49 protein-coding genes and 1 pseudogene (2 of these 50 running past the window's edge) are annotated in these 56412 nt (G+C 65.2%); 24 read left to right on the plus strand and 26 right to left on the minus strand.

What is annotated here, in order from left to right:
- Both cphA (CLU87_RS01765) and cphA (CLU87_RS01770) read right to left on the minus strand, forming a co-directional pair.
- On the minus strand, positions 1 to 168 hold the start of the coding sequence (cphA, locus tag CLU87_RS01765) for a cyanophycin synthetase (protein WP_099729296.1). 2412 nt of this gene lie to the left of the window's left edge; 168 of the gene's 2580 nt are visible here — the first part of the coding sequence; it begins with the start codon at positions 166 to 168; its stop codon lies off the left edge, out of view.
- 98 nt (positions 169 to 266) lie between these two features.
- A complete protein-coding gene (cphA, locus tag CLU87_RS01770) occupies positions 267 to 2474 on the minus strand; it encodes a cyanophycin synthetase (RefSeq protein WP_056746933.1) in 2208 nt (735 codons plus the stop codon).
- A 237-nt stretch (positions 2475 to 2711) separates the two neighbouring features.
- On the opposite strand from cphA (CLU87_RS01770), the gene CLU87_RS01775 reads away from it, so the two are divergent.
- The 3 genes from CLU87_RS01775 to CLU87_RS01785 all read left to right on the plus strand — a co-directional run bounded on the left by CLU87_RS01775 (position 2712) and on the right by CLU87_RS01785 (position 6454).
- Positions 2712 to 5018 carry an ABC transporter ATP-binding protein gene (locus CLU87_RS01775; RefSeq protein ID WP_056746932.1) on the plus strand — a complete coding sequence of 769 codons (2307 nt, stop codon included), beginning with the start codon at positions 2712 to 2714 and terminating at the stop codon, positions 5016 to 5018.
- Between the two features lie 21 nt (positions 5019 to 5039).
- Positions 5040 to 5537, plus strand: a complete 498-nt coding sequence (locus CLU87_RS01780) for a DUF1854 domain-containing protein (protein WP_056746931.1) — start codon at positions 5040 to 5042, stop codon at positions 5535 to 5537.
- Between the two features lie 485 nt (positions 5538 to 6022).
- A complete protein-coding gene (locus CLU87_RS01785; protein WP_056066424.1) occupies positions 6023 to 6454 on the plus strand; it encodes a hypothetical protein in 432 nt (143 codons plus the stop codon).
- A 288-nt stretch (positions 6455 to 6742) separates the two neighbouring features.
- Here CLU87_RS01785 and CLU87_RS01790 read toward each other — a convergent pair whose 3' ends face one another.
- The 3 genes from CLU87_RS01790 to gspF form a co-directional block, all read right to left on the minus strand.
- Positions 6743 to 7150, minus strand: a complete 408-nt coding sequence (locus tag CLU87_RS01790; RefSeq protein ID WP_056066421.1) for an EF-hand domain-containing protein — start codon at positions 7148 to 7150, stop codon at positions 6743 to 6745.
- Between the two features lie 202 nt (positions 7151 to 7352).
- Positions 7353 to 8279: a 5'-nucleotidase gene (locus CLU87_RS01795; protein WP_099729297.1), complete on the minus strand. Its 927-nt coding sequence runs from the start codon at positions 8277 to 8279 to the stop codon at positions 7353 to 7355.
- 4 nt (positions 8280 to 8283) lie between these two features.
- Entirely contained in the window at positions 8284 to 9516 is a 1233-nt protein-coding gene (gene gspF, locus CLU87_RS01800; RefSeq protein ID WP_099729298.1) for a type II secretion system inner membrane protein GspF, read from the minus strand.
- Positions 9517 to 9757: 241 nt separating this feature from the next.
- Between gspF and CLU87_RS01805 the strand changes: the two genes are divergently transcribed.
- Complete coding sequence (locus CLU87_RS01805) at positions 9758 to 10507, plus strand: SDR family NAD(P)-dependent oxidoreductase (RefSeq protein WP_056066587.1); 750 nt, start codon at positions 9758 to 9760, stop codon at positions 10505 to 10507.
- A gap of 43 nt (positions 10508 to 10550) precedes the next feature.
- Here CLU87_RS01805 and CLU87_RS01810 read toward each other — a convergent pair whose 3' ends face one another.
- Positions 10551 to 11579 carry an LLM class flavin-dependent oxidoreductase gene (locus CLU87_RS01810; RefSeq protein WP_099729299.1) on the minus strand — a complete coding sequence of 343 codons (1029 nt, stop codon included), beginning with the start codon at positions 11577 to 11579 and terminating at the stop codon, positions 10551 to 10553.
- A gap of 204 nt (positions 11580 to 11783) precedes the next feature.
- On the opposite strand from CLU87_RS01810, the gene CLU87_RS01815 reads away from it, so the two are divergent.
- Both CLU87_RS01815 and CLU87_RS01820 read left to right on the plus strand, forming a co-directional pair.
- Entirely contained in the window at positions 11784 to 12269 is a 486-nt protein-coding gene (locus CLU87_RS01815) for a CZB domain-containing protein (RefSeq protein WP_015015652.1), read from the plus strand.
- 328 nt (positions 12270 to 12597) lie between these two features.
- Entirely contained in the window at positions 12598 to 13350 is a 753-nt protein-coding gene (locus CLU87_RS01820) for a M48 family metallopeptidase (RefSeq protein WP_056066410.1), read from the plus strand.
- Between the two features lie 86 nt (positions 13351 to 13436).
- Here the strand turns inward: CLU87_RS01820 and ruvC are convergent, their stop codons facing one another.
- The 4 genes from ruvC to CLU87_RS01840 are packed head-to-tail and all read right to left on the minus strand — an operon-like array spanning position 13437 to position 16824.
- Positions 13437 to 13985, minus strand: coding sequence for a crossover junction endodeoxyribonuclease RuvC (gene ruvC, locus CLU87_RS01825; protein ID WP_056066401.1), 549 nt, complete (start codon positions 13983 to 13985; stop codon positions 13437 to 13439).
- Positions 13986 to 14043: 58 nt separating this feature from the next.
- On the minus strand, positions 14044 to 15036 hold the full coding sequence (locus CLU87_RS01830) for a phosphatidate cytidylyltransferase (protein ID WP_099731992.1): 993 nt from the start codon (positions 15034 to 15036) through the stop codon (positions 14044 to 14046).
- A gap of 60 nt (positions 15037 to 15096) precedes the next feature.
- On the minus strand, positions 15097 to 15858 hold the full coding sequence (locus CLU87_RS01835; protein ID WP_099729300.1) for a 1-acyl-sn-glycerol-3-phosphate acyltransferase: 762 nt from the start codon (positions 15856 to 15858) through the stop codon (positions 15097 to 15099).
- Positions 15859 to 15912: 54 nt separating this feature from the next.
- Entirely contained in the window at positions 15913 to 16824 is a 912-nt protein-coding gene (locus CLU87_RS01840; protein ID WP_233193679.1) for a helix-turn-helix domain-containing protein, read from the minus strand.
- A gap of 76 nt (positions 16825 to 16900) precedes the next feature.
- Between CLU87_RS01840 and CLU87_RS01845 the strand changes: the two genes are divergently transcribed.
- Positions 16901 to 18325, plus strand: a complete 1425-nt coding sequence (locus tag CLU87_RS01845; RefSeq protein ID WP_233193680.1) for a cytochrome P450 — start codon at positions 16901 to 16903, stop codon at positions 18323 to 18325.
- A gap of 18 nt (positions 18326 to 18343) precedes the next feature.
- Here the strand turns inward: CLU87_RS01845 and mtgA are convergent, their stop codons facing one another.
- From mtgA to CLU87_RS01865, 4 genes are all read right to left on the minus strand, one after another.
- Positions 18344 to 19078 carry a monofunctional biosynthetic peptidoglycan transglycosylase gene (gene mtgA, locus CLU87_RS01850; RefSeq protein ID WP_056066393.1) on the minus strand — a complete coding sequence of 245 codons (735 nt, stop codon included), beginning with the start codon at positions 19076 to 19078 and terminating at the stop codon, positions 18344 to 18346.
- Between the two features lie 17 nt (positions 19079 to 19095).
- Positions 19096 to 19950 (minus strand): shikimate dehydrogenase, encoded by an 855-nt coding sequence (gene aroE / locus CLU87_RS01855; RefSeq protein ID WP_099729301.1) that lies wholly within the window; start codon positions 19948 to 19950, stop codon positions 19096 to 19098.
- A 126-nt stretch (positions 19951 to 20076) separates the two neighbouring features.
- Positions 20077 to 20937: an energy transducer TonB gene (locus CLU87_RS01860; RefSeq protein WP_056746921.1), complete on the minus strand. Its 861-nt coding sequence runs from the start codon at positions 20935 to 20937 to the stop codon at positions 20077 to 20079.
- A gap of 30 nt (positions 20938 to 20967) precedes the next feature.
- Complete coding sequence (locus CLU87_RS01865) at positions 20968 to 23043, minus strand: ribonuclease catalytic domain-containing protein (protein ID WP_099729302.1); 2076 nt, start codon at positions 23041 to 23043, stop codon at positions 20968 to 20970.
- Positions 23044 to 23132: 89 nt separating this feature from the next.
- Between CLU87_RS01865 and CLU87_RS01870 the strand changes: the two genes are divergently transcribed.
- On the plus strand, positions 23133 to 24728 hold the full coding sequence (locus CLU87_RS01870; RefSeq protein WP_099729303.1) for a Wzy polymerase domain-containing protein: 1596 nt from the start codon (positions 23133 to 23135) through the stop codon (positions 24726 to 24728).
- Positions 24729 to 24758: 30 nt separating this feature from the next.
- Here the strand turns inward: CLU87_RS01870 and CLU87_RS01875 are convergent, their stop codons facing one another.
- Complete coding sequence (locus CLU87_RS01875) at positions 24759 to 25343, minus strand: YqiA/YcfP family alpha/beta fold hydrolase (protein ID WP_099729304.1); 585 nt, start codon at positions 25341 to 25343, stop codon at positions 24759 to 24761.
- A gap of 114 nt (positions 25344 to 25457) precedes the next feature.
- Here CLU87_RS01875 and CLU87_RS01880 point away from each other — a divergent pair, with 114 nt between their 5' ends.
- From CLU87_RS01880 to CLU87_RS01910, 7 genes are all read left to right on the plus strand, one after another.
- A complete protein-coding gene (locus tag CLU87_RS01880) occupies positions 25458 to 27896 on the plus strand; it encodes a serine/threonine protein kinase (protein WP_099729305.1) in 2439 nt (812 codons plus the stop codon).
- 71 nt (positions 27897 to 27967) lie between these two features.
- Entirely contained in the window at positions 27968 to 29143 is a 1176-nt protein-coding gene (gene rodA, locus CLU87_RS01885) for a rod shape-determining protein RodA (protein WP_056746916.1), read from the plus strand.
- 94 nt (positions 29144 to 29237) lie between these two features.
- A complete protein-coding gene (locus CLU87_RS01890; RefSeq protein ID WP_056066369.1) occupies positions 29238 to 29576 on the plus strand; it encodes a YegP family protein in 339 nt (112 codons plus the stop codon).
- 93 nt (positions 29577 to 29669) lie between these two features.
- On the plus strand, positions 29670 to 31154 hold the full coding sequence (tldD, locus tag CLU87_RS01895) for a metalloprotease TldD (RefSeq protein WP_099729306.1): 1485 nt from the start codon (positions 29670 to 29672) through the stop codon (positions 31152 to 31154).
- A 110-nt stretch (positions 31155 to 31264) separates the two neighbouring features.
- The gene (locus CLU87_RS01900) at positions 31265 to 31804 is read left to right on the plus strand and encodes a hypothetical protein (protein WP_099731994.1); all 540 of its coding nucleotides are present in this window, start codon (positions 31265 to 31267) and stop codon (positions 31802 to 31804) included.
- 281 nt (positions 31805 to 32085) lie between these two features.
- Positions 32086 to 33207, plus strand: a complete 1122-nt coding sequence (locus CLU87_RS01905; RefSeq protein WP_099729307.1) for a 3-deoxy-7-phosphoheptulonate synthase — start codon at positions 32086 to 32088, stop codon at positions 33205 to 33207.
- Positions 33208 to 33307: 100 nt separating this feature from the next.
- Entirely contained in the window at positions 33308 to 33619 is a 312-nt protein-coding gene (locus CLU87_RS01910; protein WP_056746913.1) for a hypothetical protein, read from the plus strand.
- A 55-nt stretch (positions 33620 to 33674) separates the two neighbouring features.
- On the opposite strand, the gene mpl is transcribed toward CLU87_RS01910, so the two are convergent.
- On the minus strand, positions 33675 to 35096 hold the full coding sequence (gene mpl / locus CLU87_RS01915) for a UDP-N-acetylmuramate:L-alanyl-gamma-D-glutamyl-meso-diaminopimelate ligase (RefSeq protein ID WP_099729308.1): 1422 nt from the start codon (positions 35094 to 35096) through the stop codon (positions 33675 to 33677).
- A 205-nt stretch (positions 35097 to 35301) separates the two neighbouring features.
- Here mpl and CLU87_RS01920 point away from each other — a divergent pair, with 205 nt between their 5' ends.
- The 8 genes and pseudogenes from CLU87_RS01920 (at position 35302) to CLU87_RS01950 (ending at position 42094) form a co-directional block, all read left to right on the plus strand.
- Entirely contained in the window at positions 35302 to 35901 is a 600-nt protein-coding gene (locus CLU87_RS01920; RefSeq protein WP_099729309.1) for a hypothetical protein, read from the plus strand.
- Entirely contained in the window at positions 35898 to 36476 is a 579-nt protein-coding gene (locus CLU87_RS01925; RefSeq protein ID WP_099729310.1) for a TlpA disulfide reductase family protein, read from the plus strand. Before CLU87_RS01920 ends, CLU87_RS01925 begins: the two co-directional genes overlap by 4 nt.
- A gap of 170 nt (positions 36477 to 36646) precedes the next feature.
- On the plus strand, positions 36647 to 37099 hold the full coding sequence (gene accB, locus CLU87_RS01930) for an acetyl-CoA carboxylase biotin carboxyl carrier protein (RefSeq protein WP_056066347.1): 453 nt from the start codon (positions 36647 to 36649) through the stop codon (positions 37097 to 37099).
- Positions 37100 to 37106: 7 nt separating this feature from the next.
- Positions 37107 to 38456, plus strand: coding sequence for an acetyl-CoA carboxylase biotin carboxylase subunit (gene accC / locus CLU87_RS01935; RefSeq protein WP_056066345.1), 1350 nt, complete (start codon positions 37107 to 37109; stop codon positions 38454 to 38456).
- Positions 38457 to 38533: 77 nt separating this feature from the next.
- Positions 38534 to 39436 (plus strand): 50S ribosomal protein L11 methyltransferase, encoded by a 903-nt coding sequence (gene prmA, locus CLU87_RS01940; RefSeq protein ID WP_099729311.1) that lies wholly within the window; start codon positions 38534 to 38536, stop codon positions 39434 to 39436.
- A 55-nt stretch (positions 39437 to 39491) separates the two neighbouring features.
- Positions 39492 to 39557 (plus strand): annotated as a pseudogene (locus tag CLU87_RS23640) (zinc-ribbon domain-containing protein); the annotation flags it as partial.
- Positions 39558 to 39839: 282 nt separating this feature from the next.
- Positions 39840 to 41159, plus strand: a complete 1320-nt coding sequence (locus CLU87_RS01945) for a DUF3426 domain-containing protein (RefSeq protein ID WP_233193847.1) — start codon at positions 39840 to 39842, stop codon at positions 41157 to 41159.
- 35 nt (positions 41160 to 41194) lie between these two features.
- Positions 41195 to 42094, plus strand: coding sequence for a carbohydrate kinase family protein (locus CLU87_RS01950; RefSeq protein ID WP_056066336.1), 900 nt, complete (start codon positions 41195 to 41197; stop codon positions 42092 to 42094).
- Between the two features lie 150 nt (positions 42095 to 42244).
- On the opposite strand, the gene CLU87_RS01955 is transcribed toward CLU87_RS01950, so the two are convergent.
- The 8 genes from CLU87_RS01955 to CLU87_RS01990 form a co-directional block, all read right to left on the minus strand.
- Complete coding sequence (locus CLU87_RS01955) at positions 42245 to 42874, minus strand: histone (RefSeq protein ID WP_099729313.1); 630 nt, start codon at positions 42872 to 42874, stop codon at positions 42245 to 42247.
- A 187-nt stretch (positions 42875 to 43061) separates the two neighbouring features.
- Positions 43062 to 44258, minus strand: a complete 1197-nt coding sequence (locus CLU87_RS01960; protein WP_056066330.1) for a ribonucleotide-diphosphate reductase subunit beta — start codon at positions 44256 to 44258, stop codon at positions 43062 to 43064.
- Positions 44259 to 44393: 135 nt separating this feature from the next.
- Positions 44394 to 47333, minus strand: a complete 2940-nt coding sequence (locus tag CLU87_RS01965; protein ID WP_099729315.1) for a ribonucleoside-diphosphate reductase subunit alpha — start codon at positions 47331 to 47333, stop codon at positions 44394 to 44396.
- A 377-nt stretch (positions 47334 to 47710) separates the two neighbouring features.
- Complete coding sequence (gene ampD / locus CLU87_RS01970; RefSeq protein ID WP_056746905.1) at positions 47711 to 48340, minus strand: 1,6-anhydro-N-acetylmuramyl-L-alanine amidase AmpD; 630 nt, start codon at positions 48338 to 48340, stop codon at positions 47711 to 47713.
- Complete coding sequence (locus CLU87_RS01975) at positions 48324 to 49886, minus strand: sigma-54 dependent transcriptional regulator (protein WP_099729316.1); 1563 nt, start codon at positions 49884 to 49886, stop codon at positions 48324 to 48326. Before CLU87_RS01975 ends, ampD begins: the two co-directional genes overlap by 17 nt.
- A gap of 11 nt (positions 49887 to 49897) precedes the next feature.
- On the minus strand, positions 49898 to 51601 hold the full coding sequence (locus CLU87_RS01980; protein WP_099729318.1) for a nitrogen regulation protein NR(II): 1704 nt from the start codon (positions 51599 to 51601) through the stop codon (positions 49898 to 49900).
- A gap of 22 nt (positions 51602 to 51623) precedes the next feature.
- The gene (locus CLU87_RS01985; RefSeq protein ID WP_099729319.1) at positions 51624 to 51851 is read right to left on the minus strand and encodes a PP0621 family protein; all 228 of its coding nucleotides are present in this window, start codon (positions 51849 to 51851) and stop codon (positions 51624 to 51626) included.
- A complete protein-coding gene (locus tag CLU87_RS01990; RefSeq protein ID WP_099729320.1) occupies positions 51848 to 52645 on the minus strand; it encodes an inner membrane protein YpjD in 798 nt (265 codons plus the stop codon). Before CLU87_RS01990 ends, CLU87_RS01985 begins: the two co-directional genes overlap by 4 nt.
- Before the next feature lie 98 nt (positions 52646 to 52743).
- Here CLU87_RS01990 and ffh point away from each other — a divergent pair, with 98 nt between their 5' ends.
- Positions 52744 to 54123, plus strand: coding sequence for a signal recognition particle protein (ffh, locus tag CLU87_RS01995; protein WP_056066312.1), 1380 nt, complete (start codon positions 52744 to 52746; stop codon positions 54121 to 54123).
- A 138-nt stretch (positions 54124 to 54261) separates the two neighbouring features.
- Here ffh and mdoH read toward each other — a convergent pair whose 3' ends face one another.
- A complete protein-coding gene (mdoH, locus tag CLU87_RS02000; RefSeq protein WP_233193681.1) occupies positions 54262 to 56349 on the minus strand; it encodes a glucans biosynthesis glucosyltransferase MdoH in 2088 nt (695 codons plus the stop codon).
- Positions 56322 to 56412: the 3' end of a glucan biosynthesis protein G gene (locus CLU87_RS02005; protein ID WP_233193682.1), read on the minus strand. 1481 nt of this gene lie beyond the right edge of the window; the window shows 91 of its 1572 coding nt (coding positions 1482-1572); its start codon lies off the right edge, out of view; the stop codon is at positions 56322 to 56324. Before CLU87_RS02005 ends, mdoH begins: the two co-directional genes overlap by 28 nt.

Consider the following 56412-nt stretch of genomic DNA (forward strand, 5'->3'; position numbering starts at 1 on the left):
CGGGTGCAGTGCGCCGATGGCGGGGAACAGGGCCCGCAGGCGGGCTTCGAATCCGGCCATCTGGCCCACGGCGCGCTCGTTCTCGGCGCAGGTCACCACGGCCTCGATGGCCATGTGGCGGCTCCAGAGGTTGGGGCCGCGCAGGGCCCGGGTGCGGGTTACATCCATGGAAGTCTCTTTCAGTGGTCCATCAGAGCGCTGGGGCCCTGTTCAGGTCGTGGGATGTGGGGTCAAACAACAAACAAAGGCAAATGCACGAGAGGCCATCACGACCGCAGGGCGGCGGTGGGGACCAGTTCGGGCTCGAAGGTCTTGATGCCTGCGCCGATCAGGTCGGGGGCAATGTCCAGCGCCCAGGCCGTGCCGATGGCGGCCAGCAGGGCGTCGGTGTTTGGCACCACGGCGTTGCGGCCAAAGGTCAGGTCAGACAGGGCGCCCAGCACATGCTCGGCGCTGCCCGTGGCCAGCACCACGCGGCCGTTCTTCACGAAGACGGCGCGGCCATTGTCCTTGGCGCGGTGTTCGGCGATGACGGGCAGCGTGCCGTCCTGCGCATACAGCACCACGTCGCCGTCGGACAGGGGGGCCAGGTCGGCCACCTGGGCGATGGCGGCATTGAGCACCGCAGCGCCTTCGGCCAGCACCACGTCCACCTGGGTGCGCATCACCTTGGTCATCTGGTCCTGTTCGTGCACATCGAATTCGGCCAGCGTTTCCACGCCGTCCATGTCGGTCACCACGCCCACCTGGCAGCGGTCATACGCCAGGCCGTCGCGCAGGATGGTGCGGGCGTCGCTTTCGATCACGGCGGCCTGCACCATCTTGTTCATCAGCAGGCGGTGGGCGGCTTCCCAGTGGGCGCAGTCGGTGGCCTCCACGCAGCGACGATCCAGAAACAGCCCTTCGCGGCAGGCCAGGCCGGTGTGGTGCCCGCTCAGGTGCAGCAGCCAGGCCACCACGCGCGAGATGGTCGATGTGCTGCGCGTGCCGGCCACGCCCACCAGCGGAATGCGACCGGCCTGACCTTCGTCATCGGCGTCGGAGGGGAACAGGTGCTCGGCAATTGCCTGGCCCACAGGGCGCGGCGCGCCCACGGCGGGTTTCAGGTGCATGAGCAGGCCAGGGCCTGCGTTGACTTCGACAATCGCGCCGCCCTGGGTGTGCAGGGGCTTGGAAATATCGCGGGCCACCATGTCGATGCCTGCGATGTCCAGGCCCACCACCTTGGCGGCAAGCTGGGCGATGTACGCCACTTCAGGGTGTACGTCGTCCGTGCAGTCCACGGCCACGTTGCCATTGCGCTGCACCACCACTTGGCGGCCAGCGGCGGGCACCGAGTCGGCTTCAAGGTCCTGGCGCTTGAGTTCGAGCTGCACCTTGGTGTCGGTGGCCAGGTCGATGATTTCGAGCGGGTACTCTTCTTCGTAACCCCGGCGCGGGTCGGAGTTGAGCTGGGTGTCGATGAGTTCCTTGACGGTGGAGCGGCCGTTGCCGGTGATGGTGACCAACTCGCCACGTGCTGCGGCGACCACCTTGCCGCCCACCACCAGCAGGCGGTGCTCGTCGCCAGGGATGAAGCGCTCCACCATCACGTCGCTGCCCTCGGGGTAGGCCACGTGGTAGGCCGCTTCGATGTCTTCCTGCTTGCGCAGGTCCAGCGTCACGCCCCGGCCGTGGTTGCCGTCGGAGGGTTTGACCACCACGGGCAGGCCGATGTCTTGCGCGGCCTCCCAGGCTTCCTCGGGGCTGTTGACGACCTGGCCTTCGGGGATGGGCACGCCGCAGGACTTGAGCAGGCCCTTGGTCAGATCCTTGTCGCTGGCAATGCCTTCAGCAATCGCGCTGGTGTACTCGGTCTCGGCGGTCCAGATGCGGCGCTGGCGGGCGCCATAGCCCAGTTGCACCAGGTTGCCGTCATTCAGGCGGATGTGGGGAATGCCCCGGTCGGTGGCGGCGGTGACGATGCAGGCGGTGCTGGGGCCGAGGTACTGGTCGTCCACCTCGGTGCGCACGCGCGCCACGGCGGCCTGCACATCAAAAGGCTGGTCGTTGATGGCCGCCATGATCAGTGCATGGCCCTGGGCCAGTGCCACGCGGGCCACGCTTTCGTCGCGGGCGCGGAACACCATGCGGTACACGCCGCGCTGGCTGGTGCTGCGCGTCTGGCCGAAGCCGGTGGGCATGCCTGCCAGATTGAGCAGCTCGATCACGATGTGCTCCAGCACATGGCCGCACCAGGTGCCTTCCTGCAGGCGCTGCAGGAAGCCGCCGCGCTCGCCCACGCCGCAGTGGTGCTCGATCAGCGCTGGCAGCCAGGCCGTGAGGCGGTCATTGAAGCCGGGGATGGTGTTGGAGGGATAGTCCTCCAGCTCGCCCAGGTCCAGCCAGACTTCCAGGACCGGCCGGTAGGTCCAGATATTGGGGCCCCGCAGGTAGTTGATGCGAAGCAGTTGGATGTCGTTGAGTTTCGCCATGGATTGCAGCGGTTGTGGTTCCGGCCTTGGTAAGGGCTGTGCGGTAGAGGGACGAAAGGGAATTTTGTGGACGATGATTGTGCGCCAGTCCAGGGCCTGTGCGCAGTGTCAGCCAAAAGGCCGCCACAGACGTTACAGGAGGATGCCGTCGCACCGTGGCGTGCAGTATCGGTGAGAATTCTTGCTTTCGCGAGAGCGGCCACCGCAGGCAGCCGGTGGCGGAAAACCCAACCAAAAATGCAACATCACCATTCTGTGGACGCCTCGGGTGTCTTTTCTGGCCCTGTGGGGGCCGATTTGCGGGCCATGCTCGCTTCCAAAGAGAACGTGTTGGCGGCTTTGCCGGTTGACCTGAGCGCCACACTGCGCTTTGCGGCGGGGTGGGTGGTGGTGACCTCCGAACGGCTGCTGGCCTGCGAGCCGGGCACCACGACCTGGCGCAGCTGGCCCCTGGGTGAAGGGCTGACGCTCAAGCTGCATGACCATGGCGGAGTGGGCTCGCTCGAGCTGCACAACCCCCACGAGCGCCTGGCCCAGTGGCGCTTTACCCTGGCGCACCATGCGCAGGCGCTGCGCCTGGTGCAACGTTTTGAGCAGCAAAGCGCCCGGGGCGACAGCGGTGCCGAGGACGAAGCCGACGAGCCCGCTTGCCCCACCTGCCATACGCCGCTGCCGCCCGACACCGAGGAGTGCCCAGCTTGCGCCCGTGCCCAGCCACCCCAGACCTCCACCTGGGTGCTGCTGCGCCTGTGGCGTTTTGCGCGGCCCTATCGCAAACAGCTGGCGGCCGGTTTTGCGCTGACGCTGGCGTCCACGGCAGCGACCCTGGTGCCGCCCTACCTCACCATCCCGCTGATGGATGACATCCTGATTCCGTTCCAGAACGGCAAACAGATCGAACCTGGCCTGGTGCTGCTGTACCTGAGCGGCCTGCTGCTGTCGGCGCTGGCCGCCTGGGGCCTGTCCTGGGCGCGCACCTACATCCTGGCGCTGGTGTCCGAGCGCATCGGTGCCGACCTGCGCACCACCACGTACGAACACCTGCTGCGCCTGTCGCTCGACTACTTTGGGGGCAAGCGCACCGGCGACCTGATGGCGCGCATCGGGTCGGAGACCGACCGCATCAACGTGTTCCTGTCGCTGCACGCGCTCGACTTCATCACCGATGTGCTGATGATCGTGATGACGGCGGCGATCCTGTTCTCCATCAACCCGTGGCTCGCGTTGGTCACGCTGGTGCCGCTGCCCTTCATTGGCTGGATGATCCATACCGTGCGCGACCGCCTGCGCACCGGGTTTGAAAAGATCGACCGTGTGTGGTCCGAGGTGACCAATGTGCTGGCCGACACCATCCCCGGCATCCGCGTGGTCAAGGCCTTCGCCCAGGAAAAGCGCGAGGCCCAGCGCTTTCGCGATGCCAACCAGCACAACCTGGAGGTGAACGACAAGCTCAACAAGACCTGGAGCCTGTTCACCCCCACGGTGTCGCTGCTGACCGAAATCGGGCTGCTGGTGGTCTGGGCGTTCGGCATCTGGCTGGTGTCGCGCAACCAGATCACGGTGGGTGTGCTCACCGCCTTCATCGCCTACATCGGGCGGTTTTACGGGAGGCTGGATTCGATGAGCCGCATCGTTTCGGTCACCCAGAAGGCCGCTGCAGGCGCCAAGCGCATCTTCGACATCCTGGACCATGTGAGCAACGTGCCCGACCCTGCCCAACCCGTCAAGGTGGACAAGGTGCAAGGCGCCATCAGCATGCAGGGTGTGGGCTTCCGTTACGGCAGCCGCGCGGTCATCAAGGGGCTGGATCTGGACATCCGCCCCGGCGAGATGATTGGCCTGGTGGGCCACAGCGGATCGGGCAAGAGCACGCTGGTCAACCTGATCAGCCGCTTCTACGACGTGAGCGACGGGTCCATCCAGGTCGATGGCATCGACATCCGCCGCTTTGCGGTGGCCGACTACCGCCGCCACATCGGCCTGGTGCTGCAAGAGCCCTTTTTGTTCTTCGGCACCATTGCCGAGAACATCGCCTACGGCAAGCCCGAAGCGACGCGCGAGGAAATCGTGGCCGCCGCCCGCGCTGCCCATGCGCATGAATTCATCCTGCGCCTGCCGCACGGCTACGACTCGCTGGTGGGCGAGCGCGGCCAGGGCCTGTCGGGCGGCGAGCGCCAGCGCATCAGCATTGCGCGCGCGCTGCTGATCGACCCACGCATCCTGATCCTGGACGAGGCCACCTCGGCGGTGGACACCGAGACCGAAAAGGAAATCCAGAAGGCGCTCGATAACCTGGTGCAAGGCCGTACGACGATCGCCATTGCCCACCGCCTGTCCACCCTGCGCAAGGCCGACCGCCTGGTGGTCATGGACCGCGGCGAGGTGGTGGAAGTGGGCCCGCACGATGAATTGATGGAAAAGCAGGGCGCCTACTGGCGGCTGTACGAAGCCCAGGCCCGCCGTGCCGAAGAAGATGCGCAGGCGGCGGGCGTGATCATCGACAGCAGCCTGCTGCACCCGGCCCACCCCGCCGGCAACCCCTGAGACGCTGTGAGCGACCCTGCCATGAATGCTTCCCTGACCCCATCGTCGTCCACCCCTGCCTTCCAGCTCACGCGCAACCCGCACGGCCGCCTCGTCCTGACCCTGGCCGATGGCACGGCCCATGAGGGCGTGACTCCCGTGCGTGCTTTTCCCATCGCCGCGCCGGGCGAGGGGCTGTCCCTGGTGGGCGCCGACGGTCATGAGCTGCTGTGGGTTCCCCGGCTGGAGGCCGTGACGGGCGCCGCCCGGCAGCTCATTGATGAAGAGCTGGAGGTGCGCGAGTTTGTGCCCACTATCCAGAAAATCCTCGCCGTTTCTAGTTTCTCGACCCCTAGCACCTGGGATGTGGAGACCGACCGGGGGCCTGCCCGCCTGGTGCTCAAGGCCGAAGAAGACATCCGCCGCCTGGGCGGGCGCACCCGGCTGCTGATTGCCGGGGGCGACGGCTTGCAGTTCCGTGTGAAGGACACCACGGCGCTGGACAAGCATTCGCGCCGCTTGCTCGAACGCTTTCTTTGACCTTGTAAGGCGGAGTCAAGCCGGCTCCGTCCTGGGCTCGGACCTTGTCCCGCCAGCCGTAGGAGCCTGTCTGCGCTCCTCTGCAAGACCGTCAACATGCTCTGTCGGGAATGTGGGGCCGGCGGAGCCCCCCTCTTGCGCATTCCTTGCGCACGGCCCGAGCCGCTTACTTCTCTGCCTGTTCCCCTGCAGCGGGTGATGGCCTGCGGGCGCCCGGCCTTCTGACGGCGTGGTGCTGTTGCGACATTCGGCGTGCGCCCAGCGCGCTGTTCGGCCGATTCGGCCCATTCGGGGCACTGTTTGGCACCTTCATGGTCCCTGCCTGATGCTGAACCGTCCCGAAAAGCTGGCTTTTTGCTAGGGAAAACCCTAAATTTCGTTCAATCGGTGAAAAAGACCTAAATTCACCCTTCTTTTTGCCGTAATGAATGTACGAAGAGGCCGAAAGACCCTCTGTACCTTTTGTTCAACTACGGGCCAATGTCATGCAAATGCCACCTGTCGATCGATCGCCGTCCTGGCGTCCTCAGGGCGCTGATTTGTATTCCACTGGCGCCTCGGGTGCGCCTCCGGTGCGTCCCATCAACGCTCCCAACCCTGTCGAGTCCATGGACCGGATGGGTGAGGGGGCGATCGTGCGCGAGCCGGACAAACCCTCGGCGCCCGATGCGCCCAACCGGGACTGGACGGCGGTAAAAAAGAAAGACACCGTCGAAGAGCCGCCGGAGCCTCCCAAAGAGCCGATCTACAAACAACTGCTGGAGTTCATCCAGTCGATGTGGCGCGCCAGCGGCAGCGCGGTAGAGGTAGCGCAGGACGTCAACAAGATGACCTTGCAGGAGCGACTGGCCCAGCAGGCCAAGAACGAGCCGCTGACCTACACCGACCCCAAGGTCAAGCGCACCGGTGGCGTCTGAGCAGCTGGCGCTGCCGGGCTGCCTGCCCTGAAGGCGGCCCATTGCGTGCTTTGGCGAGCCCGGTGCAGTGCAGCGAAGCCACTGCGCAGCAGCAAACTGTGACGTACAGGCGCTGCATGCGGTGGGTGCACGGTGCCGTGCGCACGGAAGCTGTGGGTACTGTCTCGATGCGTCAGGTATTTTTTTGCTATCAAATAGATAGCTTTTAGCGCATATTGCACTAGCGCTCCAAGTCGATTGGACTGATTTTTTGGGCTTTGCCGCTTGGCAAAGTGCAATCAGCGTTCCTCACGGACGGGTTTCTGGCGCAGGGGGCGGCGCAGCCGGTGCCGCCGACGTCGCAGCCGCTTGTGCCGCTGCTCGCTGGCGATCACGCTCGGCGCGGTACTTGGCGGCGAAGGCACGGACTTCGGCATATGACACAAAGCCATCGCCATCCGTGTCGGCCTCGTCAAAGGCCGCCGCCAGGCGCGGGAACAGCTTCACCTCAGAGCGGCTGAGCTTGCCGTCCCCGTTGAAGTCCAGCATCTTGAATTCACGTTGGGCCTTCAGCTCGCCGGGGCTTACTGCCGCTGCGGGCTCTGTGGCGGCGTGTGTCTCCGCTGGAGGGGCCGGTGCTGGTGGGGGCGTTTGTGCCAGTGCTGCACAGGCTGCCAACAGGGCCACCGTCGCCAGTACCGGCCTTTGCAACCCCATGAACGCTAGGGATGTGCGAATGCGCAAAGTGTTCTCCTTCGAAGTCTCAACGGCCATGGTGGCACATGGGGGGCGAGGGCGGTGGTTTGCAACCGGGGCTTTGCAGGCTTTCACCGGGCGTTGCAAGTCTTTGCAGAACTTTTCCCAAGGGCTGGGTGCAGGGTGGCACAGCGCGCCAGCCTGCAGCCGAGGCTCCTGCGGGTCAGTTCCCAGCGACCCGCGCCGGATTCGAGATGCCGCTGTTCACATGGCCCGCAGGCACGTGGCGCGCTGCCGAGGTGACGTGGCCGGTCTGGTCGTCAAAGAAGAAATCGGGTTCGAACTCGCGCAAAAATTCGCCCTTGGGCAGGCCGCCCAGGAACATGGCTTCGTCCACTGCAATGTTCCAGTCCATCAGGGTGCGGATGGCGCGCTCGTGAGCGGGGGCGCTGCGGGCGGTGACGAGCGCGGTGCGGATGCGCATGCCGGTGCCACCGGCCTCGCCCGCAGACTGCAGACGGTGCAAGGCGGCCAGCAGGGGTTTGAACGGGCCGTCGGGCAGGGGCTGTGCGGCCTTGTCGGTCTCGTGTTGCTGGAAGGCGGCCAGCCCCTCCGCCTGGTAAATGCGCTCGGCCTCATCGGAGAACAACACGGCGTCGCCGTCAAAGGCAATCCGCACTTCGTTGGGGTTGGAGTCGCCCGCCTGCACCGACTCCGTCACCACCCGCGCGGCGGGGTAGCCCAGGTGCAAGGCCTCGCGCACGTCGGCCTCGTTGGCGGACAGGAAAAGGTGTGCACCCAGCGGCCGCAGGTAGCGAAACGGGTCACGCCCTTGCGTGAACACACCGCGCTGGATGGTGGGCAGACCATGGGCATGGCACGAGCGGAACACGCGCATGCCGCTCACCGGGTCATTGCGCGACAGCAGCACCACCTCCACGCGCTGGTGCTCGGAGGTATTGAACGCGAGCAGCTTGCGCACCAGTGAAAACGCCACGCCCGGCGCAGCAGGTACGTCGAGCCGCTGGCGCTGCATGTCCACGTAGGCGCGGTCGTTGTCCTTTTCGAAGACGCGGTTCTCTTCCTCAAAATTGAACAGCGCGCGCGAGGAGATGGCGACTACCAGCTTGTCGTCTAAGGTCACCGCCATAAAGTCACTTCACAAACTGGTTGAGCTGGATGATCGGCAGCAGCACGGCCAGCACGATCAGCATCACGATCAGGCCCATGCCCACGATGAGCAGCGGCTCCAGGATGGTAGCCAGGGCCATGGCGCGGCGCTGGACCTCTGCCGAGAGCTGGCGGGCCGCGCGCTGCAGCATCACGGGCAGTTGTCCGGTCTGTTCGCCCAGGCGTGCAAACATCGACAGCAGCCCCGGAAAGCGTTTCTTTTGGGCCAGGGCCGAGGCCAGCGGAGCACCCTCGCGCACCAGCACCAGGGCGTCGAGCGCGTCGGCCCGCAGCGCGCGGTTGTTCAGCGTTTCAGCAGCCGCCTGCAAGGCCTTCAGGATCGGCACCCCGGCGCCTGCCAGCATGGCCAGCGTGCCGGCAAACCGTGCTGCGTTGTAGCCGCGCGCCAGTTTGCCCACCAGGGGCAGATTGAGCCACGCAGCATCGAATTTCTCGCGAATATGGCCGATGGTGAGCGCCCATCTTGTCCCAAGCGCTATCAAAATAAAAGCAATCAACATCACCCAGCCATAGCTGCGCACAAAGGCGCTGAGGCCCAGCATGGCCACTGTCAGGAACGGCAACGCCCGCTTGGTGCCTGCAAACACGCTGGCCACCTGCGGCACCACATAGCCCACCAGGAACAACACGATCACGATGGCCACCAGGGTCACGATGGCCGGGTACAGCGCAGCGCCCACCAGCTTGGCCTTGAGCGCCTGGCGCTCTTCCAGGTCGTCGGCCAGGCGCTCCAGCACCAGGCCCAGGTTGCCGCTGTGCTCGCCCGCACCGATCACGGCGCAGTAGATGTCAGAGAACTCGCGCGGGTGCTGCGAAAGTGCGCGGGCAAAGGTGGCGCCTGCATTGACCTCGGCGCGCAGGGCGGCGACCAGGTGGCGCTGGCGTTCATCGTCGGCTTCTTCGGACAGCGCGGTGAGTGCACGTTCCAGCGGCAGGCCCGACGACACCAGCCCGGCGATCTGCCGTGTCCAGATGGCCAGCCCGGTCGCGCTGAACACCGGCCGGGTGAACAGGCGCTGGCCCAGGCTCGCGGACCGGCCGTCCAGCGACTGGCCGGTCTGCACCATTTCCACTGCCAGCGGCACCAGCGCCTGGGCCCGCAGCAGGCTGCGCGCGGCCTTGGCGGTGTCGGCCTCCAGGAGGCCTTTGCGGGTCTGGCCCTGGGCGTCCAGGGCTTCAAAGGAAAAAGCAGGCATGCAAATGCGGGCGTGGGTGGTGGGGCGCGGGCGTGGAAATCACGCAGTCCTGCAACGGGCAAACATCCGCCGCAGGGCCGGCAGCCCCTGATGGTAGCCGCTACCCAAGGCCCAGTGTCTCCACCCTGCTTCCGTGCCTGGGGCATGACACAGGTCAAGGCGCTGACGCATTGCGCGCGCAGAATGAAAAGTGATCTGTGGCATCGGGTTGCAGGCGTTTTGAACGAACAAGGGGTCTTTCATGCTGAAGAACAAGGTGGCATTGGTAACGGGCGCATCGTCGGGCATCGGCCGCGCGATTGCGCTGGTGTGGGCGCGCGAAGGTGCCAAGGTGGTGGTGTCGGACGTGAATGTGCAGGCGGGCGAGGAAACCGCCGCGCTGGTGCGCGCGGCAGGGGGCGACGCGATCTTTGTGGCGGCCGACGTGGGCAAACCCGAGGATTGCGAGGCGCTGGTGCAGCGCACCGTTGCCCACTATGGCCGCCTGGACGTGGCCTGCAACAACGCGGGCATCGGCGGCCCGCAGGCGCCTACGGCCGACTACCCGCTGGACGGCTGGGCGCAGGTCATCAACATCAACCTGTCGGGCGTGTTCTACGGCATGAAGTACCAGATCGCCGCGATGCTGAAGAACGGTGGCGGCGCCATCATCAACATGGCGTCCATCCTGGGTTCGGTGGGCTTTGCCACGGCGCCCGCCTACACGGCGGCCAAGCACGGGGTGGTGGGGCTGACCAAGGCTGCGGCCATCGAATACAGCGCGCACGGCGTGCGCGTCAATGCCGTGGGCCCTGCTTTCATCCACACGCCCATGATCAGCGGGCTGGAGCAGGACGCCGGCATCAACGCCATGCTGGTTGGCGCCCACCCCATCGGCCGCCTGGGGCAGCCCGAGGAGGTGGCCGAGCTGGTGACCTGGCTCGCGTCCAGCAAGGCGTCGTTTGTGACCGGGGCGTACTACCCCGTGGATGGCGGCTACCTGGCGCGCTGAAGAACAAGAGCGGCGCCCAGGCGCTCCCCGGCTGCCCAGGCGCTCAGGCTGCGACGGCGGCCTGGCCAAGTGTGGCGTGGGCCTTGGCGGCAATGTCCAGCGAGCGCAGACGCAGCGCAGGGTCGTACACATCGCTCACCAGCATCAGCTCGTCGGCGCCTGTGGCTTCGCTTAGGCTTGCCAGCCCTTCACGCACCGTGTCCGGCCCGCCAATCACGGCCGCAGCCAAAAAGTCGCCAATTGCTGCACGCTCTTGGGGTTGCAGGCGCGCAGCATAGTTCTCGATGGGCGGCAGCAGACGGCGGCGGTCGCCCGTCAAGATGCCGAGCACGCGCTGGTAGGTGCTGCTGGCCAGGAAGTCGGCCTCGTCGTCCGTCGGGGCAGCGATCAGCGGCACGCCAATGGCCACATAGGGCTTGGGCCAGGCGGCAGAGGGCCGGTACAGATTGCGGTACAGGTCAATGGCCTGGTGCAGCAGGCGCGGCGCAAAGTGCGAGGCGAACGCATATGGCAAACCGCGCTCGGCTGCCAGCTGGGCCGAAAACAGGCTGGAGCCCAGCAGCCAGATCGGCACATTGGTGCCCGCACCTGGCATGGCAATCAGGCGCTGGCCGGGCTCGGCAGGGGCCAGCAGGCGCTGCAACTCGGCCACGTCGCGCGGAAAGTCTTCTTCGGTTTCCACCCGGTTGCGGCGCAGGGCTCGCATGGTGGTGGGGTCGGTGCCCGGCGCGCGGCCCAGGCCCAGGTCAATGCGGCCGGGGTACAACTCGGCCAGCGTGCCAAAGGCCTCGGCCACCACCAGCGGGGCATGGTTGGGCAGCATCACGCCGCCCGACCCGACGCGGATGCGCGAGGTGCCACCGGCAATGTGGCCTACCAGCACGGCGGTGGCGGAGCTGGCAATGCCCGCCATGTTGTGGTGCTCGGCCAGCCAATAGCGGGCAAAGCCCAGTTTTTCGGCATGTTGGGCGGTGCGCAGCGCAATCTGCAGCGCATCGGCCACGGTGCCGCCTTCGCGGACGGCCACCAGATCAAGCATGGAAAGGGCAGGGCGGCGGGGAGTGGAAGTCATGCATGCATTGTCCGGCTGCCGTTGCTTTTGTGCAGGCGGTGGGCGCAGAGCTGGCAGTGGCAGCAGGGTTGCCCGCGCACATTTTTACGAAGGAGCCATTTTTTGGTAGCCAAAACGGCGGAGGCGCCACAGAATGTTTCAAGACATTTCCGCGCCGGCTGCCATTTCGCGCTGCGCGGGCCAGTCGCGCAAAAGGGATGACGCATGGGTTTTTTCAGCCGCTTGTTCAAGATCCGGGAGCAGGACCCCACCAGCCCCGAGACCACCTGGGCCATGGAAGACAACGGCAGTGAACTGGTGCTGGATGCCGAGTACGCGGCCACGCTGATGACCGAGATCGACATCGACGCCGCCATTGCCAGCCACGAGCGCTGGCGCCTGCAGCTGCAAGACATGGTCAACGGGCGCTCCGACGAAGTCATGCGGCCCGAACGCATCTGCCAGGACGACCGCTGTGACCTGGGCCGATGGCTCTACGGCACGGGCCGGGTGCGCCTGGGGCATTACCCCGCGTTCGACATGCTGGTGGCGCGGCACAAATACTTTCACCAGCAGGCGGCAGACGTGGTGACAGCTTTCCAGTCGGGCGACCAGCCCAAGGCAGCGCAGCTGCTCAACGGCAGCTGCCGCCACGCATCCAACCAGGTGCTGCTGCTGCTCAAGGAGCTTAAGCGCGGGCTGGGGCGCTGAGCCGCACCACCCCGGGTGGTGGAATTCTTTTTGCCAAGCCGTTCGGCCTTCTGAAGCAGCAATCCTCTGCCGCTGCGCGCGTCGCGCCGCGCGAAGGTGGAGGTGTCGCTAGCGATGCCATTTTTGGAGCGGACGTGAACGACGCCTTGGCGCACTGACGGCACCGAGCATCGGCACACAGCTCTTACATCTGCAGACAGGACCCGCCCCCGAAATCGGGGGGGGTGCGTCGCTATATTTCGGCGCACTTGAGAACCTTTGCTTGCACAAGGTTGCTCAATAAAACATCCATACCTAAAGCAACAACCGTAAAGAGAGAGGGAATTCGATGGACCGCCGCCAACTACTGACGCTTGTGACCCTGGCATCCGGCGTGAGTGCCGTATCGCCCGTCTGGGCGCAGTTTGATCTGGGTAAGATGCTCGACGCGGGCAAGGACCTAGCCAAATCCGAGTCGCTGACCGACGACGAGGTCAAGGCTGCCTTTGACCAGATGGCCGCTGAAAGCGACCGCCAAAACCGCATTGCCCCCGCTGGCAACCCTTACGCCACGCGCCTGAACAAACTCACGGCGGGCTTGGGCACGTATGACGGCCTGAAGATGAACTTCAAGGTCTACCTCACCCCCGACATCAACGCCTTTGCCATGGCCAACGGCACCATCCGTGTGTACTCGGGCCTGATGGACAAGTTCACCGATGACGAAGTGCGCTACGTCATCGGCCACGAAATCGGCCACGTCAAAAAGGGCCACAGCAAGGCCCGCATCCAGGCGGCCCTGCGCACCAGCGCCCTGCGCAATGCTGTTTCGTCCAGCAACAGCCGCGCCGGCGCCATCGCCGACTCGCAACTGGGCGATCTGTTTGAAAAAGTGGTGCGCGCCCAGCACTCCCAAAGCAACGAACGCGAGGCCGACGATTACGCGATGGGCTTCATGAAAGCCAAGCGCTACCAGCCTGGCGCCTGCGTGAGCGCACTGGAAAAGCTGGCCGCGATGTCGGGCGGTGATTCGAGCAACTTTCTGTCCACCCACCCCTCACCGAAGGAGCGGGCGGAGCGGATGAAGACGCAGTTGGCCTGACGTCTCGTTCTGGTTAAGACCCTGGTGGGGCTGTACCGCGCCTTTGGGCGCGGTATTTTTTTGTCTGGTGTGGCGCCCAGGCGGGTTCAATAACTCCGCCCATCCTTGTACATCGCATGCTGCCGCCGGTTCAGCGTGGCGGCTTCGCCCAGGCGGCCCATGGCGGAACCGGCGTGTGCATGGGTGATGGCCATGCCCAGGCCGTCGGCTGCGTCCGTGCCCGGCAGGCCTGGCAGCTGCAACAGCCGCCGCACCATTTCCTGCACCTGGCTTTTGGCGGCGCGGCCGTGGCCGACCACGGCTTTTTTCATCTGCAGCGCGGTGTATTCGGCCACGGGCAGATTGCTGGCCACCAGGGCGGTGATGGCGGCGCCCCGCGCCTGTCCCAGCAGCAGCGTGGACTGGGGATTGACGTTGACGAACACGATCTCGACCGAGGCCACATCGGGCTGGTAGCGGGCTGCGACCTCGGTGATGCCGTCGAACAGGATCTTCAGGCGCCCGGGCAAGTCGCCCAGCGCGAGGGTGGTGGTGCGGATCGTGCCGCTGGCCACGTAGCTGAGCTTGTGGCCGTCCATGTCCACCACGCCGAAGCCGGTGGTCTGCAGGCCGGGGTCAATACCAAGGATGCGCATTTGCTCTCGTTTTTATAGCTATTGGGGCAATGGGAACTAGCGCTATCGGCCGATTCTTCTACAAACCGAAGTACCAGCGTGCCGAATGGAAGAACACGGGCGCTGCAAAACACAGCGCATCCACCCGGTCGAGCAAGCCCCCGGCACCGGTGACGGACATGCCCTGCATGCCCCAGCTGGTGATGCCGCGGTCGCGTTTGAGTGCTTTCATCACCAGGTGCCCCAGGCTGCCCGCCACGCAGGCCAGCAGCGCCATGCCCAGCGCCTGGCCGGGTTTGAAGGGGGTGATGAAGGTCAGCAGACCGCCTGCCAGGCCCCCGGCGGCCACGCCTGCCAGCCAGCTGGTCCACTGAAAGCTCTGGCTCACTTGCGGCGCCACCGGTTTGTGCGGAAAGCGCCGCCCTAGCAGGTGCTGCACCAGCATGCAGGTCTGCACCACAAACACCAGAAAGAACACCAGAAACGCGCCCTTGTCGCGGTAGCCCGGGAAGTCGAGCAGCAGCAGCGCGGGCACGTGGCTCATGCCGTACACGCAGACCATGATGCCCCACTGCAGCTTGGCATTGCGCTCTAGAAACCGCTGGGGGTCATTGGCCAGTGCGCTCACCACGGGCAGCGCCAGAAACACGTACACCGGGATGAACACGGTGAACAGGTCGAAGTGCTTGCTGCCCACCAGCCAGAACTGCAAGGGCAGCACCACGAAGAATGCCAGCACCAGGCTGCGGTGGTCGCCCCGGCGCGTGGGCGACAGGGTGATGAACTCGCGCAGCGCAAAAAAGCCCATGATGGCAAACAGCACCGTGGCCACCGTTTCGCCCAGCACCCAGCCGATCCAGAACACCGTAGCCATGACCCAGGAGGTCTTGAGCAGCCCCCAGAAGCGCTTGGCTTCCAGGGCCCGGGCTTCGGCTTCGGGGTCGTCGCTGGCGTGCTCGCGCAGATTGCGCACGAAGGCCCACACGGTGACGATGGACAGGATGCCGAACACGACCAGGAACAAGGCCCCGATCTGCTGGGTGGCGGTGAGGTTGCGCAAGAATTGGTTCATGTCAGCGCGCGCTCCGGGGCGCAGCATTCGGCAAGGTCAGGGGCTTCGGACAGGTCATGCTCAGACTTCCCGTAGAGCGATGACGGCGCGGCGCGCGCGGTCAAGGAACGGGCGGCGCTCTTCACCCGCTTCGAGCTGGATGGGCGCGCCAAAGGTCACCGAACACAGGATGGGCACCGGCACTACCTCGCCCTTGGGCATCACGCGCTGCACGTTGTTGATCCATGCGGGCACCAGCACCACCTGCGGAAACATCTGTGCCAGCTTGAACAGGCCGGATTTGAAAGACTGGGGCTCGTCGCCATGGCCGCGCGTGCCTTCCGGGAAGATCACGATGGAGTCGCCGCTCTCGAGCGCGCGCACCAGCGGGGCCAGTGGGTCGGACTCTGGCAGGGCGGAACGCAATTCCTCGGGGGTTGGCGCGCGCGGCGGGGCTTCGGGTGATGGGTCTGGGCCACCTGCGGCGGCCGTGTCTGCATCGCTCTGTGTGGCTGGTGCCCCAGTGGGCTCGGCCGCCACCGGCGCAACCGGCCGCGCGGGCGTGGCCTGGCGGTCCACATACACCGCGTTGAACACGGCCGTGGTGATCCACTGCCGGAACGGCGTCTTCGTCCAGTAATCCTTGGCAGCGATGGGCCGCGTGATGCTGCGCAGCTCTTCGGGCAGCGCCGCCCAGATCAGCACCATGTCGGCATGGCTCTGGTGGTTGGCAAAGTAGATACGTTGCTCGGCCTTGGGCGGGCAGCCATACCAGCGGGCCTGGGAGCCGGTGAGAAACCGCACGATCCCCAGCAGAAGGAAACTCATCAACTTGGCAAGCATGGCGGGGATGATACGGGCGCCGGGCCTGCATGCCAGGCAAGGACCTGGGCAGCGCTACACCCAGATGCGATAGGCCCAGAAAGCTTCGTCCCCATAGATGCCGTCATACAGCGCCTGCGGTGCATAGCCCGTGATGCGGCGCGTGACGCGGCACAGGTGCGACTGGTCCGAGAACCCGGCGCCCGCTGCGACATCCGCCCATTTGACGCTGCCTTGGGATGCATCGGCCGCGATGGTGTCGAAGAACGCCTGCTCGGCCTTGCCAAAGCCGCGCAGCTCGCGCAGGGGCAGCCCGGCCCAGCGCTTGATGCGCCGCTCCAGCTGGCGCAGGCTGCGGCCGGGGGCAGACAGGGCGGCGCGCTGCGCCAGGTGCGCAGCCCAGTCGCCGTAGCGCTGTGTGGGCAATGTCTGGGCGGGGCGGCAGGCCTGCCAGCGGGGCTCCAGAAAGTCTTCCAGGTGCTGCAGGCGGGCCGCGTTGTCGGGCAGGTTTTGCACCGTTTCGCACAGCGCCAGCCAGTCGGGCGGCAACAGGGATTGCGCGTCCACCATGCGGTCGGTCAGGGCGCCGGGGTCCACGCCGGTGAGCTGGTGCAGCGCGTCGGGCATGAACATCACCATCATGGCGTGTGTGGGCCCTGCGCAGTAGCTGGAAGTGGGGCGCGTCTGCGGGCCTGCCAGCACCCAGCGGCCGGGGTAGGCCTCGCGCGGGCTGTGTTCCGTGGGCATGGTGTCGGGGCGCTCGGCCACCAGGGCCTCGCTGCGGCCTTCAAACCACCAGCTCAGGCTGCACAAGGGGGATGCAGGGAACCGGTTGATGCGCTGCGCATCGCTGAGCGCATGGCCCACCGTGCTACGCGCCATGGCCGCGCGCAGGCAGGCCGTGAGGCTGGCGCGCGGCAGCCACAGTTCGCCCGACGGGATCAACCCGGCAGGGTGCCGGGGGGAAAGGGGGGCCAAGCTTGCCATGGGGCGCGAGTGTAGGCGACGGGGGTTGTCGCAATCGTTCAATACCGACTCGTCGCTGCGCTGCAGCATGTGGGGCATGAACTCGCCCACAGCCACCACGTCCTCTGTTACTTCTCCCACTCATCCCCCCACGCCTGCAACGCCACGCGGCCCGCGAACCCGTTGGTGGGGCCTGCCGCTGCTGCGCGCCATGCGGGCCGACTACCTGGGCTTTGTCACCCAACTGCAGCGTGAGCATGGCGACCTCACCCGCATGCGACTAGGGTATGAAGATGCGTGGGACCTGATGCACCCCGACCTCGTGCGCGAGGCACTCGTCACCCATGCCGACCAGCTCATCCGCTGGGAGCGTGGCATTGCGGTGTTTGAAGAAGTGTTTGGCCAGAGCGTGCTGGTGACCGAAGGCGACACCTGGCAGCGCCAGCGCCGCATGCTGATGCCCGCCTTCACTCCCAAGCGGGTGGCAGGCTACGCACAACTGATGACCGATGCCGCCCGCAGCGCGCTCGACGCTGCCGTGCCCCCGGGCCAGCCCGGCGCCCAGGTGGCCGTGGATGTGCTGTGGACGGACGTGGCCATGGATGTGATCCTGCGCACGCTGTTCAGCACCTCGGCGCAGGCCGATGCGCGCGAGGCCGCCTGGGCCACACAGACACTGGGGGCCACGGCCTACCAGGAGATGTTCATGCCCTTCACTTTGCCCAACTGGCTGCCCCTGCCGGGCAAGGCGGCCAAGCGGCGGGCTATCCGGTCGTTGAAGGGCTTGGTCTGGCGCCACATCCATGTCCGCCAGGCCGAGGTGCCACCGCCCGATGCCCCTGCGCGCACGGACCTGCTGCAGATGCTGCTGGCCCTGCGCGACGAGGAAACCGGTGAGGTCTTGTCTGCGCAAGAGGTGTTTGACCAGTGCATCGTCAGCTTCCAGGCCGGACACGAAACCAGCGCCACCACGCTGCTGTGGTGGACCCTGCTCATGGCCCAACACCCCGAGGCCGCGCAGCGTGCCCAGGCGGAGGTTGATGCCGTGCTGCGGGGCGGCACCCCCGGCCCCGAGCATCTGGCCCAACTGCCCTGGCTGGGCGCCACGCTGAAAGAGGCGCTGCGCCTGTACCCCCCCATCGCCGCGCTGATGAGCCGCCGCACCACCGCGCCCATCACGCTGGGCGGCGTGCCGGTCCCCCGGGGCGCCATGCTGCGCATCACCCCTTGGGTGCTGCACCGCGATGCGCGCTGGTTTGCCGAGCCGGACCGTTTTGTGCCCGAGCGGTTTCTGGACGGCGCTCCGTCCATTCCTCGGGGCGCGTGGATTCCGTTCGGCCTGGGGCCTCGCGTGTGCATTGGCCAGCACTTTGCGATGCTGGAGATGACGCTGCTGGCGGCCATGCTGTTGCAGCGGTACACGGTGCGGCTGCCGGTCGGGGGCGCCGTGCGGGCCCCCAGGTTTCAAGTGACGCTGCGGCCGGACGGAGCGTCCGCGCTATGGCTGCAGCGGCGTGGGTGACGCTGCCGACAGCCGGCTTCAGGGCAGCTCTGCGCCGCCCATGCGTCCCAGGATCGTGCGTGTCCGTCCTGCCAGATACGCCGAGCCGGGCGTTTTCTCAAAGCGCTTGGGCGCGGGCAGCATCACGGCCAGGCGCGCGGCTTCGGCAGTGCCCAGGCGGCTGGCGCTTTTGCGGAAGTAGTGCTGCGCGGCCGCCTCGGCGCCGAACACGCCTTCGCCCCATTCCACGTTGTTGAGGTAGATCTCCAGGATGCGCTGCTTGGAGAGCAACTGCTCCAGCGCCAGTGTGAGCACGAACTCCTGGCCCTTGCGCAGCAGCGTGCGTTCGCCCGATAGCAGCAGGTTTTTGGCCAGCTGCTGGGTGATGGTGGAGCCACCCCGGATCTTGGGCGCACGCACCGGGCGCTCGGGGGCACGGGCCTGCGCCTTGCTGGCCAGGGCTTCGGCCTTGGCGTTGCGCTCCCAGGCTTTTTCGATGGCGTTCCAGTCCACGCCGTCGTGGTTCACAAAACCATCGTCTTCCGAGGCAATGACGGCGCGCTTGAGGTGGTCGGAGATGTCCGCGTACGGCACCCATTGCTGGCGCCAGGGCACGTGGCCTTTGCTGGCCAGCAGCGTCCAGGCTTCAGAGCGTTGGAAGGTGGTGGATTGGGGGTTGATCGCCACCATGGCGGCAATGCGCAGCACGAAGAACAGCTGCAACGCCACGAAGGCGATCACCAGCAGTCCCAGCCAGCGCAGCACGGCTTTCATCGGGGCGTCCTCGGGGCTCAGGCGGCCATGGATTGCTGCATTTCGCGCAGCACCTGGGCCGAAGGCGGGCGCACACCGCGCCACAGCAAGAAGGCTTCAGCGGCCTGTTCCACCAGCATGCCCAGGCCGTCACGGGGCTCCGCACCGTGCTGGCGCGCCCAGTCGAGGAAGCCTTGCGCTGCGGGGCCGTACATCATGTCGTAGGCCAGAGCGCCCGGGCGCAGCACGCTGGCGGGGACCGGCACACCGCCGCCAGAGAGGCTGCTGGCCGTGGCGTTGATGATCACATCGAAATTGGCCGATAGCGCTAGTGGATCTTGTGCCGACAGCTCTGCTTTTTGTAGCGCTGCCAGTGCGCTGTGCGACTGCACCAGCGCTTGCGCCTTGGCCAGGGTGCGGTTGGCCACGGTGATGTGGCGGGCGCCTGCCAGCAGCAGCGGGCCCAGCACACCTGCGGCCGCGCCACCGGCACCCACCAGCAGTACGTCGCGCCCGGCCAGCGACACCCCTGCGTTGTGCGTGATGTCGGCCACCAGGCCCAGACCGTCGGTGTTGTCGGCGTAGATGCTGCCGTCGGCGCGAAAGGTGAGCGTGTTGGCGGCGCCCGCCAGCCGCACGCGTTCGCTGCACTCGGTCGCCAGGCCCGGTGCGTCGGTCTTGAAGGGCACGGTGACGTTACAGCCGCGCCCGCCCTCTGCCGCGAACGCGCGCACGCCTTGGGCAAACCCATCCATGGGCACCAGGCGGCGTTCGTAGACAATGTGTTCACCGGTCAGCTCGGCAAAACGGGCGTGGATGGCAGGCGAGCGGCTGTGGGCGACCGGGTTGCCCATCACGCAGTACAGGTCGGCAGGGGAGGCGGGAGATGTCATGGGTGGCTAGGGCGGCGTGGGGCTGGCGGTACGGGCGGCCGTGCTGTGTGTTCTGTGGGGCGGGCAGGTGGGCGTGGAGGCCTTGGCGGCCTGCGAGAAGGGCCTCGCTGCGCACCCGCCGGGCAGTTACTTCACAACGGTTTCCAGGGTCTGGTCGCGGGTGAACTTGAAGCGCGCCACCATGGCGATCTGGTCGGCCTTCTTGCGCATCTCGGCATCAAAGGCGCCAAACGGCCCTGCGGCGCGGGCAATGGCTTCGGCGCGGCGGTCCAGCGTGCCGTTGCCTGAGCCTTGCACGATCTCGGTGCCCAGCACGCGGCCGTCGTGGTTGACGGTGACGATCATCGTCAGCTCGCCGTACAGCTTGCGCCCGCCCTGCTCCGGGAAGTTTTCGGTGCCCTTGTCCTCGACCTTGCGGCGCAGCGCGTCGTAGTACACGGCGTAGGCTTCCTCGCGGGTGGCGGGGCTGATGTAGCGCTTCTTGGGGCGCGAGTTTTCTTCGTTGATGCGTTTTTCTATCTCGGCCAGCAGCTTGACCAGCTGGCGGCGCTTTTCCTGCTCGCTGGCCTGTTCTCCGCTCTGGCTGGCCTGGCGCGGATCGGGCGCGGGCATGGTGGCCAGCTGCTTGCGCAACTGGGCCAGCAGCTGGGCCTGCTGCTCCTGCATCGCGTCCATCTTGCGCTGGGCTTCTTCGTAGTCGTCACCGATGGTGGTCAGGGCCGAATAGGGCAGGGGGCTGGTGGCCCGGCCCTTCTCTGCATCGCCACCGCCTGCCAGGTTGGCCTGGGCAATCGCCTGGGCCTTGTCGGGCCGCTCATTCGACTTGGCGTTGACCAGGATGACTTCGAGCGGCGTGTCCTGGAACACCCGGTTGAAGCCCTCGGGGTCAATGAAGCGCACGGAGATGAGTGCAGCGTGTACGGCGATGGACACGCCCAGCGCCAGCTGCAGCGTGCTGAAGGTGCGGAGGAAGGCAGGGAGTTTCATCGCCAGCAATTATCAGGGGCTGTCCGGGGCTTAGGCGGCCGGTGCTGCTGCAGTGGCGTCGGCAGGGGCCTCGTTCACGTCCACGGCAATGGCGATGGGCCCCGCCACGGTGTCGTCGTCCTCGGCATCGTCCACCGGGCCATCGTCGCTGGTGTCGGCGGGGTCGTCCAGGCGCTCGATCACGGTGCCGTGGATGTCGAGGGTGATCTCGTCCACTTCGCCCAGCTTGACCTTGAGGTGCGCACCGCGCGGCAGGTTCTGCGCGCCCAGCACGGGGAAGACCAGCGGAATATCGTCTGCCCGCACCAGGAAACTGCCGCCCGGGCCTTCCTTGAAGACCGTGGCGTTCAGTTCGGTGATGCCGTTCTGCTCCACGTATTTGAGCGTCCAGAAGCGTTCCATGCCGGCCTGGTAGCCGTTGTAGGCGCTGTAGGCGGCGTCAAAGCTGCTGATGATGGAGAACAGGTCGGCGTCCTTTGGCTTGAAGGGCGCGGCCAGCGCGGCCGTCTTGCCATGGCGGGCGCAGGCAATGATCTGCCACTGGTTGACCAGATCGGTGTAGCGCCGCAGGGGTGATGTGGCCCACGAATAGGCTTTGACACCGATGCCTGCATGCGGCAGCGCCTTGGTGCCCATGCGCACCTTCACGCCCGGCGCCATGCTGGCCTGGCTGCGGTAGATGCCGGGCACGCCCAGCTCGGCCATCCAGCTGCCCCAGGTGCTGTTGGCCACGATCATGGCCTCGGCCACGATCAGGTCGAGTGGCGCGCCGCGCTGGCGAACGCTGATCTGCACTTGTTCATCGCCCGTGGGCTCGGCACCGTTGTTGCCGACCAGACGGAAGTTGTAGTCCGGCCGGTTGAAGTTCTCGGGCTTGCCACGCACCACTTCGCGACGGGCCTTGAGGTCCTTGGCGAGGCGGTGCAAAAAGGATAGCTGTGGGCGCAATTCGGACAAGCGCTTGGGGTCGTTTTGGTGCTCAAACGCCGGGTTGGACAGCCATTCTTCGGTCACCACCGCGTCGAGCTGGTCGTGGCGCAGGTTGGCGGCCACATGCACGCGCTCCAGCTGGGTCTCGGAGCCCTTGAACTCCAGTGTGGCCTCGTCGATGGTCACATATAGAGACACGGCCGGGTTGGCGCGGCCTTCGTCCAGCGTGTAGGTCTGCACCACGTCATCCGGCAGCATGGTGATCTTGTAGCCCGGCATGTACACGGTGGACAGGCGGGCGCGTCCGAGCTGGTCGATGGCGCTGCCCGGCTGGATCGCCAGGCCCGGCGCGGCGATGTGGATGCCCAGCACCACCGTGCCGGTGCCCAGGCCTTGTACCGACAGCGCATCGTCGATTTCGGTGGTCTGCGAATCGTCGATGGAGTACGCCTGTGCGGACGACAGCGGCAGCTCGTCGGCAATGGCCGGCGCCGTGAGCGCGGGAAAGCCCGTGCCCTTGGGGAAGTTCTCGAACAGAAAGCGCTTCCAGTGGAACTGGTAGGCCGAATCGATGGCACCCGCTTTTTGCAGCAGGTCCAGCGGTGCGGTGTGCGTGGCGCGGCTGGCCTCGACCACGGCCTTGTATTCGGGCGCGTTCTTGTCCGGCTTGAACAAGATCTTGTAGAGCTGGTCGCGGATGGGCTGCGGGCATTCGCTGCGTCCGAGCGCTGCGGCCCACTCGTCGATCTGCGCCAGGATGGCCTTTTTCTTCTCAATGGCGGCCAGCGCCTGCTGCAGGATCTCGGCCGAGGCCTTCTTGAAGCGGCCCTTGCCCGCGCGGCGGAAGTAGTGGGGCGCGTCGTACAGGCGGAGCAGCGCACCGGCCTGCTGGATCAGGGTGGCGTTCTCGGAGAAATAGTCTCGCGCCAGGTCGGCAAAGCCGAACTCGTCTTCGGGCGCGAACTCCCAGGCCAGGTCCAGCTCGATGGTCTCGGCCACGGCCTGGGCCTGGGCGACGAGTTCTGCCGGGGCGGGTTTTTCGAACTTCAGGAGGATGTGGGCGGCCTTGACCTTGACCCGTTTGCCCGAGTCCAGCTCCACTTGGGCGGAGGTATCGGCTTCGGACAGGATACGGCCGGCGAGAAATTTGCCGGCTTCTTCAAACAGTGCGTGCATGGCGGCGATTGTCCCATGGGCGCCAGCGGGTACCCGGGCAGCCGCGCATATGATCCACGGCGCGCCCTTTCTGCCCGACCTGCCATCCCATGCCCTTTGCCACCATGGCCACGCCGCTGACACTGCTGGCACTGGCGCTGCCGTTCCTGTTCTGCTTCACGCAGGCCCCCATCAACAACTTCTGGCCCCTGCTGGCGTCCTGGGGCTGCGGCGCGGTGCTGGTGCTGCTGGCCCTGGCTCGCTGCGGCAGTTCGCCTGTGCGGGATCAGGAAGGAGAGACCGGGGTTGCGTCAGCCCTGGTGTCGAGCCGGATGCTGGCGGCCGGCCTTCTCGTAGCGGCACTGATCAGTGCAGTCATCGGGCTGCTGCAGTACTTTCTGGGGGACCCTGGCCTGCCAGGAGTGCAGCCCTCCACACTGGGGCAGGCCATTGGCAACCTGCGCCAGCGCAATCAGCAGGCCACGCTGTTGAGCCTGGGTGTGTGGGCCTTGCTGTGGACCCTGGTCCAGGTGCAGGGGCGTCTGGAACACCCCGGCCCTGCCGGGCCACACCAGGGAGGCACGGCGTGGCCCGGCTGGGCGACCAGTGTGCTGGTGGCTTGTGGGCTGGCATTGCTGGCGATGTCGAGCGCGGCCACGGCGTCGCGTACCGGGGCTGCACAGTGGCTGTTGATGCTGGGTCTGATTTTCTGCTGGCGGGTGTCTTGGGGGCGCATTGTTCTGGGGCTGGGACTGGTTGGCCTCGTGTTGTATGGCGCAGCGGCCTGGCTGCTGCCCCGTTTACTGCTGGACTGGACCGGGTTCGCATCGGATGGGCTGTTTGTGCGCATCCTCGACGAAGAGCCTGGTTGCACCAGCCGCCGCGTGCTGTGGGCCAATGTGCTGCACCTGATCGCCCAAAAGCCCTGGGTGGGCTGGGGCTGGGGGGAGCTGGACTACGCGCACTACGTCACCGTGTTCCCGGGCGAGCGGTTTTGTGTGCTGCTGGACAACGCCCACAACCTGCCCCTGCACCTTGCGGTGGAGCTGGGCGTGCCGGTGGCGCTGATCTTTTGTGCCGTGGTGGTGGTGTGGGTGCTGCGCGAAAAGCCCTGGCGCGAGACCGATCCAGCGCGGCAACTGGCCTGGGGCATCTTGGCGCCGCTGGGTCTGCACAGCCTGCTGGAGTTTCCGCTGTGGTACGGGCCGTTCCAGCTGGTCACGGTGCTGGCAATCGCGTTGTTGTGGCGCTGGCAGTTGCCCGGCTGGGCAACATCTCTCGGTGCGCGGCGGTTCGTGGCCGCCATCATTTTGGCTGCGCTGGCCCTGGGGTCCTACGTGGGGTGGGACTTTTACCGCGTCAGCCAGCTGTACAAGCCGCTCGCCGACCGGCCGCCGTCCCTGCGCAATGACACCGTGCGCAAAGTGGGCGACACACCGTTTTTCACGGACCAGGTCGATTTTGCGCTGCTGACCACGATAGAGCTTTCGCCCGGCAACGCCGGCCAGGTCTTTGCTGTGGCCAACAAGCTGCTGCACTTTTCACCGGAGCCCCGGGTGATCGAGCCGCTGATCGAGAGCGCAACGATGCTAGGGCTGGATGACGAGGCGGCGTTTCAACTCAAGCGATACCGTGCAGCTTACCCGGCGGACTATGCGCGCTGGCGCGAGCAGGGGCGGCGGCTTTCGTCACACCTCAAGCCTTGACCGGATGTGCGACGGACTGCTGCAGCGCGCTCAGGCCAGCCGCAGGAATTGGCTGAGCAGGGGCAGGTAGTCCCCATAGTTGCCCAGCGCGTGGTCGCCGCCCTCCAGCACCACCTGCTCGGCGTGCGGGTAGCGCCCCACCATCTCGCGCCAATCCAGCACTTCGTCGCCCTTGGCAATGATGGCGAGCTCCGGGGCTGCGGGCGAGCGATCCCGCACGTCCAGGGCCTGCAACTCGTCGATGTACTCCGGCAAAAAATAAAAGCGCTCGCTCGGGTCGTGCCAGCTGGTCTGCTCGCCGATGTAGCGGGCGAGGTCGCGTGCCGGGTCCACCGCAGGGTTGAGCATCACGCTGGGGCAACCCGCGTGCTGCGCCACCCAGCTGGCGTAGAAGCCGCCCAGCGAAGAGCCGATCACGGCCATGGACGGCCGGGGCCAATCGGCAATGCCCTGCGCCACCAGCGCCATGGCGGCCCGCGGCGATGGCGGCAACTGGGGGCACCAGAAGGTCACGGAGGGGTGGTGGGCTGCCATGTAGGCCGCAGTCTGGCGGGCCTTGGACGACGAGGGGGACGAGCGAAAACCGTGCAGATACAGCAGGTGGGTGGTGGTCATGAGACAGAAAGTGATCGGGGCAGGGGAATCACTGCTTTAACCGGGCTGGCGCAGGCATAAGATGTGCGTACCGGGGCGCCACACCGTGCGGCGCCTGGTTTTGCTACCCGCACCATGACCGATTTTGCCCCGCTTTCCACTGCCAGACGATGGGCGCTCGGATCAGGCGATAAGCCGCCTGCCTCGCTGGGTCGGTTTGAGCTCAAGAAGCAGCTGGGCCGAGGCGCCCAGGCCACCGTGTGGCTGGCGCTGGACCCCCGTCTGCAGCGCGAGGTGGCCATCAAACTCATGCGCCCCATGCAGGACCAGGACCCTTCCGTGCTGGAGCAGTGGCTGCGCGAGTCGCGCCATGTGGGACGCCTGGCCCACCCCTACATCGTGCCGGTGTTCGAGGCCGACGTGCAGGGCTCGCAGCCCTACATCGTGTTTGAGTACGTGCCAGGCCACACGCTGGCCGAACACCTGGCCCAGCAGGGGCGCTGTACGCCGCATGACGCCGTGGCGCTTTTGGTGGATGTGCTTGATGGCTTGCATGCCGCCCACCAGGCGGGCATCGTGCACCGCGATCTCAAGCCGTCCAACATCATGATCGATGCGCACCGGCACGCCCGGGTGATGGACTTTGGCATGGCGGCCCCCGTGCAGGCCGCGCCGGACGCCCAGCTGGCCAGCGGCACGCCCGCCTACATGGCACCGGAGGCGGCGGCGGGCGCTGCGCCCACCCCGGGGATGGATGTGTATTCCGCGGCGTTGGTGCTCATCGAGATGCTGACGGGGCGCCCCCTCATCCACCAAAAAGACACCTGGCAGGCGCTGTACCGCATTGCCAACGAAAACCTGGCGCTGCCCGCCGACTTGGGGCCGGGCGTGGACGACGGCCTACGCGCCATCTTGCAGCGGGCCATGGCACGCGACCCCGCGCAGCGCTACGCCACGGCGGCGGACTTTCGGGATGCGCTGCGCGCCTGGGCGGCTCCGGCCAGTGCGCCATCGGCCGCGAGCAACGCCACGCTGGACTTTTTGCTGCGGCGCATGCGCCACAAGAGCGACTTCCCGGCCTTGTCGGATTCTGTGGCCCGCATCCAGCGTGTGGCCAATTCGGAAGACGACAGCATCAGCGACCTGACCCACGAGATCCTGAAAGACGTGGCGCTCACCAACAAGCTGCTGCGTCTGGTCAACAGCGTGCATTACGCCCACGCCAGCCGGGGCACCATCAGCACCGTGTCGCGCGCGGTAAGCCTGGTGGGCTTCAATGCAGTGCGGAACATGGCGCTGAGCTTGGTGTTGCTGGACCACATGCAGGACAAGGCCCATGCCAGCCAGATGCGCGAGGAATTTTTGCGCGCCATGATGGCGGGCTCGGTCGCGGCCGAGCTGTGCAGCACCAGCCAGGCGGCCGAGGAGGCCTTCATCGGGGCGATGTTCCAGAACCTGGGGCGCATGCTGTGCGAGTTCTACTTTCCTGAAGAGGCCCGGCAGGTGCGCAGCCTGGTGGCCTCGGGGCGCATGGAGGGCGGGGAAGAGGCTGCATCGGTACAGGTGCTGGGCCTCGGGTTTGAGGATCTGGGAGTGGGTGTGGCGCGCGTCTGGGGTCTGCCCGAAAGCCTGCAGCGCTGCATGCGCAAGCCGCTGGGCTCACCCATGCAGCGCGCGCCCGAGCAAGGGGTGGAGCGCCTGCGCTGGGCGGCCATGGCGGCCAACGAGGTCGCCAGCGCCTTGCTGTTCTGCGAACCTGCTCAGCTGGAGGGGCAGCTGGACCAAGTGGGCACGCGCTACGCACGCACGCTGGCGCTGTCGGCTGAGGCCATTGCCGAAGCCACCCTGCGTGCGCGCCACAAGCTGGTGGCACTGGCCGAGGCGCTGGACCTGCGCGTGGCACCGGACACACCAGCCGCCCGCCTGCTCAAGCTGCCGTCGGCTGCGGGTGCGTCTGTGGCTCCCGATGACGCGCTGGGCGCCCACGAGTTGCGCGTGAACGAAACCCAGCCCCTGCCTGCCGTGCTGGAGTCCCAGGCCGGAGGGGCGGTGTCGGTGGCGCAGGTCAATGAGGTGCTGGCGGCAGGCATTCAGGACATCACCAACGCCATGGTCGAGAGTTTTCAGCTCAACGACGTACTGCGCATGATCCTGGAGACCATGTTCCGCGCGCTGGGTTTCCGACGCATGGTGTTTTGCCTGCGCGAGGCCCGCACCGACATGTTGACCGGCCGCTTTGGCCTGGGGGAGGGCAGCGAGGTGGCCGTGCGGGCCCTCAAGGTACCCCTCAAGGCCCAGGGCGACCTGTTTGCCGCCGTGTGCCTGCGCGGTGCAGACACCCTGATCAACGACGCTACCGAGCCCCGCATGCAGGCGCGGCTGCCCGAGTGGTACCGCAAGGGCGTCAATGCACCGTCGTTCCTGCTGCTGCCGCTGCAAATCAAGGGGCAGCCCTTTGCCCTCATCTATGCCGATCAGGCCACACCGGGGGGCATTGTGGTGGATGACAAGGCCCTGGGCCTGCTGCGCACCCTGCGCAACCAGGCCGTGATGGCCTTCCGGCAGGCAGGGTAGTGCCGCTGTTGGCGATCTCTCTGCCAGGGCGTTGGCTGCTCTGACGCCCGGCATCCGCCGATAATCGGGGAATGGCCGTCGTTTTTGAAAAGCCCACGCTCGTCCAGCGTCTGGCGCCCCTGTTCCGGGGCTTTGACCTTCCCCTCCTGTTGCTGGTGCTGATGCTGGCCAGCGCGGGGTTGCTGGCCATGTATTCGTCGGGTTATGACCACGGCACGCGGTTTGTGGACCACGGGCGCAACATGCTGATTGCAGGAGCCATCCTGTTCATGGTGGCCCAAGTGCCCCCCCAGAAAATCATGGCTTGCGCCGTGCCGCTGTACCTGACCGGGGTGGCCCTGCTGGTGGCGGTGGCGCTGTTTGGCATCACCAAAAAAGGGGCCACGCGCTGGATCAACGTGGGTATCGTGATCCAGCCCAGCGAAATCCTCAAGATCGCCATGCCGCTGATGCTGGCTTGGTGGTTCCAGAAGCGCGAGGGCACGTTGCGTCCCTTGGACTTTGCGGCGGCGGGCCTGCTGCTGGCGGTTCCGGTGGGCCTGGTCATGAAGCAGCCCGACCTCGGTACCTCTCTGCTGGTGCTGGCGGCGGGGCTCTCGGTGATCTTTTTTGCGGGCCTGTCCTGGAAGCTGATCCTGCCCCCGGTGCTGATTGGCGGTGTGGGCATTGCCACCCTGGTGCTGCTGGGCGACCAGCTGTGCGCGGATGGCGTGCGATGGGTGGTGCTGCACGACTACCAGCAGCAGCGCATCTGCACCTTGCTGGACCCCACCCGCGACCCGCTGGGCAAGGGCTTTCACATCATCCAGGGCATGATCGCCATCGGCTCGGGCGGCCTGTGGGGCAAGGGCTTCATGGCGGGTACTCAGACCCACCTGGAGTTCATCCCCGAGCGCACCACCGACTTCATTTTTGCCGCCTATTCGGAAGAGTTTGGCCTGGCGGGCAACTTGTTCCTGCTGGTGTGTTTTCTGCTGCTGGTCTGGCGGGGGCTGGCCATTGCCGCAGGCGCCACCACCTTGTTTGGCCGCCTCATGGGGGGGGCGGTTTCTATGATCTTTTTCACCTATGCCTTTGTGAACATGGGCATGGTGAGTGGCATCCTGCCGGTGGTGGGCGTCCCCTTGCCCTTCATCAGCTATGGCGGCACCGCCATGGTGACGCTGGGGCTGGCACTGGGCATCCTGATGTCGGTGGCGCGATCCCAGAAGCAGGAAACCAAGGATCCTCTTCCGGCAGCACTGTAGGGCCTTGTGGGCCTGGTTGCCTGGAACACGCCCTCGGGGTACAAACCGGCTGGCCAACCGTGTTTTGGCCGCTCAGCATCCGGAGGGTTTCCCCATGGCGGCGAAGTTCGAGCTCAAGAAGTCGAAAAACGACAAGTTTGTCTTCAACCTGCTGGCCGCCAACGGTCAGGTCATCCTGACCAGCGAGATGTACGAGTCTCGCGCCAGCGCGCTGGGTGGTATCGAGGCGGTGCGCAAGAACGCTCCGAACGATGGCCGTTTTGGCAGGCTCAGTGCCAAGAACGGAGCGCCATATTTCACATTGAAGGCCGCCAATGGCCAGGTGATTGGCCAAAGCCAGATGTACTCCGGTGCCAAGGCCCGGGACGCGGGCATCGAGTCGGTGCAGGCCCATGCGGCCGAGGCCGGCCTGGATGACCAGACCGCCGCGTAAGGCGGCGGGGCGGCGCTGACGGGGCGCCAGGGTCAAATAGGGACATGTGGGCTCCACACGTGCAGGGGCTGGTCAGGCGCCTAAAATGCTTCGATGACTTTCCGCTCCACCACTGCCGCGCCCCAGCGTGCGGCCACCAGCCAGCGCATTGATGTTGCCCGTGAACTGCTGCTAACCCCTTTTGGCCTGGACGAAGGCCACCTCGCCCGCGCACTGGCCGAGATCCGCACCCACCAGGTGGACGATGCGGACCTGTACTTCCAGTACACCCGCAGTGAAGGCTGGAGCCTGGAAGAGGGCATCGTCAAGACAGGCTCTTTCAGCATCGACCAGGGCGTGGGGGTGCGTGCTGTCAGTGGCGAGAAGACGGCCTTTGCCTATTCGGACGACATCTCCGAGGCGTCTCTGCTGGACGCAGCGCGCACCGTACGGTCTATTTCGTCTATAGCGAACGCAGGCAAAGTGCGGGTAGCTCCTAAAAAGGTAGCATCCAGCCGCAGCCTGTACCCGGGCGTGGACCCGATTGCCTCGCTGGACAGCACGGCCAAGGTGGCGCTGCTGGAGCGGCTGGAGCAGCGCGCCCGGGCCAAGGACCCGCGCGTGGCGCAGGTGATGGCGGGGCTGGCCAGTGAATACGACGTGGTGCTGGTGGCGCGCGCCGATGGCACCCTGGCGGCCGATGTGCGACCGCTCGTGCGGCTGTCGGTCACGGTGATTGCCGAGCAGAACGGCCGACGTGAGATGGGCTCTGCTGGCGGCGGTGGCCGTTTTGGCCTCGCCTATTTCGACGACGAGCAAATGGGTAAGTACGTTGACGAGGCCGTGAACGCGGCCCTGGTCAACCTGGAATCGCGTCCCGCCCCGGCGGGCGAGATGACCGTGGTGCTGGGCTCAGGCTGGCCCGGTATCCTGCTTCACGAGGCCATCGGCCACGGGCTGGAAGGCGACTTCAACCGCAAGGGCTCCAGCGCGTTCAGTGGCCGCATTGGCCAGCGCGTGGCTGCCAAGGGTGTCACTGTGCTGGACGACGGCACCATTGCAGACCGCCGAGGTTCGCTGAACGTGGATGACGAAGGCCATGCCAGCCAGCGCAATGTGCTGATCGAGGATGGCATCTTGAAGGGCTACATCCAGGACTCGCTGAACGCACGCCTGATGGGTGTGGGTCCCACCGGCAACGGCCGCCGCGAAAGCTATGCCCACATCCCCATGCCGCGCATGACCAACACCTACATGCTGGGCGGCGACAAGGACCCGCAAGAGATCATCGCCAGCATCAAGAAGGGCCTGTACGCCAGCAACTTCGGCGGCGGGCAGGTGGACATCACCTCGGGCAAGTTCGTGTTCTCGGCCAGCGAAGCGTACTGGGTGGAAAACGGCAAGATCCAGTACCCCGTCAAGGGCGCCACCATCATCGGCAGCGGCCCTGAGTCGCTCAAGAAGGTGACCATGATCGGCAACGACATGCGCCTGGACAGCGGCGTGGGTACCTGCGGCAAGGAAGGCCAGAGCGTGCCGGTGGGCGTGGGGCAACCCACGCTGCGCATCGAAGGCTTGACGGTGGGCGGTACGGCCTGAGGGTTGCGTTGGCAGCCTGCCGGCAGACCTGGGGTGGTGCGTGACTTCGCGTTTTCACCCGCTTTTCGGGGCTTGTACTGCGCGTCGGCCAGCGCACAATGGGTGACACCATGCCTGCCACGCGCCCCAGTCAATTGCTGACGCTCCAGTCGTTTGGAGACATCAGCCGCTTTTTGCGCGAGGGCGTTGCCGACGAGGACTCGCGCCAGCTGCGTGACAGCCTTGGTGCCCTGTCCTCGCAGATCGACGAGGCAGTTCGCATCCGCCGCACCAGCACGGACACCACCGAGATCACGCGCCGCGTGGTGACCTTGTCGCACAGCGCGCGTGAACACCAGCTGTTTTTGACTGGCCTGGGCTCGGCGTGGCACGCGCTGTACGAGTTTGGCGCCTACCAGCGTGCACTGCGGGAGCTGCGCAACGCCATTGCAGACTGGCAACTGATGCTGGAGCGGCGCAGCACCAAAGAAAGCGAAAGCTTTGACCAGTTCGAGCTGCTGGCCTGGCGAACCCTGGGCGAAGCGCTGCTGCTCATCGACATGTACGAGCACCAGAGCAATCCTGCGAGCGACTTGCAAGACGTGCAGCCGCCGCGCAAGCCCTCGGCATTGCAGCGCTTGCGTGCATGGTTTCGGGGAGGGCGCCGGTGAATCGCTCTGGTCTGGCGCTTTTGGGGCGAGTGGATGTCGTGCATTTGCAACATGCCGAGGGTGCTGAACTGCCGCACTCCTGTGCTACATTGCTTTCCATGCAAGTTCGCAGCGCGTTTTATTTTTGGTTTTTTATCTCGGTCCCCGGCGGATGAGAGGAAAACGCGCAAGCACACACAACCTCCCCATACCAACCGCCGACGCTGCAAAGCCCGGCGGTTTTTGTTTTTCAGCCCTCCCGTTTTTCCATCCACTCCAACCGACTCCACGAGGAAGCAACCATGACGGCCACTACCAATCCCACCAGCGATGCCTGGTACCGCAGCGTCGAGAAAACCAGCCAGACCGACGACGAACGTATCAAGGACATCACCGTGTTGCCTCCTCCCGAGCATCTGATCCGCTTCTTCCCGATCGGCGGCACGCCGGTCGAGACGCTGATCACCCAGACCCGCAAGAACATTCACAACATCATGGCGGGCAAGGACGACCGCCTGCTGGTGGTGATTGGCCCTTGCTCTATCCACGATCCCGCCGCCGCTGTCGAGTACGCCCGCCGCCTGATGGCCGTGCGCACCCAGTACGCTGACACGCTCGAAATCGTGATGCGCGTGTACTTCGAAAAGCCACGCACCACCGTGGGCTGGAAGGGACTCATCAATGACCCCTACCTCGACGAGAGCTACCGCATCGACGAAGGCCTGCGCATTGCGCGCCAGCTGCTCATCGAGATCAACCGCCTGGGCATGCCTGCCGGCAGCGAGTTCCTGGACGTGATTTCGCCACAGTACATCGGCGACCTGATCAGCTGGGGTGCGATTGGCGCGCGCACCACCGAAAGCCAGGTGCATCGCGAGCTGGCCTCCGGCATCTCGGCCCCCATCGGTTTCAAGAATGGCACGGACGGCAACATCCGCATCGCCACCGACGCCATCCAGTCGGCCAGCCGAGGCCACCACTTCCTGTCGGTGCACAAAAACGGCCAGGTCGCCATCGTGAACACCAAGGGCAACAAGGACTGCCATGTGATTTTGCGCGGCGGCAAGACGCCCAACTACGACGCTGCCAGTGTGGCCGCGGCTTGCAAAGACCTCGAAGCTGCCAAGCTGCCCGCCACATTGATGGTGGACTGCAGCCATGCCAACAGCAGCAAGCAGCACGAAAAGCAGCTGGACGTGGCCCGCGATGTGGCGGCCCAGGTGGCGGGCGGTTCGCGCAGCGTGTTCGGCCTGATGATCGAAAGCCACCTGACGGCAGGCGCCCAGAAGTTCACACCCGGCAAGGACGACCCTTCGGCACTCGAATACGGCAAGAGCATCACCGACGCCTGCCTGGGCTGGGACGCTTCGCTGCAGGCGCTGGCCGAGCTGTCGGACTCCGTCAAGGCGCGTCGCGCCCGCTGATCGTCAGACCTGTCGCAAGATCTAAACTTGGGCCTATCGCTGCACACCACGTGCAGCTGCTGGCCCGAGTCTCCGCAAAAACGCAGAAAGGCGATCCATCATGCACAGCGAAGTGTCGGTCAAACTGGCCGCGAATCAGGAATACCGTTTTGATCTGGAGGGTGCCGAGCCCATGGCCCACGAGGTGGGTCGGCGCTGGCTCGACGACCAGTTCATCGCGCTGGACTGCGAGCCCTTGCGCGCCAGCGGCAAGGTGCTGCTGGCCGACAAGGTGCTGACCGTGGCACGCGCAGCCGGTGCGGCGCTGATGCAGGACCCAGTGTGGTCCCGCGACTTTGCGCGCGCCTCCAGTGCCGCGCTGGCCAAGCCTATCGTGCGCGTGGACGTGCCGGGCATGGCAGTCACATTTTGACCTCCATTGGCTAGAAATCGGCTGCTAGCGCTAGTGGAATATGTGCTGGCAGCTATTATTTTTGTAGTGCTTGCAGCAGTTTGGCGTGGATGCCGCCAAAACCGCCATTGCTCATGCACACCACATGGTCGCCCGGGCGCGCGGCCTGGGTGACCAGGGCCACCAGCGTATCGATGTCCGGGGCCGTCTGGGCGCGCTGTCCGGGGCCGACGCCCATTGGTGCCAGAGCCTGCGCGGCATCCCAGTCCAGCCCAGCTGTGTGGCAAAAGGCCAGGTCGGCCGGCTCCAGGGCCCAGGGCAATTGGCTTTTCATCGCGCCCAGTTTCATGGTGTTGCTGCGGGGCTCGAACACAGCGAGGATGCGGGCACCCGGGCCCAGGGTGCGGCGCAAGCCGTCCAGGGTGGTACGCAATGCGGTGGGATGGTGGGCAAAGTCGTCGTACACGGCCACGCCGCCCACTGTGCCGCGTAGCTCCATGCGCCGCTTGACGTTCTGAAAACTGCCCAACGCGGCTGCCGCCTGCTCGGGCGCCACGCCCACATGGTGGGCCGCTGCCATGGCTGCCAACGCATTGAGCTGGTTGTGCACGCCGGTCAGCGACCATTCCACACGCGCGACGGTTTGCCCTTGGTGCACCACATCAAAAGCCTGCGGGTCACCCACGGCGTGAAAGTCGCTGACTGCGGCACCAAAGCTCGTCACTTCGCTCCAGCAGCCGGTGTGCAGCACACGTGCCAGGCTTTCTTCCAGCCCATTGACCACCACGCGCCCCGACGGCGGCACGGTGCGCACCAGATGGTGGAACTGGCGTTCGATGGCCGCCAGGTCGTCAAAGATGTCCGCGTGGTCGAACTCCAGATTGTTCAACACAGCCGTCCGGGGCCGGTAGTGCACGAACTTGCTGCGTTTGTCGAAAAAGGCGGTGTCGTATTCGTCGGCCTCGATCACGAACAGCGGCGCGGCCCCGAGCGGCGCGGCGGCGGGGGCGGGGCGCTGTGCAGCGCCCAGGCGTGCGGACACGCCAAAGTTCAGCGGCACCCCGCCGATCAGAAAGCCCGGTTGCTGCCCGGAAGACTCCAGAATCCACGCCAGCATCGATGTGGTGGTGGTCTTGCCATGGGTTCCAGCCACGGCCAGCACATGGCGGCCCTGCAACACGTGCTCGGCCAGCCATTGGGGCCCGCTGGTGTAGGGCAGTCCGGCGTCCAGAATGGCTTCCATCAGCGGAAACTTGGGGGAGCCATCGGCCAGCCTGGCGCGGCTCACGACGTTGCCCACCACAAACATGTCGGGCCGGAGCGCAAGCTGGTCGGCGCCGAAGCCTTCGATCAGGTCGATGCCCAACGCGCGGAGCTGGTCGCTCATGGGGGGATAGACCCCGGCGTCGCAGCCTGTCACTTTGTGGCCCGCCTCGCGCGCAAGGGCCGCCAAGCCTCCCATGAAAGTGCCGCAGATGCCCAGTATGTGTATATGCATGGGCGCTGATTCTAAAGCCGGGGTTCCGCGCACTGTTCAGAGCAAAAGTGGCAGCTGGCGCCTGTTCCATCTGCCTGAGTTGCTCTCAAAACAATAGTCTTTCGGGGCGGCGGTTGTTGGGGTTGCCAGGGGTGTCTGAGGGGCATCACCCGTGCTGTCATCGCTTCGCGCCACAATGCAGGGTCCTTAGTTGCCTCTGTCTGCCATGCACACACCTTTGAGCGAAGAAATCGCCCACACCACGGCCCGCCTGGTGGTGGAAGAAGGGCTGGAATGGGGCCCCGCCAAGCGCCGTGCGCTGCGGCAGATGGGTTTGCCGGCCCGTACCCCGCTGCCGGACAACGACCTGGTGGAAGAGGCTGTGCGCGAGTACATCCAGCTCTTCTGTGCTGACACCCAGCCGCGCGAGCTGCGGGCACTGCGCCAGCTGGCCCTGGTGTGGATGGAGCGCATGGCGGCTTTCCGGCCGCATCTGGCGGGTGCGGTGTGGCACGGAACGGCCACACGTCTGTCGGATATTTACCTGCAGTTGTTCTGCGATGACCCCAAATCGGCAGAGATCGCTCTGATCGATCATCATGTGGACTATGAACCCCGCACGGTCACTGGCTTCCACGGTGAATCGGTGGAGGCATTGAGTCTTGGCAGCAAATCGCCCGAACTCAACGAAATGATCGGCGTGCACCTGCTGATTTACGACCTTGACGACCTGCGGGGTGCGCTCCGGCCCGACAGCAAGGGCCGAACCCCGCGTGGTGACATCACGGCAGTGCGCCGCTTGCTTCAAGAAAACACGACCCCATGACCCAGCCTGCTGAATCCCCCGAACCTGTGACTCCTGGCAACGTCGCGCCCAACGCCGCTCGCAGGCGCTTTTTGTATGCCGGGGTGGCAGGTGCCGCCGCTTTGGGGGGCGCGGGCCTGGCATGGTGGAAGTTTCAGCCCCACGCCGTGGAGCAAGGGGCCGAGCAGGCGCTGTGGGACCTGGAGTTTGAAACACCTGCCGGGAGTACCTTGGCCATGAAGTCATTGGCAGGCAAGCCGTTGCTGCTCAATTTCTGGGCCACCTGGTGCCCGCCTTGTGTGGAAGAGCTGCCTATGCTCAACGCCTTCTATCGCGAACAATCTGCCAAAGGCTGGCAAGTGCTGGGTTTGGCCATTGACCAGCCGTCAGCGGTACGCAAGTTTCTGACGCGTATCCCGCTGGATTTCCCTGTGGGACTGGCGGGGCTGGGTGGCACGGATCTGGGCCGGACGCTGGGCAACCTGACGGGAGGCCTGCCTTTCACCGTGGTCCTTGGTGGGGAGGGGAAGGTGCTGCATCGTAAAATGGGGCAAGTGACCACCCAGGACTTGCAGCTTTGGGCGGGTATGGGCTGAGGGTTCGCGTCGAAAAGCAGCCGCCTTTCAGGCTTTCCGGGTGCGTCTTTCTCTCTGAGAGATGGCAATTCCCATGCCGAAGTTCATGAAAAATGGGTGTGGAAGACTGCGATAGGGTGAAATTGGAGTAAATTCGCGCCCTATTCAGTTTTATAGCCGTTGGAGCTTCCATGGATCTGCGAAAACTCAAAACCCTCATCGATCTCGTGTCCGAGTCGAACGTGTCCGAACTCGAAATTACCGAGGCCGAGGGCAAAGTCCGCATCGTCAAGAGCGGTGGTGCCGTGGTTCAGCAGTATGTGCCCGCCCCGGTTGCAGCTCCTGCCGCTGCGCCTGCTGCCGCGCCTGTGGCGGAATTGCCCGCGCCCCCTGCGGCCGCCGCACCCACCGGCCACATCGTCAAGTCGCCCATGGTGGGCACCTTCTACCGCTCGTCCAGCCCTGGCGCCAAGGCTTTTGTCGAGGTGGGCAGCCAGGTCAAGGAAGGCGAGACCATCTGCATCATCGAGGCCATGAAGATCCTCAACGAGATCGAAGCCGACAAGTCGGGCACCGTCACCCGCATCCTGGGCGAGAACGGCCAAGCCGTGGAATACGGACAGCCGCTGTTCGTTATCGAATAAGGCGCTCATGTTCAAGAAGATTCTTGTTGCGAATCGCGGAGAGATTGCTCTCCGTATCCAGCGCGCTTGCCATGAGCTGGGCGTGAAGGCCGTCATGGTCTATTCCGAGGCCGACCGCGACGCCAAGTATGTCAAGCTGGCCGAAGAGGCTGTTTGCATCGGCCCAGCGCCCTCGCCGCTGTCCTACCTCAACATGCCCGCCATCATCTCGGCGGCCGAGGTGACCGACGCCGAGGCCATTCACCCCGGCTATGGCTTCCTGTCCGAGAACGCCGACTTTGCCGAGCGCGTGGAAAAGAGTGGCTTTCAGTTCATCGGCCCCACGCCAGAGTCGATCCGCATCATGGGCGACAAGGTGTCCGCCAAGCAGGCCATGATCCGCGCAGGCGTGCCCTGCGTGCCGGGTTCTGAGGGCGAGTTGCCCGACGATCCGGTGCAGATCCGCCGCATCGCCAAGGCAGTGGGCTACCCGGTGATCATCAAGGCCGCAGGCGGCGGCGGTGGCCGTGGCATGCGCGTGGTCCACACCGAGGCCGCACTGGTCAATGCTGTGCAGATGACCAAGGCCGAGGCGGGTGCCGCGTTTGGCAATCCTGCGGTGTACATGGAGAAGTTCCTCCAGAACCCACGCCACATCGAAATCCAGATCCTGGCCGACAAGCACCGCAATGCGGTGTATTTGGGCGAGCGCGACTGCTCCATGCAGCGCCGCCACCAGAAGGTGATCGAAGAGGCGCCAGCTCCAGGCATTCCTCGCAAGCTGATCGAGAAGATCGGCGAGCGTTGCGTCGCTGCCTGCAAGAAGATCGGCTACCGGGGCGCGGGCACGTTTGAGTTTCTGTACGAGAACGGCGAGTTCTACTTCATCGAGATGAACACCCGTGTGCAGGTGGAACACCCCGTGACCGAGTGGATCACGGGCGTGGATATCGTGAAAACGCAGATCATGGTGGCGGCGGGCGAGAAGCTGCCTTTCACCCAGCGCCAGATCGAAATCCGTGGCCACGCCATCGAGTGCCGGGTGAACGCGGAAGACCCGTACAAGTTCATCCCTTCGCCCGGGCGCATTACCACCTGGCATCCACCAGGTGGCCCCGGCGTGCGCGTGGACTCGCATGCCTACACCAACTACTTCGTGCCACCCAACTACGACTCGATGATCGGCAAGATCATCGTGCACGGCGACACGCGCGAGCAGGCGCTGGCCCGCATGCGCACGGCCCTGTCCGAGACGGTGATCGAAGGCATCAACACCAATGTGCCGCTGCACCGCGAGCTGATGGTGGACGCCAAGTTCATGGCGGGCGGCACCAACATCCACTACCTGGAAGAGTGGCTGTCGCAGCACAAACGCTGAGCTGGCACGCAGCAGGTCATTCACATGCTGGCTCCTGGCAACGGGTGCCAGCATTTCACTTTTTCTGAGAGATGCCTATGTTTGAGCTGAGTCTGATGTGCCCCGAGGACCGGATTGAAGCGGTCAGCGATGCGCTGGACGCGCTGGACGCGCTGTCCGTGTCGGTAGAAGACGCCGATGCCCAGACCGACGCTGAACAGGCGCTGTTTGGCGAGCCTGGCATGCCTCCGCCCAAGGATGGCTGGCAACGCAGCCGCGTGGTGGCCTTGTTCCCCTCCGAGGTGGCGGCCCGTGAAGCGCAGCAGTTGCTGGTGGTGCAGGACTTTTTTGTGGGCTGCCAGGTGCTGGGTGTCACCCCGGTGCCCGAGCAGGACTGGGTGCGGCTGACGCAGTCGCAATTTGCGCCGGTGGACATCACCCCGGATTTCTGGATCGTGCCTACCTGGCATGAGTTGCCCGCCCAGGCAGTGCGGAGCATCCGGCTGGACCCTGGCTTGGCGTTTGGCACGGGCACCCATCCCACCACGCGCATGTGCCTGCGCTGGATTGCGCGCCATGGCGCAACGCAACCTGAGCAGGGCAACCTGCTGGGGCGCGTGCTGGACTACGGGTGTGGCTCCGGCATCCTCGCCATCGGTGCTGCCAAGTTCGGTGCCACGGACATTGATGCGGTGGATATCGACCCGGCTGCCGTGGAGTCCACGGTGCAAAACGCCCAGGCCAATCAGGTCACGCTGAAAGCGGGCCTGCCCGACAAGGCGCAAGGCGAATACCAGACCGTGCTGGCCAATATCCTGGCCACTCCGTTGCGTGTATTGGCCCCACTGCTGTGCAGCTATGTGGCTGTGGGTGGGAATCTGGTTTTGGCAGGCATTCTGGAGCGCCAGGCGGATGAGCTCAAGGAGGCCTACGCGCCCTGGCTGCCGCTGGAAGTGGCGGATGCCGAGGACGGCTGGATCTTGATGACTGCGCGCCGCTGAAGGTGCGCGGGCGCCGTTCTGGCAGCCTTGGCACGGCCTCTACAATCCATCGCTGATGAGCCAGATCACCCGCTGCCCGTCCTGCGCCACCACCTTCAAGGTTGTGGCGGACCAATTGCGCATCTCTGAAGGATGGGTGCGCTGCGGCCAATGCAAGGAGGTATTCGATGCCTCGGCCCATTTGCTGCCTGTGGCACCGGCTGCGCTACTGCCCGATGTATCGCTCACGGACCTGCGCGCACCCACTGCGCCCATAGCGCGCAAGCCGGATGCACTGGGAGCCTGGGGTGGAGGCAAGTCGCCCACCGGTACCCCGCCTGCCCCGCAGGATGTGGACAAGGCAGGCACTCCCGCCATCCGCAGTGCTTCAACCTCCGCCACCGAGGTTGCCGCAACCGCCGCCATGGACGCATTTCCGTATGGCATGGACAGTGATTTACCTGCTGCTCCGGTGCTCGATATTCCCAGTCCTGCGGTACCTGCTTTTCTTACTGCCGCGGCTCGCACGGAAGTCTCGTCGGATGTCTTGGGCGAGGAGGTCGCCGCGCCGTTTGCATGGAGAGCCCACAGTGCATCGCGGACTGCGACAGCGGCGGAGGCTGGGGCATCGCCATCCGTCACAGCGCCTGCTGATGCTCCAGAGCCGGTGGTGATACCGGACACGGCGCCTCGTTTGGATGGTCCGTCCCCTGCCGTTCATGTGGCCGGGCAAGAGCATTCCGCCGTCACGATGCCATCCGACGCGGCGCAAGACGTCGCTGATGGACGCGGCAGTTTGTTTGGTGGAGCTGTGCCACCGGTTCCTGCGTCCCCCAGCCTGGCAGGCTATGAACTGCCGTTTGCCGAACTTCGCGATTCCGAGGTAGCGCTGAACGCAACCATGGATGTGGATGCCACAGAGGAGCGCGCGAGTCACTCAGCAGAGCTTGCACAGCCTCCGGTAGCGCCTGTTGCTCTCGCTCCGTCATCCGATACCGGTGCTGGACTTTCAGGCGATGCTCAGAAATCTGAGCCTACGTCGCCCGTTGCTGTGCACACCCCGCTTGCGCCCGCGTTGCCTTCTGTGGACTTTGTGTCGAAGGAGGTTGCGCCAGAGGCTCCGGCGATGGAGTTGGTGAAGGACGATTCGCATGCCGCCATCCTGCAGGCGCGCCCCAGACCCGCTGTTGACGACGACGACGATGAGGCCGACAACCAGGCGTCAGACCCCGAGGTCAGCTTTGTGGTGGCTGCGCGCCGCAAGGCGTTTTGGCGCAAGCCGGTCGTGCGGATGGTTTTGTGGCTGGGGTTCATCGTCTCCTTGCTGGGGCTGGCTTTGCAGATTGCGGTGCAGGAGCGTGACCGCATTGCAGCCCTGGATGTGCGTACCCGGCCCTGGTTGGTGAAACTGTGCGAGCCCTTGCGCTGCGAACTTGCCCCTGTGCGCCAGATTGCCGATGTGGTCATCGACAGTTCTTCTTTCAACAAAGCCCGGGGTGACAGTTACCAGCTAGCGCTGACGATGAAGAGCACCGCCACCATTCCACTGGCCATGCCTGCGGTGGAGCTGACCCTTACCGATGCGCAGGATCAGGCCGTATTGCGGCGGGTTCTGCTGCCTACCGATATGGCGGCTCCAGCAGAGCTGCCCGCGAAAGGTGAGTGGGGCACCTCGGTGTCGGTGCTCGTGACCACCGGCGGTGCGCGCGTGGCGGGCTACCGGCTGCTTGCGTTCTATCCCTGATTTTTCTCCCAACAACTTACCGAGTTTCACTATCTATGGCTGCCCTCATTTGTGGTTCCCTGGCGTTCGACACCATCATGACTTTCGAGGGGCGTTTTGCGGAGCAGATCCTGCCGGATCAGCTCCATATCCTGAATGTGTCCTTCCTTGTCCCGTCGTTGCGCCGCGACTTCGGGGGGTGTGCTGGCAACATTGCTTACAGCCTCAAGCTGCTCGGTGGCGAGCCGCTGCCCATGGCCATGTTGGGCAGTGACGGTGCTGACTATCTGCAGCGACTGCAGTCGCTGGGTATCAGCGCCCGACACGTTGGGCAGGTGCAGGACACCTACACCGCGCAGGCGATGATCATGACGGACCGTGACAACAACCAGATCACGGCTTTCCATCCTGGCGCCATGATGCAGGCCCATGCCAATCGAATTGGTGCAGACAACAGTGTCAGCGTGGGGATCATCGCGCCGGACGGGCGTGACGCGATGCTGGAGCATGCGGCCCAGTTCGTGGCGGCGGGTATCCCGTTTGTGTTCGATCCAGGTCAGGGCTTGCCCATGTTCAATGGGCAGGAGCTGGCGCAGTTCATCGACCAGGCCACCTGGGTCACCGTCAATGACTATGAGGGGAAAATGCTCTGCGACCGCACCGGCTGGTCTTTGGCCGATATCTCCCGCAAGGTGCAGGGGCTGGTGGTGACGCTGGGCGCAGAGGGCTGCGAGGTCTGGGTGGATGGTGAAAAAACCCATGTACCCTCTGTGGCGCCTGCAGCGGTGGTGGACCCCACGGGTTGCGGGGATGCCTGGCGCGGCGCGCTGCTGTTTGGTCTGGAAAAGGGCTGGTCCCTCGTGCGTTGTGCGGAGCTAGGCAACCGGGTTGGCGCTCTCAAGATCGCGCAACGTGGCCCACAGAACTACACGCTGGATTTCGATCCGTTGGGTTAATCCTCCCAGCCAGTGTCGCCTGCGTTGCGCTGCCCAGTGCTGTACAACGCAGCTTGCTTGCCAGGTAGCTCTTGGGAGTGCCCAGACCTGCATACAGACGAAAAAAAACCCGGTGCGTTTGCACCGGGTTGAGCGCGTGGCGCGCCAGGATCAGGGCTTGTTGCCCGTAGGGAAAGGCCAGGCTGCCTGAGGGTTCAGCGTGGTTTGTGCTGCAGGGGCAGCGGCCGCAGGGGCAGGCGCCTTGGGGGCCTTCTTGGCCGGGGCAGCTTTCTTTGCGGGGGCTGCCTTGGCAGGTGCTGCGGCCTTCTTGGCTACTGCGGCCTTCTTGGCTACTGCGGCCTTCTTGGCGGGAGCGGCTTTCTTTGCCGGTGCTGCTGCCTTCTTGGCGGGTGCAGCCTTCTTCGCAGCTACGGCCTTCTTGGCAGGAGCGGCTTTCTTTGCCGGTGCTGCTGCCTTCTTGGCGGGTGCAGCCTTCTTCGCAGCTACGGCCTTCTTGGCAGGAGCGGCCTTCTTTGCCGGTGCTGCTGCCTTCTTGGCGGGTGCAGCCTTCTTCGCAGCTACGGCCTTCTTGGCAGGAGCGGCTTTCTTTGCCGGTGCTGCTGCCTTCTTGGCGGGTGCAGCCTTCTTCGCAGCTACAGCCTTCTTGGCAGGAGCGGCTTTCTTTGCCGGTGCTGCTGCCTTCTTGGCAGGTGCAGCCTTCTTGGCGGCTACGGGTTTGGCCGTTGCAGCCTTTTTCGCGGGAGCAGCCTTCTTAGCGGCCGGTTTTTTCGCAGTTGCCATCATGTTCTCCTTGGGTCAATTTGCAAAGAGCACTTCCTGTCTGCAGTGGACAGAGAGCGATCCATGGAGATGGATGAAAACTCCATCTCCATGAACACGGGAACGCCCCGCAGGGCAGCGCTCTGCGGCGCTGTCGTTGCTGGGCGTGGTGTAAAAATCCATGGTGGTGTGGCCTGCAAAAAAGGCGCTAGTCCCAGGACAGCGCACCACCGGACTGGTATTCAATAACCCGGGTCTCGAAGAAGTTGCGCTCCTTCTTGAGATCGATCATCTCGCTCATCCACGGGAACGGGTTCTCTTCATTAGGGAACAGCGTCTCCAACCCGATCTGCGTGGCGCGGCGGTTGGCGATGTAGCGCAGGTAGCCCTTGAACATGGAAGCATTCATGCCCAGCACGCCACGGGGCATGGTGTCTTCGGCGTAGCGATATTCCAACTCCACGGCCTTGAGGAACAGTGCCTTGATCTCGGCCTTGAACTCTGCGGTCCACAGGTGGGGGTTTTCGAGCTTGAGCTGATTGATCAAGTCGATGCCGAAATTGCAGTGCATCGACTCATCGCGCAGGATGTATTGGTACTGCTCAGCAGCGCCGGTCATCTTGTTCTGGCGACCCAATGCCAGGATCTGCGTGAAGCCCACGTAAAAGAACAGGCCTTCCATCAGACACGCGAAAACGATCAGCGACTTGAGCAGGGTCTGGTCGGTCTCGGGCGTGCCGGTTTTGAAAGACGGATCCATGATCGCTTCGATGAAGGGGATCAGGAATTCGTCCTTGTCGCGGATCGACTGGACTTCGTTGTAGGCGTTGAAGATTTCGCTTTCATCCAGACCCAGCGATTCGACGATGTACTGATACGCGTGGGTGTGGATCGCTTCTTCGAACGCCTGGCGCAGCAGGAACTGGCGGCACTCAGGGGCCGTGATGTGGCGGTACGTGCCCAGCACGATGTTGTTGGCGGCCAGCGAATCGGCGGTGACGAAGAAGCCTAGGTTGCGCTTGATGATGCGGCGCTCGTCTTCGGTCAGGCCGTTGGGGTCCTTCCACAACGCGATGTCACGCGTCATGTTCACCTCTTGGGGCATCCAGTGATTGGCGCAGGTGGCGAGGTATTTCTCCCACGCCCACTTGTACTTGAAAGGCACCAGCTGGTTGACGTCGGTCTGGCCGTTGATGATGCGCTTGTCGGCAGCGTTCACACGGCGGTGTGCTGCTGCGGCGACGGGTGTGGTGGTGGCGCTTGCTGCTGGGGCCGAGGTGCTCAAAGGCTGCAGCGAAGGCGTCTGGAAAGCGAGAGGCGGTTGTCCCACCTGGCGGTTGTTGGGCAGACCGCCGTCCAGTTGATTTTGCGATGAGGGCTTGACTTCTTCGTCCCAGGTCAACATAGATTTTCCAGTGTTCGGATTATGAAAGCAGTGCTGCGAAAAGGAAAGCACTGAAGCGTTGTGCAGCAAGGTTTTGTTGCTTCACAGCACCGGAGCAACGCCTCGGGCGAGCCCGAGGCGTTGCTGGCAAAGTGCTTACTGGCAGGCCTCGCAGCCAGGATCGTCGATGGCGCAGAACTTGACGTCCGTGGCTGGCACGGCTGCAGCCTGCTGAGAGGCCGTTGCGGCAGCGGCTTCCAGCGGTTTTTGCTTGGCCGCTGCGGTGGCTGAAGCTGCCGATGCGCCGCTGTCATTGCCTGATGACACTGCATTGAGCTGGCGTGTGTTCACGGTGCTCATTTCGACGTGCGTAGCGCTTTGGGTGCGCAGGTAGTAGGTGGTCTTGAGGCCGCGCACCCACGCCAGTTTGTAGGTGTCGTCGAGCTTCTTGCCCGACGCGCCGGCCATGTAGATGTTGAGGCTCTGCGCCTGATCGATCCACTTCTGGCGGCGTGATGCGGCTTCCACCAGCCACTGGGGTTCGACTTCGAAGGCTGTGGAGTAGAGCGCCTTGATGTCCTGGGGCACGCGGTCGATGGGGTGCAGCGAACCCTTGAAGTGCTTGAGGTCCATGATCATCACGTCATCCCACAGGCCCAGGCGCTTGAGGTCACGCACCAGGCCGCCGTTGATGACCGTGAACTCGCCCGACAGGTTGGACTTGACCGATAAGTTGCCGAACGAAGGCTCGATCGAGGCATCGACGCCAATGATGTTCGAGATGGTGGCCGTGGGGGCAATGGCGACGCAGTTGGAGTTGCGCATGCCGTCCAGTGCAATCTTCTTGCGCAGGGCATCCCAGTCCAGCGTGGACGATCGGTCCACTTCCACATACCCGCCACGGGCCTGCGAGAGCATGTCCAGCGTGTCGAAAGGCAGGATACCGCGATCCCACAGCGAGCCCTTATAGCTCGAGTACTTGCCGCGCTCTTTGGCCAGCTCGGTGGACGCCCAATAGGCGTAGTAGCAGATGGCTTCCATCGACTTGTCGGCGAATTCCACCGCCTCTTGCGAGGCGTAAGGAATGCGCAGCGCATACAGACTGTCCTGGAAAGCCATCACGCCCAGACCCACGGGGCGGTGGCGCAGGTTGGAGTCGCGGGCCTTGTTGACTGCGTAGTAGTTGATGTCGATCACGTTGTCCAGCATGCGCATGGCCACGGTGATGGTCTTCTTGAGCTTGTCGTGGTCGATCTGGCCGTTCTTGATGTGCTGCAGCAGGTTCACCGAGCCGAGGTTGCACACGGCAGTTTCGGTGTCGCTGGTGTTGAGCGTGATCTCGGTGCACAGATTAGACGAATGCACCACACCGGCGTGCTGTTGGGGCGAGCGCACATTGCAGGCATCCTTGAACGTGATCCAGGGATGGCCAGTCTCGAACAGCATGGTGAGAATCTTGCGCCAGAGGTCCGTGGCCTGGATGGTCTTGGCGGGCTTGATCTCGCCGCGTGCAGCCTTTTCTTCGTAGGCCACGTAGGCCTTTTCAAAGTCGGCGCCAAACAGATCGTGCAGATCGGGCACGTTAGAAGGGGAGAACAGCGTCCAGGTGCCCTTTTCCATCACGCGGCGCATGAACAGGTCAGGGATCCAGTTGGCCGTGTTCATGTCGTGCGTGCGGCGGCGATCGTCGCCGGTGTTCTTGCGCAGTTCCAGGAACTCTTCGATGTCCAGGTGCCAGGTTTCCAGGTAGGTGCAGACGGCGCCCTTGCGCTTGCCGCCCTGGTTCACGGCCACGGCCGTGTCGTTGACCACCTTGAGGAAGGGCACCACGCCCTGCGATTCGCCGTTGGTGCCCTTGATGTGCGAGCCCAGGGCGCGCACGCGGGTCCAGTCGTTGCCCAGGCCACCAGCAAACTTGGACAACAAGGCGTTTTCCTTGATCGACTCGTAAATGCCATCGAGGTCGTCGGGCACCGTGGTCAGGTAGCAGCTCGACAGCTGCGAGCGCAGCGTGCCGCTGTTGAACAGCGTGGGGGTGGACGACATGAAATCGAACGACGAGAGCACTTCATAGAACTCGATGGCCCGGGCTTCGCGGTCGGTTTCATTGAGCGCCAGGCCCATGGCCACGCGCATGAAGAAGGCTTGGGGCAGCTCGATGCGGGTCTTCTTGACGTGCAGGAAGTAGCGGTCGTACAGCGTCTGCAGGCCCAGGTAGTCGAACTGCAGGTCGCGCTCGGCCTTGAGCGCGGCGCCCAGGCGGTTCAGGTCGTATTGCTTGAGCAGGCGCTCGTCCAGCAGCTCGTTGTCCACCCCCTTCTGAATGAAGGTGGGGAAATAGTCCTTGTAGGCCTGGCCCATGTTGCTCTGGGCTACGTCACGCCCCAGCACCTCGCGCACGATGGTGTGCAGCAGCAGGCGGGCCGTGGCGTAGGTGTAGTCAGGATCTTTTTCGATCAGGGTGCGGGCCGCCAGAATGGACGCCTTGTAGACCTCGTCCATGGGAACGCCGTCATACAGGTTGCGCATGGTCTCTGCGACGATGGGGGCTGCCTGGATGTCGGCGCCCAGGTTGGCGCAGGCCGACTCGATCAAGGCGTGCAGGCGCAGGATGTCCAGCTGCACGCGTTGGCCGTTGTCGATCACGTGCAGCACCGGGGTGGCGGGTGCTAGCTGTTCCAGGTGGTGAGCGCGTTCCTGCGTGCGGCGCTCGCGGTACAGCACGTAGGCTCGGGCGACTTCATGGTGCTCGCCGCGCATCAGGCCCAGCTCGACCTGGTCCTGCACATCTTCAATGTGGAAGGTGCCGCCGCCAGGACGCGAGCGCATGAGGGCGCGGACCACGTTCTGGGTGAGCGTGTCCACTACCTCACGCACGCTGGCAGAGGCAGCGCCCTGCGTGCCGTGCACTGCCAGAAACGCCTTCATCATCGCCACCGCAATTTTTTGGGGCTCGAACGGCACTACCGCGCCGTTGCGGCGAATGATCTGGTAATGCGTGAGTGGGTGCCCGGAAGCTGCGGCCGCCGCAGCGTGCGTGGGGGCATCCGTAGAGGCGGTGGGCGATGGGGAAGGCGTGTTCAAAGCAGCTTGCATGGGGGTCCTCTTCTGTGGGCTGTCTGGGGTGGGCGTGCGGCCTGGAGTGCCGCCGCAGTGTGTGGGTGCTGCACCGGACTTCAGTCTGGTGCACACTATATATGGTGTGTCGAGGCGGTTCAAGACACTACCGGTAGTGTACCGCCGGAATGAGTCCCCAAAACCGAAACAGCATGTTCTCAACCCCGTTGCGTACGCAACCGGTGCCTGTGGCGAGCCCTTGTGAATGCGATGTGGGCGATGCAAAACCGTGCAGTGGCGTACCTTGGCGGCGGATTTCCTGCGCCAGGCCGCGCAGCGCTTGGCTGCAAAAATATGTGCAAGCGCACAAAGAAAAAAATGTCTTGATGCGCCCGTACGACAGTGAAAGTGCGGCGTCAGCGAAGCTGCAAGGGGTCCGCCCGCGTGTTCAGCGGGAATCGCTGCGCGGGCCAGTCCAACGCCCCTTGCAGTCGTGGCCAGTCAAAGCCCGGGCCTGGGTCCAACTTACGTCCCGGGGCAATGTGTTCATGCCCTGCGATGTGCTCGATGGGATAGCGCAGCGCAATGTCCTGGCAGACCCTGGCCAGGGTTTCGTACTGTGCCGACTCGAAGTGCAGGCCCTCCAGGCCTTCCAGTTCAATGCCGATGGAATCGTCGTTGCACTGGCTCCTCCCCCGGTAGAACGATTGCCCGGCATGCCAGGCGCGCAAGTCGCAATCCACAAACTGCCACAGCACCCCGGTGCGCTCGATGAAAAAATGCGCGGAGACCTGCAATCCGCGGATGCCCTGGTAGTAGGGGTGCGCATCCCAGTCCAGGGTGTTGGTGAACAGCTGTTGCACGGCACCGCCGCCGTATTCGCCCGGCGGCAGGCTGATGGAATGCACCACGATCAGATCGACTTGCGAGGTCTGTACCGGGCGCGGCCCGTGGTTTGGAGATGCGAGCCGCTGAGCGGTCCTGTACCAGCCGCCCTCCCAGGGCGCCATGTCTGCCGCTGGTGCACTGTCAGCCCAGTTCGTCATGCGGGTCCTGGTCATTGGGCACGGCGATGTTCAGACGGGCGATGCGGTAGCGAATCTGGCGCAGGCTGATGCCCAGGCGTGCGGCTGTGGCGGTACGGTTGAACCCGGCTTCTTTCAGCGCGCGGATCAGGATCTCCCGCTCCTGCTGGTCCAACCAGGCCTGCAGGTCGCTGGGCAGTGGCACCGTGCAGCCGTTGGCCAGGGGCTGAGGGCCCTGGCCTGTGTCTGCAGACGTCGAAGCGTGGGGCCCGGCAGAGAAGGCGGCGGACACCGCCGATCCCTCTGGCGCGGGCACAAGCGTGGGCGGTGCTAGGCGTGCCATCTGCACATCTGACGCGCCGCTTGGCGCATCCACCTGCAACTCGTCCCCGTCGCTCAATGCCACTGCGCGGTGCAGCAGATTTTCCAGCTCGCGGACATTTCCGGTCAGCGGGTGGGCGGCAATGGCGTTCAGTGCCCGGTCGGTGAGTTGGGGCACCGGCATGCCCGACTCGTGGGCAATGCGGGTGAGCAGCGCTGCGCACAGTGCGGGCAGGTCCTCGCGGCGCTCCCGCAGCGGCGGGATGACGATCTCGATCACATTGAGCCGGTAGTACAGGTCCTGGCGGAACCGGCCGGCCTGCACATCGGCCGCCAGATCGCGGTGGGTGGCGCTCACAATGCGCACATCCACCGTCTCTTCCTGGGTGGAGCCGAGTGGCCGCACGCTGCGCTCCTGGATGGCGCGCAGCAGCTTGGACTGCATGGCCAGCGGCAGGTCGCCGATTTCGTCGAGGAACAATGTGCCCCCGCGTGCGGCCTGGAAGTAGCCGTCACGGTCTTGCGACGCGCCGGTGTAGGAGCCCTTGCGGGCGCCAAAAAATTCAGCTTCCAGCAGGTTCTCGGGGATGGCCCCGCAGTTCACGGCGACCAGGGGCCCGTCAGCACGCTGGCTGCTGGCGTGCAGGGCTTGGGCCACCAGCTCCTTGCCCGTGCCCGACTCGCCATGGATCAGCACCGGCGCCATGCCACGCGATACCTTGGCCACGCGCTGCTTGACGTTGCGGATGGCATCAGACTCGCCCACCAGGCGGTCCAGGGCGGCGTTGGCGCCACCGAATTCGTTACCTACCGCCGCGTTGGCCGAGCGGCTCGACCCGCTGGTGCGCGCTGCACGCGGAGGCGGAACGCCGCCGGTACCCTGGATGGCCGATGCCACCACCGAGCGGAACTGCTTGAGATCCACGGGTTTGGTGAGGTAGTCGAAGGCCCCGGCGCGCAGCGCCTCGACCGCGTTCTCTGCCGAGCCGTAGGCGGTCATGACCACGCAGCGTTCGCGCCGTTGCTGGTCGCGCAGGTCCTGCAGCAGCTCCATGCCAAACCCGTCGGGCAGCCGCATATCGGTAATCACGGCGTCAAAGCGGTGGGCCTTGAGCTGATCACGCGCCTCCTGGACGCTCGACGCGGTCTCGACCCGGTACCCCTCGCGCAGCAGGGTCAGCTCGTACAGGGTGCGCAGATCGGGTTCGTCGTCAACGACAAGGATGGAGGCGGCAGGGGCGTTCATGGAGGCGGCAGTCAGACCACGATGGTGTCAAACAAGGTGGCATTGTCGGCGGGGCGGGTCGTGCGGCGGAAGCCCACAGTAAAGGCGTTGCCTCCGATGTCACCGCGTGCGGCGTGGCGGTTCAGGCGCTGGTAGCTGATGGAGGCGCCATGGCGCTGGCACAGCTCCCGGCAAATATAGAGACCCAAGCCGCTGGAGCGGCTCTCCGACGAGAAGAAGGGCTCGAACAAATGCCGCTCCACGGATTTGTCCATCGGGGCACCGTCGCTCCACACCTGCAGGCTGACCTGGCCAGCGGGCGTGTTGCGCGTGGTCACCGACAGTGAGTCGGGCTCCGGGCCCATGTAGCGCAGGGCGTTGTCCAGCAGATTGACGAGCACCCGACGCAGGTGCTCGGCGTCAAACTCCACCTGGGTGGCGCCCGTGTCCAGCGACACCAGGGCGCGCCGCCGGGCGGGGTCCTGGGCCTGCCAGTCGTTCCAGATCTGGGCGACTGTCTCGTCCAGCGCCACGGTCGAGGCAGGGGCATGGCTGATCTGGTGCTGTACGCGGGCAATGTCCAGCACCTCTTCGGCGATGCGGGCCAGGCGGTCGGCGTTTTGCTGCACCATGTGCGCCAGCCGTTTTTGTGCGGGGTCGTGCAGGTCTTCTTCCAGCAGGGCATTGGCCTGCACGATGGCCGCCAGCGGGTTGCGGATCTCATGGGCCACTGCGGCGGACATGCGGCCCATGGCCGCGAGTTTTTCGGTGCGCAGCCGCGCTTCCATTTCCCGCAGGTCGTGCAGGAACATCACGCACAGCCGTTCGGAGCGCGTTTGCAAGGCCGCGTTGCGGGTGGATGTGAGCCAGGTGCGCACATGCAGGCCGGTGGGGCTCTGGCCTTCGTGCAGCAGATCGACGTCGGCCGTCTGGGGTTGTTCGTGCCGGAAGGTGCGCCGCGCCAGGATCACCAGGGGGTGCCACGGAGCCGTGGATGTGAGGGCAAACGGCAACTCGGTCAGCGCCATGCCGCCCAGCAGCTGCAGCCCTGCGGGGTTGGCAATGCGCACCACGTCGGTCTCGTCCACCACCAGCACCCCGTCGGTCAGGTTCTGGATGACCAGTGCACTGACCTGCGTTTGCACGCGCGCTGCGATCTGGCTTTGTTGTGCCACTTCCTGTTCGCGCGCCAGGCGGGTGGCCAGCTGGTGCACCAGATAGCTCACAATGAAGTAGCCCGTGCCGGTCAGTGCACTTTGCAGGTAGCGCTGGCCTTCGTCGCCCGTGCTGTACTGCCCCACCCACCAGGCCCAGCCCAGCAGCAGCAGGGTGACCGCTGCAGTGGTGCCCAGGGCCAGCGCCAGCGTGCCCATCACCGCAGCGATCAAGATGGGCAGGCCGAACAGCGGCGTGTAGTTCATGGTGCCCGCATGCAAGAGCTGCAACGCCGTGATCGCGGCCAGGTCCACCCCGATGGAGGGTAGCCACTGCGGCCCTGCGCTCGGCGAGGGCGGGCCCCGGCGCGAGAGCACACGCACGACCACCGTAGCCACCAGGTAGGCCACGCAGACAGCCAGCAGGGTGGGCCCCACCGCTTGATTGATGAGCTGCCCGGCGCCTTGCAGCACCAAGAGCGCCAGGGCCACCATGACGCGGCCGGTGAGGAAACCCAGCCACAGCCGCGCGAAGGGCGCGTCTGCCGAAGGCGGCAGGGAACCTGCGGACACGGCTTGCATGGTCACAATGGGGCCGCGCCGCTCAGGCCGGGCCCAGCCGCCGGTGCTCGGCGCTGCAATAGGCCTGGCTGCCCAGCATCAGGGCTTCGGCCTGCGGGACGTGTACGCCGCAGTGCGCGCAGGCCAGCATGTCCTGTGGCAGGGCCGGCGGGGCGGGGGGCGCCTTGGGCGCCGCCGCATCAGGAGCGCGGCGGCTGCGCCAGATACCCACCGCCACCGCGATGACGACCAACAAGACCAGGTATTTCATGTGCTGCGGCCCAGAACAACTTCCAATACAAAACGCGAGCCCACATAGGCCAGCAGCAACAGGGCCGAGCCCGCATACAACACACGCACCGCGTTGCGGCCCCGCCAGCCAAACCGCGCGCGGCCCAGCAGCAGGGTGGCGAAGGTCAGCCACGAGAGCATCGAGAACACGGCCTTATGGTCCCACCGCCAGGCCCGGCCATACAGCGTCTCGCCAAACAGCCACCCGGCCAGCAAGGTGGCGGTGAGCAGCACAAACCCCGCCGTCACGAACCGGAAGGTCAGTCGCTCCAGTGTCAGCAGTGGGATGCCGCTGTGCGGGTCTTCAGCCTGCCGGATGTGGCGTTCGGCGCGTGTCATGAGCCAAGCGTGCACCACCGCCGCTGCAAACAGCCCATAACACGCAATGCCCAACGCCAGGTGCAAGGGGAGCCAGGCCGATGCAGACACGTGCAGGGGCTGCCCCGGGAACAACATGGCCAGCACAATGGCTGCCGCGCCCAGGCCTGCCAGCACCCAGCGCGACTGCATTTGCGGAAACAACTGCCGCTCCACGGCATACACCGTGAGCACCAGCCATGCAGTCATCGACAGCGCGGGCGCAAAACCGAATCGGGGCGCTTCGCCCCACAGGCCCCACATCAGCACGGCGCCATGCAGCAACCACGCCACCAGCAGTGCATTGCGCGCCGCTGCCGCTCCCAGGCGGGAGGCTGCGGCGGCAGGCACGGCATAAGCCACGGCAGCGGCCAGGGCCAGCAGCCAACTGACCGGAGAGCTACTCGTTAAAATCATGGGCACAGTTTAGCCTTTCGCCCACCGCCAGCGCCCTGGCGGGGCTGCGCGCACAACGCCGTTGTTGACGGCGCGCAGCCAATACCGGAAACACCCCTATGGCCTCCGCCCTTACCGACAAACTCACGCGCCTCGTCAAGGAGATGCGTGGCCAGGCCCGCATCACCGAGTCCAATGTCACGGACATGCTGCGCGAAGTGCGCATGGCGCTGCTCGAAGCCGACGTGGCCCTGCCCGTGGTGCGCGACTTCATCGCCCGCGTCAAGGAAAAGGCCCTGGGCCAGGAGGTGCTGGGATCGCTCAAGCCCGGGCAGACGCTGGTCAGCATCGTCAACCGCGAACTGGCCGCCACCATGGGCGAGGGCGTGGCCGACATCAACCTGGCCGCCCAGCCGCCCGCCGTCATCCTGATGGCCGGCCTGCAAGGTGCGGGCAAGACCACCACCACGGCCAAGCTGGCCAAGCACCTGATTGAAAAGCGCAAGAAGAAGGTGCTGACCGTGTCGGGCGACGTGTACCGCCCGGCCGCCATCGAGCAGCTCAAGACCGTGACCAAGCAGGCCGGCGCCGAATGGTTTCCCAGCACGCCCGACCAGAAGCCGCTCGACATTGCCCACGCCGCGCTGGACTACGCCAAGAAGCACTACTTTGACGTGCTGCTGGTCGACACGGCCGGTCGCCTGGCCATCGACGAAGCCTTGATGAAGGAAATCAAGGACCTGCACGCCGCGCTGAACCCGGTCGAAACCCTGTTCGTGGTCGATGCCATGCAGGGCCAGGACGCCATCAACACCGCCAAGGCCTTCAAGGAGGCGCTGCCCCTCACCGGCATCGTGCTCACCAAGCTGGACGGCGACTCGCGCGGCGGTGCCGCGCTGTCCGTGCGCCAGATCACGGGGGCGCCCATCAAGTTTGCGGGTGTCTCGGAGAAGATCGACGGGCTGGAAGTGTTCGATGCCGAACGCCATGCGGGCCGTATCCTGGGCATGGGCGACATCGTGGCGCTGGTGGAGCAGGTGACGGCCGGGGTGGACATGGAGGCCGCACAAAAGTTGGCGGCCAAGGTCAAGAGCGGTGACGGGTTCGACCTGAACGACTTTCTCTCGCAGATCCAGCAGATGAAGCAGATGGGCGGGCTGTCCAGCCTGATGGACAAGTTGCCCTCTCAGCTCACCGCCAAGGCCGGTTCGCTGGACATGGACAAGGCCGAAAAGGACATCAAGCGCAAGGAAGGCATCATCCAGAGCATGACTCCCCTGGAGCGCCGCAAGCCCGAACTCATCAAGGCCACGCGCAAGAAGCGCATCGCCAACGGGGCGGGCGTGCATGTGCAGGAGGTCAACCGCCTGCTCAAGGAGTTTGAGCAGATGCAGGGCATGATGAAGAAGATGAAGGGCGGCGGCCTGATGAAGATGATGAAGCGCATGGGCGGCATGAAGGGCATGGGCGGCGGAGGTATGCCCAAGATGCCTTTCTGAAAGGTTTTCAAGCCTTTTTGGCACCAGGCGCTACAACCATATGCCTGAGATGCTATGAAAATATGAGTGAAAAAAAGCCGACATGTGTCGGCTTTTTTATGGCCCGCCCGGCTGGGAGCGATGGTGCGGTCTGGCACCTCAGGCGGTTTGCGAGGCCATGGGCCGCCCCATGCGCCCCGCATGCAGCCAGGCGCGGCGCAGCACAGGGGGCGACCACGACTCTTCAGGAATCAGCAGCAGTCGCTGGGCACGCAGCGCACGGCCCAGCGCGATCTGGCTGGTCCACACCGCCAGCGGAATTGCCAGTGCCAGCGGCAAGCCCACAGGCATCAGCCACAACAGCGCGCTGCTGTCGATCAGCGCCACGCCCGCCGCCAGCAGGGCGATCACTGCGCTCATGGGGGCCAGCTGGCGCACGGCGTGGCGCCAGGGCACGGCATGGGCTGCGCGCGGGGGCGACTTCCACTCCAACTTCAGGCCAGTCAACGCGATCAACACAAACAACGAATGCGCCAGCATGCGCACCGGCGCCTGCAGGATGGCCATGACGCTCTCCAGCACGGCGCTCTTGAGCAGGCTGAAAGCGCCGCCGTACTGCTTTTGCTCGCGGCGCATGAACACTGCGGCCACGCCCAGGATGCGCGGCAAGAACAGCAGGCACAAGGTCCAGACCCACAGGGCGAGCAGCTCGGCGGGCAGGATGTGCCAGTCCGCTACCAGCTTGGCGCCCGATAGCCACAGCGCCGTACCGAGAGTCATGAAGGCCAGCCACAGCGGCGCCGACAGATAGGCCATGGCACCGGTGACGAACATGGATCGGTGCACCGCGTGGATACCGGGCTCGGCCATCAGGCGCGCGTTTTGCAGGTTGCCCTGGCACCAGCGGCGGTCGCGCTGCAGCTCGGCCAGCAGGTCGGGCGGCTGTTGCTCATAGCTACCGATCAGGTCGCCCACCAGCCACACGTGGTAGCCCGCGCGGCGCATGAGGGCGGCTTCCACAAAGTCGTGCGACATGATGCCGCCAGCCAGGCCCCCCTTGCCGGGGATGGGCGCCAGCGCGCAGTGCTGCATGAACGGTGCCACGCGGATGATGGCGTTGTGGCCCCAGTAGTGCGATTCGCCCAGCTGCCAGTACTGCATGCCTAAAGTGAACAGACGACCCGTGACGCGCGAGGCAAACTGCTGCGCGCGGGCGTGCAGCGTCACATGGCCGATGGCCTGCGTAGCGGTCTGAATGATGCCGGCCGTGGGGTTGGCTTCCATCAGCTTGGCCATGGAGATGATGCAGTCGCCGCTCATCACGCTGTCGGCGTCCAGCACCACCATGTAGCGGTAGTCCTTGCCCCAGCGGCGGCAGAAGTCGGCCACGTTGCCTGCCTTGCGGTGGGTGCGGCGTGTGCGCAGGCGGTAGTACACCTGCACCTGGGGTTGCTGGCTGTGCTGCGCCAGGGCGCTGCGCAGCTCTTCCCAGGCGGCGCGCTCGGCGCTGGCAATGGCGGGGTCGTTGCTGTCGGAGAGCACAAACACATCGAACGTGGTGCCGTGGCCGGTGGCGGCCACCGACTCGCAGGTGGCGCGCAGCCCGGCAAACACGGTGGCCACGTCTTCGTTGCAGATCGGCATGATGATGGCAGTGCGGGCGTCGGAAGCCAGCGCGTGATCTGCCACGCTGCGTGCCGACAACGCATGCCGGTCGCCGCGCAACATCACCCAAAAGCCCATGAGCCCGGTCAAAAAGCCGGTCACCACCCAGGCGGACAGCAGCGCAAACAACGCAATCTGGCCGTAGCCCAGCCACGCGTTTTCATAGTCGGGCTGCACGCTGGCAAACAGGGTGCTGGCCAGTGCGGTGGCCAGCACGGTGAGCAGCGCAAACGTCCAGCGGCGGCGCTGCGCTGCGCCTTGCCAAGCGGCGGTGGATTCAGCGGGAGCTTGTGCCACCGTAGTCGATGCGGGTTGCGGAGATGTACGGCCTGTCAGGCGCAGCAGCACGGCGGTGCCTACGCTGTTCCAGAAGCCGCGCCAGGGCAGGGGCACCATGGAGCCGCGGTGCAGAGGCGGTGCCGTCACTGCATTGGGGTGGCGCTCTTCGCGCAACGTGCTGCGTCGGCTGGGGGTTGGCCGGGGGTAGGCCACACCGCGCCGCGCGACCACGGCCGGGCCTGTGGATGCGTGGGTGCCGTGGGGGTCATGAGGGCTTACTCGGGAAGACTGATGTGCGTCCATGTTTCACTCACAGCGTGGTTATCGTGTTGGAGAAAAGCGCGCAGCTCTACCGGCCGGTCGGCC

This window comes from Acidovorax sp. 59 (genome assembly GCF_002754175.1).
In the GTDB taxonomy this organism is placed as follows: Bacteria; Pseudomonadota; Gammaproteobacteria; order Burkholderiales; family Burkholderiaceae_C; genus Acidovorax; species Acidovorax delafieldii.

Bases quoted from the DNA above. Each gene is read 5' to 3' on its own strand.
- CLU87_RS01900 (WP_099731994.1), top strand. From the start codon at position 31,265: ATGCCTGCCACGCGCCCCAGTCAATTGCTGACGCTCCAGTCGTTTGGA.
- CLU87_RS01785 (WP_056066424.1), top strand. From the start codon at position 6,023: ATGCAAATGCCACCTGTCGATCGATCGCCGTCCTGGCGTCCTCAGGGC.
- cphA (WP_056746933.1), bottom strand. From the start codon at position 2,474: ATGGCGAAACTCAACGACATCCAACTGCTTCGCATCAACTACCTGCGG.
- CLU87_RS01795 (WP_099729297.1), bottom strand. From the start codon at position 8,279: ATGGCGGTGACCTTAGACGACAAGCTGGTAGTCGCCATCTCCTCGCGC.
- mpl (WP_099729308.1), bottom strand. From the start codon at position 35,096: ATGCATATACACATACTGGGCATCTGCGGCACTTTCATGGGAGGCTTG.
- CLU87_RS01845 (WP_233193680.1), top strand. From the start codon at position 16,901: ATGAACTCGCCCACAGCCACCACGTCCTCTGTTACTTCTCCCACTCAT.
- CLU87_RS01950 (WP_056066336.1), top strand. From the start codon at position 41,195: ATGGCTGCCCTCATTTGTGGTTCCCTGGCGTTCGACACCATCATGACT.
- gspF (WP_099729298.1), bottom strand. From the start codon at position 9,516: ATGCCTGCTTTTTCCTTTGAAGCCCTGGACGCCCAGGGCCAGACCCGC.
- ampD (WP_056746905.1), bottom strand. From the start codon at position 48,340: ATGACGAACTGGGCTGACAGTGCACCAGCGGCAGACATGGCGCCCTGG.
- CLU87_RS01905 (WP_099729307.1), top strand. From the start codon at position 32,086: ATGACGGCCACTACCAATCCCACCAGCGATGCCTGGTACCGCAGCGTC.
- CLU87_RS01985 (WP_099729319.1), bottom strand. From the start codon at position 51,851: ATGAAATACCTGGTCTTGTTGGTCGTCATCGCGGTGGCGGTGGGTATC.
- ruvC (WP_056066401.1), bottom strand. From the start codon at position 13,985: ATGCGCATCCTTGGTATTGACCCCGGCCTGCAGACCACCGGCTTCGGC.
- CLU87_RS01830 (WP_099731992.1), bottom strand. From the start codon at position 15,036: ATGAACCAATTCTTGCGCAACCTCACCGCCACCCAGCAGATCGGGGCC.
- CLU87_RS01890 (WP_056066369.1), top strand. From the start codon at position 29,238: ATGGCGGCGAAGTTCGAGCTCAAGAAGTCGAAAAACGACAAGTTTGTC.
- CLU87_RS01835 (WP_099729300.1), bottom strand. From the start codon at position 15,858: ATGCTTGCCAAGTTGATGAGTTTCCTTCTGCTGGGGATCGTGCGGTTT.
- CLU87_RS01780 (WP_056746931.1), top strand. From the start codon at position 5,040: ATGAATGCTTCCCTGACCCCATCGTCGTCCACCCCTGCCTTCCAGCTC.
- CLU87_RS01875 (WP_099729304.1), bottom strand. From the start codon at position 25,343: ATGACCACCACCCACCTGCTGTATCTGCACGGTTTTCGCTCGTCCCCC.
- CLU87_RS01820 (WP_056066410.1), top strand. From the start codon at position 12,598: ATGGACCGCCGCCAACTACTGACGCTTGTGACCCTGGCATCCGGCGTG.
- CLU87_RS01815 (WP_015015652.1), top strand. From the start codon at position 11,784: ATGGGTTTTTTCAGCCGCTTGTTCAAGATCCGGGAGCAGGACCCCACC.
- CLU87_RS01955 (WP_099729313.1), bottom strand. From the start codon at position 42,874: ATGGCAACTGCGAAAAAACCGGCCGCTAAGAAGGCTGCTCCCGCGAAA.
- rodA (WP_056746916.1), top strand. From the start codon at position 27,968: ATGGCCGTCGTTTTTGAAAAGCCCACGCTCGTCCAGCGTCTGGCGCCC.
- CLU87_RS01925 (WP_099729310.1), top strand. From the start codon at position 35,898: ATGACCCAGCCTGCTGAATCCCCCGAACCTGTGACTCCTGGCAACGTC.
- CLU87_RS01805 (WP_056066587.1), top strand. From the start codon at position 9,758: ATGCTGAAGAACAAGGTGGCATTGGTAACGGGCGCATCGTCGGGCATC.
- mtgA (WP_056066393.1), bottom strand. From the start codon at position 19,078: ATGAAAGCCGTGCTGCGCTGGCTGGGACTGCTGGTGATCGCCTTCGTG.
- CLU87_RS01960 (WP_056066330.1), bottom strand. From the start codon at position 44,258: ATGTTGACCTGGGACGAAGAAGTCAAGCCCTCATCGCAAAATCAACTG.
- CLU87_RS01840 (WP_233193679.1), bottom strand. From the start codon at position 16,824: ATGGCAAGCTTGGCCCCCCTTTCCCCCCGGCACCCTGCCGGGTTGATC.
- ffh (WP_056066312.1), top strand. From the start codon at position 52,744: ATGGCCTCCGCCCTTACCGACAAACTCACGCGCCTCGTCAAGGAGATG.
- CLU87_RS01865 (WP_099729302.1), bottom strand. From the start codon at position 23,043: ATGCACGCACTGTTTGAAGAAGCCGGCAAATTTCTCGCCGGCCGTATC.
- CLU87_RS01810 (WP_099729299.1), bottom strand. From the start codon at position 11,579: ATGACTTCCACTCCCCGCCGCCCTGCCCTTTCCATGCTTGATCTGGTG.
- CLU87_RS01920 (WP_099729309.1), top strand. From the start codon at position 35,302: ATGCACACACCTTTGAGCGAAGAAATCGCCCACACCACGGCCCGCCTG.
- CLU87_RS01990 (WP_099729320.1), bottom strand. From the start codon at position 52,645: ATGATTTTAACGAGTAGCTCTCCGGTCAGTTGGCTGCTGGCCCTGGCC.
- CLU87_RS01965 (WP_099729315.1), bottom strand. From the start codon at position 47,333: ATGCAAGCTGCTTTGAACACGCCTTCCCCATCGCCCACCGCCTCTACG.
- CLU87_RS01870 (WP_099729303.1), top strand. From the start codon at position 23,133: ATGCCCTTTGCCACCATGGCCACGCCGCTGACACTGCTGGCACTGGCG.
- CLU87_RS01880 (WP_099729305.1), top strand. From the start codon at position 25,458: ATGACCGATTTTGCCCCGCTTTCCACTGCCAGACGATGGGCGCTCGGA.
- prmA (WP_099729311.1), top strand. From the start codon at position 38,534: ATGTTTGAGCTGAGTCTGATGTGCCCCGAGGACCGGATTGAAGCGGTC.
- accB (WP_056066347.1), top strand. From the start codon at position 36,647: ATGGATCTGCGAAAACTCAAAACCCTCATCGATCTCGTGTCCGAGTCG.
- CLU87_RS01975 (WP_099729316.1), bottom strand. From the start codon at position 49,886: ATGAACGCCCCTGCCGCCTCCATCCTTGTCGTTGACGACGAACCCGAT.
- CLU87_RS01790 (WP_056066421.1), bottom strand. From the start codon at position 7,150: ATGGGGTTGCAAAGGCCGGTACTGGCGACGGTGGCCCTGTTGGCAGCC.
- CLU87_RS01945 (WP_233193847.1), top strand. From the start codon at position 39,840: ATGGACGCATTTCCGTATGGCATGGACAGTGATTTACCTGCTGCTCCG.
- CLU87_RS01910 (WP_056746913.1), top strand. From the start codon at position 33,308: ATGCACAGCGAAGTGTCGGTCAAACTGGCCGCGAATCAGGAATACCGT.
- tldD (WP_099729306.1), top strand. From the start codon at position 29,670: ATGACTTTCCGCTCCACCACTGCCGCGCCCCAGCGTGCGGCCACCAGC.
- CLU87_RS01775 (WP_056746932.1), top strand. From the start codon at position 2,712: ATGCAACATCACCATTCTGTGGACGCCTCGGGTGTCTTTTCTGGCCCT.
- CLU87_RS01980 (WP_099729318.1), bottom strand. From the start codon at position 51,601: ATGCAAGCCGTGTCCGCAGGTTCCCTGCCGCCTTCGGCAGACGCGCCC.
- aroE (WP_099729301.1), bottom strand. From the start codon at position 19,950: ATGACATCTCCCGCCTCCCCTGCCGACCTGTACTGCGTGATGGGCAAC.
- mdoH (WP_233193681.1), bottom strand. From the start codon at position 56,349: ATGGACGCACATCAGTCTTCCCGAGTAAGCCCTCATGACCCCCACGGC.
- accC (WP_056066345.1), top strand. From the start codon at position 37,107: ATGTTCAAGAAGATTCTTGTTGCGAATCGCGGAGAGATTGCTCTCCGT.
- CLU87_RS01860 (WP_056746921.1), bottom strand. From the start codon at position 20,937: ATGAAACTCCCTGCCTTCCTCCGCACCTTCAGCACGCTGCAGCTGGCG.